Raw genomic sequence first — 51091 nt, forward strand, 5'->3', positions numbered from 1 at the left:
CAGAAGACCAGCTCAGCGATCCCCTGCTTCCTGCCAACCCGCTGCCACCCAACCCGCTGACACCACCCCACCCACTCACACCGGTCGTGGCATCAACGTTGGTGGCGGCCGTTACGTGATCGTTGTGGCGGAGGGGTCTGTTCGCCAAGGGATCCGCCAAGGTTCGCGGGGTTGTCTTCGGCGACTGCGTGGAGCACCCGGCTCCGCGTTCGGCCGGAGGGAACCTCTGCGATGACGAAGGATGACGGCGCCAGGAGGAAGGCCAGGGCGAGGACGGGCGCGGAGCCGGACAGCGAGGCGCGGGAGGTGGAGATCACGTGGGCCGTCATGGCCGCGCTGTTCCAGTTCCGGATCGCCACCGCCGAGCAGCTGCGCCGACTGCACGCCCCGGACAGCAGCATCGAGAACGTGCGGGCCCGGCTGCGCAGACTGCGCGAGCAGGGCCTGGCCGAGGAACTGGTCCTGCCCCAGTCCGGGCGGACCAGGGGCTGGTACCTGACCGAGCACGGGACCAGGGTCGCCGGCGCGTTCCCCGAACTGGCGGACATCCCCGCCCCGCGGACGCCCGGCGACAAGAGCGCCTTCAAGTACACGCTGCGGCACCAGCTCGCTGTCGTGCGCACCCACCTCACCTTCCTCGCCGACGCCCGGCGCCGGGGCGACTCCTACGGGCCGTTCGACTTCATCCCGGAGATCACCCACCGCTTCGCCGAAGGCCGCGAGGGCACCGTGCGCCCGGACGGCCTGCTCTACTACAGCCGCACGGCCGCGGACGGCGCCCGGATCACCAACCCGGCGTTCGTCGAAGTCGACCGCGCCACCATGGGCGGGCCCCGGCTGGCCGCCAAACTCAACGCCTACGCCCGCTACTGGGCCACCGCACCACTGCCGGCCGGAGTACGGGCCGGCACCATCGAGGCGCAGGACGGCGGCGTGCCCTTGTGGGAACGCCGCTACGTCCGCTTCCCCAGGCTGCTGTTCGTCCTCACCGGCACCGGCCAGGCCGGCTTCGCCCACTGCGCCGACGACCTGGAACTCATCGCCCGCACCCGCTACGTCGCCAAGATGCTACGCACCGTCCCGGCCATGGCCGCCAAGCTGGAGGACCTGGAGGAGGAAGGACCGGGCGCCGACGTGCGGTGGTCGATCGCCGATCTCGAGGCCGGGCCGGGCCCCTGGTGGAACTGACCGGCACCACGTCCTGACCGGCACCGACACCGACACCTTGATGCCCGTGACCCGTCTCAACGAAGTTTGACCAGTCTCATCGGAGTTTGACCGCCCAGGATCGTCTCATTGGCCTTTGACGTCGCAGGTCAGATACGTGCGAGTGTGACCGAGGGCCTTCTCCCGATGTGGCAGACGCGCTCGACGTCCCCCTCAACGGCGACGATCCGACGCACCTGGCCCCCCGCCAGTACCCGCCTCCGCGTGCCGGACGGCCCGGGCGAGCTGCTCACCTCTTTTCCTGATGCGGACACGCCTGCCCTCTAGGCTGGGTTCATGTCTGACGACGACTTGAGTGGTGATCTGGTCAGCGATCCGACTGCCCAGGAAACTGCGAGCGGCAAGGAACGCCGGACGCAGCCCGAGGAAAAGCTGCCTTGCCCTGATGGCCATCTCTCCCAGAATCTCGACCGGTGCGACGAGTGTGGGCTGGGCATGAAGGTGCCTCGGTGCCCGGTCTGTAAGACACGATGGGCAGGGCGCTTCTGCGAGGCCTGCGGTTACGACTGGATTCATGTGGCAGGAGGCTCCGGCCCGTCCTCGGAGACTGACCCCCCGATGGCCTCGGTGGCCGTGCCAGACCAGAGGCCAACCCCAGGGTGGGACCGGGACTCACCCAGTCCTTCAGTGTCGGAGTATCTGAAGCTCCAGTCTGAGCCGGAACTGCTCAACGAGCTGGTCGCGAGCGGGATGATCGGGGCAATGGCTACGTCGTTCGGGGTCGTGGCGAAGGCCGCTCTGGAACAGAAGACGGAGCAGATGAAGGCGAAGTTGGCTGCCGAGACGGAGAGAATGCGGATCGCTGCTGAGAGCGAGCGCGCGGCGCTGCACGAGCAGGAAGAGACCAAGCGTGTGCACCTGCAGGCGCAGGCTCGGCTTACCCAGCCCTCCGCGGAGGAGACGGAGTAACAAGTGCCGCCGGAGGGCCAGTCGCCCATCCAGGGCTCCTGCATGCCGGGCAACGCGTACAGGGCCACCGCAGCTCTCTACGCACGCTGTACGTGTGGGGCGGCACGACCTACTTTGAGCTCGACACAGCTGCGGTCGAGCCGGCACCGTCCGGACCGAGCATGGGGGTGGCCGCCGACGCCCAGATCTACACCGAGAACGGCGACCGCCCCGGCGAAGTCCTCTTCGCCCAGGCCAGCTACCTCTCCTGGCTGGAGGTCTGCTCATGGAGCGACGACACTGAGGTCACCTGGCACTGGCCAAGCCCACGCTGCGGCTTGACGCCGGCGCACCTGCCAGTGGACTCGCCGGCCGCCGAAAACGGGGCTGCCTGCGGTCAAACCTCGGTGGGACAAATCAATCTTCAGTGAGACGGGACAGCCCGTCCCGGAAGTGCCGGGGCGGGCATCAAGGTGTCCGGCCCGCTCTCACCAATGCTCTGACCTGTGGCGTTATCGCCCCGTGACCTGGCTATCAAGGTATCGCCGACTTGTCCGGGGCGGTCATCAAGGTATCGCCGACTTTATCGGCGGGGCGCAGCCGGGCGCCGGATCCGGTCGCACGTACGATTCCCTGCCGTGGGCAAAGAGCAGAAGACCTTCGAGTACACCGACGACCTGATCGCGGCGCAGCGGGCGCTGATGGCCGTGCAGGCCGAGCGCCGCGCGTTCCTGGCCACCCTGCCGACCTGGGGCGGCGATCTGGAGGCCGCCCGGCAGGGACTGAGCGAGGAGCAGCTGGCCAAGTCCACCCGCCTCGAGGAAGCCGAGCAGCGGGCCTCCCACGCGGTGCGGGCCGACGAGTACTGGACCACGCTGTCCGGCGAGGACCGGGTCACCGCCCGCAGCCGGCTCCAGCACATCGACGACGAGCCGACCACGGCAGCGGCGGCGTAGCGAAGTCCCGCGCCGCCCGGTCGGGCCCGGGGCCGGCGGCCTGGCGGCGCAGACCGGGGCAGGGGGACTGCAGGCGCGGCCGGTCGGCGGCGACGGCGGCGCCTGGTCGATCCCTCTTGGTTCCCCTGCTGCTGCTTCCTCCGGACCCGCATCGCCCGGCCTACACATGGCCGACATCAGGGGGAATCCTCAGCGGGCGCGATCGCGGCCTGCATCGCCACTCCGTCGACGTAGGAGTGCTTTTCCTTCACTGCCCCGTTCTCGACCAGGACGAAGTCCGCGAGGTCGACGTCGAGTGCGGCGCCGGCGGCGGACTTCCCGGTCATCTTGAACTGGGTCACCCAGAAGTCCTCCCCGACACGCAGCGAGACGAGTTCGAACGTCAGGTCCGGGATGAGCTCGAAGGTATCGGCCGCCGCCTGACGGACGGCTGCCCGCCCGATTGCCGGGGGCTGACCCGAGTGCAGGTGGAACACCGAGTCGACCGTGTGAAGTTCGGCGATCCGATCGGGGTCGCGGGCCTCCCAGCAAGCGTGGTAGCGCTCGAACAGGTCGCGGGTGGTAGCGGTCATTGCCTGGCCCCCAGTCCGTAGACAATCAGTTAATCGCATGCAACATCCCGATCGGTCCTGGGTCAAGGGTCCTCCGAGACGTGTGGCGTGATCTGTGGGTTGCGCGTCGTTGACGCCTTTCGCGCGGGGCAGGCAGCCTGCTGCCATGCGTCGGGTGGTTTTCGTGGTGTACGAGGGGTTCCAGGCAGTCGATCTGGTGGGCCCTCATTCGGTGTTCCATTACGCACAGCAGGCGGTCGGTGGCTACGACTGCCAGGTCGTGGCGCCCCGCGCCGGCCCGGTCCGAGCCTCCAGCGGCCTGCCGATGTTCGCCGCGCACGGGATCGGCGACCTCGCCCCCGGCGGGCTGGACACCCTCGTCGTGGTGGGCGGACCGGGCGTGAACGACGCGCGCCGCGACCCCGGACTGGTCGGGTGGATCGCCGCCGCGGCGACCGGTGCCCGGCGGGTCACGTCGGTGTGCAGCGGGGCGCTCCTGCTCGCCGCCACCGGGTTCCTCGCCGGGCGACGGGTCACCACGCACTGGGCTCGTGAACGGCAACTCGCCGACGAACATCCCGAATTGACGGTGGACTGCGATCCGATCTACATCAGGGACGGTCGGGTGTGGACCTCGGCCGGGGTCTGCGCCGGCATGGACCTCGCGCTCGCCCTGGTGGAGGACGACCACGGCCCGGAGATCGCGCTGGCTGCCGCACGCGAGATGGTGCTGTACCTGCGGCGCCCGGCAACCAGTCGCAGTTCAGCGTTCCGCTGTGGTCGGCGCAGCCCGCCAGCGACCCGATCCGCAAGGCCGTGCGGGCGATCCAGGACGATCCCGGCGGCAGGCACACCGTCGCGGGTCTCGCTGCCCGTGCCGGTCTGAGCCCGCGTCACCTGCAGCGCCGCTTCACCGCGGAGATCGGGACGGGGCCGACGGCCTACGTCGAACGCGTCCGGGTGGAGGCGGCCCGTCGGGCGCTCACCGAGGGCGACGAGCCGGTGGCCGCGCTCGCCCGCCGCCTCGGCTTCGGCACCGCCGAGACCTTGCGCCGCACCTTCCACCGCCGCATCGGGATCGCCCCGGGCGAATACCGCGACCGCTTCGGCTCGGCCGGAGCGCGGGAGGTCACCTCCGGGTGGGCCCGACAGCGACCGGGTCTGAGGGCGATCGGAGACGGGCCCGGCCTGCCCGGGCGTACGACAGCGTTGAACGACAAGCTTGGGAGGTTGACATGGAAGAACGACTCGGGACGGTGGTCACGGGCGGAAGTCGTGGGATCGGCGTGGCTGTCTGCACCCGCCTCGCGGCCGAGGGGCACGACATCGTCCTCGGCTACCGTTCGGACAGCTCCGCGGCGGAGTCGGTTGCCGAACTGGTCCGACAGGCCGGCCGCAGGTGCGTCACCGTCCGTGCGGACACCGCCGACGAAGCGGACGTCGAGCGCCTCTTTGACCGTGCCGCCGAGATCGGTCCCGTCACCGCGCTGGTGAACAACGCCGGAACCAGCGGCCCGAACGGCCCACTGGCCGACGCCGACGCCGCAGGCATCCGCCGGGCACTCGACGTCAACGTCCTCGGCTAGCTCCTCTGTGCCCGGCGCGCCGTCCGGGAGATGGCCGGCAGCGGCGGCGGAGCAATCGTCAACATCTCCTCCGCCGCAGCCACGCTGGGCAGCCCGGGGCAGTACGTCCACTACGCCGCAGCCAAGGCTGCCGTCGACGCGATGACGGTGGGACTGTCGAAGGAGGTCGCCGCGCAGGGCATCCGCGTCAACTGCGTTGCCCCCGGCACCATCTGGACCGACTTCCACCAGGACCCCGAACGTCCCCGGAAGGTGGCCTCCGCCATCCCGCTGGGCCGTGCCGGACAACCGGAGGAGATCGCCGCTGCCGTCTCCTGGCTGCTTTCCGCCGATGCGTCGTACGCGACGGGAGCGATCCTCCGGGTGGCCGGGGGCCAGTAGTCCAGGCCTGCGGCACGGTCGCCGGCGGCATGCCGGCCTTGGCAACCCGGCCGTGGCAGTAAGAAGACATCTCATTTGGGCGGCTGAGTAAGCTGCAGGTGTGACGATCGTGGAGCGCCGCTCCGGAGCCCCTCGTTTCGCCCCGGGACGAAACGGCGGCCCCGTCCGGCACCGCCTCGGCCCCGGCCGAGCCGATGCCGATGGATCCGCCCGTACCGGTGGACGGCGGGCCCGTCGTGGCGGGCGGCTTTCGCCCGGGTCTTGTCGGCGCCCTTGGCGAGCAGTTCGCACCAGGCGGTGTAGGAGGCGAGCTTCTCGACGAGCTGGCCGACCGTCTCGTTGTCGCGGTCGACCTCGGCCAGGAGCACCGGCACCTTGGCGCCGGGGTCGCGCAGCACAAGGTCGGCGTAGCGGGCCGGGCAGCCGGGCACGGGGTGGCGGACCTCGGTGGTGAGGTGAGTGGCGAACCGTGGCCGGCGGTGGCGGTGACGTCCAGTGCGTGCTCGTCGTAGCCGGCGCTCTCCTGCTCGCGGACGGTTGACAGCTTCGTGCCGCGGGGCAGCAGGCCGGCGGCCTCCTTGTGCCCGGCCTTGGTGAGGCTGCCCTTGCCGAACAACTCATCCGCCCTGTTCAGGCAGCATGCTGGTACTCGTGGAGGAGGCCGCTGAGCCGGTCACGGCTGCGTATGTCCAGACGGGCGATCCGGTCCGGATCCTGGATCGGAGCGGGCAGTGGGCGGAGTGGGCGGGCGCTGCCGAGACCCTGGTGCGGCCTGTGCCCGTTGTAGAACCTCTCGAACTCGCGCAGGGCGTGAAGGAGATGGCGCTGGTCCCAGATCAATGTTCGGTCCAGCAGCTCTCGCCTGCAGGTCTGCACCCGTCGCTCCATGATGGAGTTCATTCTCGGCATCCGGACCCCGGTGAGCACGGCCTCGATGCCCGCGTCCTGCAGGACGGCGTCGAACAGCGCGGGGAATTTCCCGTCCCGGTCCCTGATCAGATAGCGGGCGCGGCAGCCGGCGTCCTCGAGGTCCATGGCCAGGTTCTTCGCGGCCTGGGTCACCCAGGACGCGGTCGGATGCTCGGTGGCGCCCAGGACCCGGATCCGCCGGTTCGCGTGCTCGATCACCGCGAGTACGAACAAGCGGGCCCCGGACAGGGTGATCGTCTCGAAGAAGTCGCACGCAAGGAGTGCGTCGGCCTGGGAGCGCAGGAAGTCCGCCCAGGTGGTAGAGGTGCGTTCGGGAGACGGCGGGATACCGGCCTCCTTGAGGATCTCCCAAACCGTGGAGGCGGCCACCTTCACGCCGAGGACGAGAAGCCCCCCGTGCAGGCGTCGGTACCCCCATGCCGGGTTTTCGGCGGCCAGGCGCAGGACCAGCGCTCGGACGGAGCGCACGGTGCGCGGTCGGCCGCCGCGCTTGGGAAGAACGGTGTCCGGCCGTACCAGCAAGCGCACCCGGTGCAGCGCGGACATCGGCATCCGGTGCAGCAGAGCTGCCAGGAAGGCCCGATCGCTCGCCTCGAACCGTACGCGCTGTCCGCTCAGCTGCCGCTCCAGCACGGTGATCTGATGGCGCAGTGCGAGGATCTCCACGTCCTTGTCGCGGTCGCTCATCGGCAGCAGCCGCAGAATCGCGAACGCGTTCGTCACACCCGTCGCCGCCGACGCCCCGTTCGCCGCACTCGCGATTTTCTGATGGCCGGGTCGTTACCGACGCACCCCTACTGAGGTGGGACTGATCTCCGTAGCATCTCGCCATGGAGCTCGAATTCCGGCACCTCCGGATCATCTGCAGCATCGCGGACAGCGGCAGTCTGACGCGGGCCGCCGCGTCGTTGCGGCTGACCCAGCCCGGTCTCAGTGCCCAGTTGACGCGGATCGAGCGGGCGCTCGGCGGTGAGCTGTTCAGCCGCGCGCAGTCGGGTGTCGTCCCGACCGCCTTCGGGGAGGTGGTGCTGAGCCGGGCACGGGCGCTGCTGCCGACCATCGACGAGCTGCTGGAGGCCTCCGCTCTCGCCGCGCGGAGGAGTTGTTCGCCGCACCGTTTCCGGCTCGGCTCCGTCAACGCTCCCCTGCTCGGCGGGTTGATCACGGCGATCAGGTCGCACCATCCGGAGGCCGAGATCAGTTCGCGGGGCCACGGGTGCCCCGTCCCGCTCGTCGAGGACATCGCGGGCGGCCGTCTTGAGGCGGCCGTGGTGGGCGACAGCCCCGGTTATGAGCTCGTGCTCCCCCCTGGAGTCACCGTCGAGCCGATCGCCACCGAGCCGCTCTTCGTGGCACTGCCGGCAGCCCATCCGCTGGCGGCGCTGGAGGAGGTCGCGCTGGAGGATCTGGAGGAAGAGGACTGGGCCGCTCCTCGGCCGGACAACGACCGGATCCGCGAGTACTGGTCCAGGACCCTGCTCGTCCTGGGGCATCGCATGCGTGTCGTCCACGAGGCGGAGGGCCGACTCCTCCTGGACATCGTTCGCCACGGCCACGCGGTGAGCTTCTGCCAGGCCACCTTCGAGGAGGTCCCGGGCATCGCCGTACGTCCGATCGCCGGGAATCCGCTCTGGTACCGGCACCTGCTCGCCTGGCACGAGGAGGGGCCGCTGGAAACGTTGGGCCCCTCCCTCGTGCAGGAGGTCATCGAGGCGTACCGGACGGCGTGCGCCCGCAGCACGGTCTACCAGGGCTGGCTCGAAAGGCACGACGGCGCCGTGCCGCCGCAGCGCACTGCGGTGGGCGTGTTGAGCAGTGGCGTGCCTCGGTCTGGGTGAGGCGCCCGGTGGTGTCACACGATCCGCGCGGTGGAGCCTGCGGCGGCGCGGTGCGGTCGGCGCCTGTCGCACCGGCCGCACCGCCCGTTGGTCGGAGGCGTTCCGGTGCTACGGGGTCACCACTTGTAGGTCCAGAGGGTGTCGGTGGACGCGTCGGAGGCGTTCACGTAGATCCGGATGCGGGCGGTGTCGTCCTGGAACCACTGGCCGGGTTGCCAGGTCTGCCTGTCCAGCGTGGCGCAGTTCCCGGTGGGTGGGACGGCTTTGGGGTTGGTGACCACCTGGATCGGCCCGTTGCCGGTGGTGATGGAGGTGTCGACCTTGTAGATGACGACGCCGGTGGCGCAGGCGCTGGAGTCGTTGTAGGCGGCCTTGCGGGACTCGGCGACGTAGGCGGTGGTGGCGCTGGTCTTGATCACCGCCAGCCGGTAGCCGCTGCCCCCGTACTCCAGCCCGGTCAGGGTGGTGGTGTACGTGTTCGCCGTGTCCAGGCAGGACACCTGGCTGTCGGTGATCCACCCGAACTTCCACGCCTCCCAGCCGAAGTACAGCGGGGCCGGTCCGGAGATCTTGCCCATGAGGTCCCAGCCGCCGACGTACTGGTTCAGGTCCCCGCTGAAGGCGTACAGGTCGGGCAGGCCGAAGGTGTGGCTGGTCTCGTGGTCGGCGACCTTGTATCCCCAGGACCACATGTCCTGGCCGAAGGTCACCGCCCAGTGGATCAGTACCCAGCTGCTCGTCGGCGGGTTCCAGACCCAGGTCGGGGAGGCGGGGTCCTGGATGAAGGTCGGGGAGTGGCCGATCGCGGTCGCGGTGGCGGTGGGCACGACGTAGAACATGTCGTACCGGGAGAGGTCGACGCCGGCGTTGGCCGCGGCGGTGAGCGCGTCCTTCACGTAGACCTGGTGCGTGGACCAGGAGAAGCCGCGTTCCCAGTTGTAGTCCGTGGAGTTCTTCGGCATGTGGACCCAGTTGGCGTACTGGACCTGGATGTCCAGCGTGGTCTGGCCGTAGGAGGCGTTCCGCATCCAGTCGTTGGCGCCCTTGAGCGTGTCGTAGTACGACGTGAGTGGCAGGGCGGTGCCGGCGGCGTCGGGGAAGTCGACGTAGATCAGGCCGATGCGCTTGATGCCGATCGGGTTCTGGAACCGGGTGTAGTCGGTCTGCTGACCCTCGTCGGTGTACCCGGTCGTCCCCCGCAGCGCGCAGGCGGAGGTGCTGCCGTTGTACGAGTGGGCGGGCTGCGCGGGGACGACGACCAGGGCGAGCAGGGCTGCCAGGACGAGCATGAGCGCTGCCGACAGGGGGCGCCGGGGTCTGACTGAGGGGTCCATGGGGGCCTCCGAAGGGATCGATCCGGTGAGGAGCCCGGCTGGCTGTGCCCTGGCGGGTAGTCAGCCGGGTGTCCTGTGCGCTCCCGGGTACGGTCGGCTACTGCCGCCGTTCGGGAAGCGTGCAGGCTATCGTCCGGATCGATCATTGCCTTCGGTAGCTCCCAGCCCTCCATCACGTTGCGTTATGGAATCGGAGACCTCCCTTCCGAAGCCCTCTGGGCTTGATCACCTGGGTGCCCCGCCCGGCAGCATCGTGACGGCTCGCTCGGCGGTGAAGAACTGCAGCGCGGCGGTGCCCTGTTCGCGGGCGCCGATCACCACGACATCGGTATTCTTCAACCCGATCAGTAAGGATTGGCCAAGGATCCAGCGCTGTTGGGTTTCATGGGGATGATGCCCGGCGGGCCGGGACCGGCTCCCGGCCAGGTGTCAATCCTGGCCGGGCGCGTTCGCGCCGGTCGGAGCGGAGCTGCTGTGGGGGTCGCCCTGCAGCGTCACGGCGCGAGCTGAGGGGTGGTCACCACCGGCTCTACTGCTTGGTGACCAGGATGGTGTCGTAGAGCGGACCCTTGCGCAGCACGTCGATCTTCACCCCGGTGGCGGGGTCGGTGAAGGACTGGCCGGGCTGGTAGGCGGCCATGTCGAGAGCCGTGCAGCCGCTCGGCGGGGTCGCGCCCGGGTTGCCGTTGACCACCTGGACGGGCCCGTACCCCGTCTGGGTGGAAGTGTCGACCTTGTAGATCAGCACGCCGGTGGAGCAGGCTTTGGCGTCCCCGGCGACGGCTCGGCGGGATTCCGCGACGTACGCCGTGTCCTCACCGGTGCGGACCATGGCGATCTTGGTTCCGCCAGGGCGTTCGACGGCCTTCAGGTGGACGGTGCGACTGCCGGAGGCGGGCAGGCAGGCGACCTGGCCGTCGTCGATCCAGCCGAACTTCCAGCGCTCCCAGCCGGTGTGCTGCGGCGCCGGGCCGGCGATGTTACCCATGAGGTCCCAGCCGCCGACGTAGGGGTGGACGTCGGTGCCGGTGAAGGCGTAGAGGTCGGGCAGTCCGAAGGTGTGGGAGGTCTCGTGGTCGGCGACCTTGTAGCCCCAGTGGTACATGTCCTGGCCGAAGGTGATCGCCCACTTGATCCGGGTGCCGTCGGCGGTGATGCCGGCGGTGGTCGGGTCGTAGAGGTAGGTGGGCGAGAAGCTGATCGCGGAGGCGGACTTGGTGGGGACGATGTACAGCATGTCGTACTTGGAGAAGTCCACGTACGGATCGGCGGCCTGGACGGCCTGCTTCACGTACAGCTCCTGCTCGTCGAACGTGATGCCGCGCTGGAATCCGTAGGAGGCGGAGGTCTGCGGCATGGTGATCCACCGCTTCAGCGGATCGATGTCGAGGCGGAGCTTGCCGTAGGAGTCCTGCTTCATCCACTCCTGCGCGGGGGCGAGTTCGCGGTAGTAGTCGTCGACGGATCCGGCGGCCGGTGCGTCGGAGAAGTCGACGAACAGCATCAGCACGTGCTTGGTGCCCAGCGGCTGCTGGAACTGCGTGTAGTCGGTGTCGTGGCCTTCGTCGGTCCAGCCGGTCTTCCCGGGCAGAGCGCAGTCGGAGGCGGGCGCGACGGTGGTGGCCCGGGCGGTATCCGCAGGGGCCGGGGTAGCGGCGACCAGGGGGAGGGTCGCGGCAAGTACGGCGGCGAGGGACTCGAGTCTCATCTCTTCGCTCCTTTCCCACCGCAGGGGCGGGGTGGTGGGGGATCAAATGCGGGCGGCGGCAAGGTCCATCAGGCGGGCGAGGACGCGGTCGCCGGAGGCGGTGACCCCGTCGTGCTCCCACTCGTTGGTGACCCAGGTGCGCAGGGAGCCGACCGTGCGGGCGGTGCGCAGGGACAGGCCGGCGTCCACGTACATGTCGTCGTGGTAGACGGCGGCGGCGATCGGGACCCGGTTCGCGGCGAGTCGGATTGGGTCGTACAGGGCGGGCCAGTCGGTGCGGTCGGCGAGCAGGTGGACGGCCTTGCCGAACGGGCGCAGCCCGGTGATCTCCTCGAACGTCCAGGGGTAGAACATCTCGCCGGTGAACAGCAGCGGGTCGGCGTCCTCGGCGAACTCGGGGCGGGTGGCCATGGCCCGGGCGGCGGCCCAGCCGGTGGCGTCTCCGGGGCGGCCGTAGATCGACTCCTGGAGGGCTGCGAAGAGCGGGTTGTCCGTGAAGCCGGTCAGGTTCGCCACCTGCTGCAGGAAGGTGGCCGAGGGCTCGCCTTCCGGGTCGAGGGCCTCGTCGAGCAGCCAGTGGAGGCGCTCGAAGCCGTCTCCCATGCCGAGCATCAGGCCGAGGGTGCGCAGCCGCCGTACCGTGAGCCGGTCGCCGTCGGGAAGGTGGACCGGGCTCCGGTCGAGGAGATCGGCCAGCCTGCACACGAGTTGGCGGTCGCCGGGGTAGCGGGCGTAGTACGCGGTCGTCTTCTCCCGGACTCGGGGGTACGTGGCCGCGTAGACGTCGTCGGCGGTGGTGTCGAGGCCGGGCAGACCGCCGGTGATGTAGCAGGCGCGCAGGCCTTCGGGGGCGAAGGAGAGGTAGCTGAGGGTGACGAAGCCGCCATAGCTCTGTCCGAGGGTCTCCCATGGCTCGTCGCCGCATAGTTGGCGGCGGATCAGTTCGGCGTCGGCGACGATTGAGTCGGCGCGGAAATGGGCGAGGTGGTCGGCCAGCGCGCCGGCCGAGGAGAACCGGGCGGCGGTCCTGGCGGCGAGCGGCGTGGAGCGGCCGGTGCCACGCTGGTCCAGCAGCAGCACCCGGTGGCTCCTGAGCGCATGGCCGAGCCAGCCGGCCGTGGCGTTCAGCGGGCGGGGGGACTTCCCGCCCGGGCCGCCTTGGAGGTAGAGCAGCCAGGGCAGCCGGTCGTCGGCCCGCGCCGGATCGACGACCTCCCGGGCGAACACCTCGATGGTTCCCCGCGCGGGGTCGCTGTGGTCGAGCGGTACGTCGAAGGCGTGGTCGGTGATGGCGAGCCCGGGCAGCCGGTACTGGGCGCGGATCACGGCGTCCTCTCGGGGTAGTGGCAGGCGACTTGCTGTCCGAGGGCGAGCGTCCGCAGCTCGGGGCGTTCGGCGGCGCAGAGTTCGTCGGCCTTGGGGCAGCGGGTGCGGAAGCGGCAGCCGCTGGGCGGGTTGAGCGGGCTGGGCAAGTCGCCGTGGAGCACGATCCGCTCCCGCCCGCGTTCGGCGTCCGGGTCGGGCAGGGGCACGGCGGACAGCAGGGCGTGGGTGTACGGGTGCGCGGGGTGGGCGAACAGGGTGTCGCGGTCGGCGGTTTCGACGACCGATCCGAGGTACATCACGGCGATCCGGGTGCTGATCTGGCGCACGGCGCCGAGGTCGTGCGCGATGAACAGGTAACTCAGCCCGTACTCGTCCTGCAGGTCCTTGAGCAGGTTGAGGATCTGCGCCTGGACCGAGACGTCGAGGGCCGAGACCGGTTCGTCGCACACCACCAGCTTCGGGCGCAGGGCCAACGCCCGTGCGATGCCGATGCGTTGGGCCTGTCCGCCGGAGAACTCGTGGGGGTTCCGGTCTGCGTGTTCCGGTTGCAGCCCGACCCGGGTCAGCAACTCCTCGACCGGTTCGCCGGGTTCGAGGCCCTGGTAGCGGGAGGGTGCGGTGAGGATCTGGCGGACGCTCTGGCGGGGGTTGAGCGAGGAGAACGGATCCTGGAAGACCATCTGCAGCTCGCGGCGGAGCGGGCGCAGCGCCGCCTCGTCCAACCCGGCCAGATCTTGCCCGGCGAAGTGGATGCTGCCCGAGGTGGGCCGTTCCAGGCGGGTGATCAGTTTGGCGACGGTGGACTTGCCGCATCCGGATTCGCCGACCAGACCGAGGGTCTCGCCGGGCCCGACGGTCAGGGAGACTCCGTCGACGGCTGCGACGTGGCCGGCCAGCCGTCGCGTCAGACCGTGGCGGACCGGGAAGCGCTTGACGAGTTTCCGCGTTTCGAGCAGAACGGCGCGACCGTCTCCTTCCGCTGCTCGCCGGTCGGCCTCACTCACCGGGCTCCTCCTGATGGGTCGCTCGCTCACGTGGTGGCTCCCAGGGTGGGCAGCCGGTCCGGCAGGGGGCCGTCGATGCGCGGGACGCAGGCCAGCAGGCCGCGGGTGTACGGCTCCCGTGGCCGCTGGAAGACGTCCCGCACCGGGCCGCGTTCGACGGCGCGGCCCTGGTGCATCACCACGACCTGGTCGGCCAGTCCGGCGACCACGCCCATGTCGTGGGTGATGAGCATGATGGCCGTGCCGGCCTCCTCCCGTAGCTCGCGCAGCAGTTGGAGGATCTGCGCCTGCACGGTGACGTCGAGCGCGGTGGTCGGCTCGTCGGCGATCAGCAGGTCGGGTTCCAGGCACAGCGCCATCGCGATCATCACGCGTTGGCGCATCCCGCCGGAGAACTCGTGCGGGTACGAGCGGGCCCGTCGTTCCGGCTCGGGGATGCCGACCCGGTCCAGCATGCGTACCGCGACCCGGTGCGCCGCTCTGCGTCCGGCGCGGTGGTGCGCCCGGTAGGCCTCGGCGATCTGGAAGGCCACCGAGTAGTACGGGTTGAGGCAGGACAGCGGGTCCTGGAAGATCATCGCGATCCGGTTGCCTCGCAGTCGGCGCAGCGAGCGCTGGTCGAGTGCGGTCAGCTCCCGACCGTCGAAGTGGATCTCGCCACTGACTCGGGCGTCGTTCAGCAGGCCCAGGACGGCGAGGCTGGTGACGGACTTGCCGCTGCCGGACTCGCCGACCACGCCGAGCACCTGCCCCGCGTCCAGATCGAGGTCGAGCCCGTCCACGGCGCGCACACCGGAGCGGAACTCCACGGCCAGGTCACGTACCGTCAACAAACTCATCCGACGGCCCTCACTCTCGGGTCGAGCACGGCGTACACGAGGTCCACCAGCAGGTTGGCGAGCACCACGAAGGAGGCCGCGAACAGCGTCACCCCGAGGATCACCGGCTGGTCGGTGGAGGAGATCGCGTCGGCCGCGAGCTTGCCGACGCCCGGCAGTCCGAACACCGACTCGGTGATCAGCGCGCCGCCGAGCAGCGCGCCGAGGTCCATGCCGAAGATGGTCACGATCGGCATCAGGGCGGGCCGCAGGGCATGCCGCCGCACCACCGTGATCTCGGGCAGGCCCTTGGCGCGGGCGGTGCGCACGTAGTTCTGGCCGAGGCTCTCCAGCATCTCGCTGCGGGTGACCCTGGCGTAGATCCCGGCGTACAGCATGGCCAGCGTGATCCACGGCATCACCATCGACTGCGCCCAGCCGACCGGATCGGCGGTGAACGGCACGACCTGCGGGTACGGCAGCAGCTTGAGCTGCACCACCAGCAGGTACTGGAGCACCAGTGCGGTGAAGTAGATCGGCAGCGAAACCCCGCCGAGGGCGGCCGTCATCGCGGCCCGGTCCCACAGGCTGCCGCGGCGCAGGGCCGAGACCACGCCGGCGCCGACGCCGACGGCGAGCCACAACACGGCGGCACCGATTGCGATCGAGAAACTGACCGGAAGCCGGCTGGTGAGCAACTGCCACACCGGCTGGTTGGTCTGGAAGCTGAATCCCAGGCACGGGAAGGGGCAGTTGACGGCCTGCGCGCCGCTGCCGTAGGTCCGGCCCGAGACGATGCCGGCCAGGTAGTCGCGGAACTGGACCAGCGGGGAGTGGTTCAGCCCGAGGGTGGTGCGGATCTCGGCGATCCGCTCCGGGCTGCATGCCTTGCCGCAGGCGCCCTGCGCGGGGTCGGCCGGCATCAGGTAGAAGACGGCGAAGGTGGCGGCGCAGATCACCAGCAGGACGGCCGCCGTGACGGCCAGTCTGCGCAGCAGGTAGAGGATCATCGTCGCTGGCTCCGGGGGTCGAGCGCATCGCGGACCGCGTCGCCGAGCACGTTGAAGGCGAGCACGGTGACGAACAGGAAGGCGCCGGGGATCAGGAAGTAGGCGGGGTCGGCGGCGTACCAGGGCACGGCGGTGGCGATCATCTGCCCCCAGGAGGGGGTGGGGGCCTGGACGCCCACACCGAGGAAGGACAGGCCGGCTTCGGTGGCGATGTAGCCGGGGATCGACATGGTCGCCACCACCAGGACCGGCCCGGTCAGGTTGGGCAGCACCTCGCGCAGCAACAGGGCCCGCCGGGATGCGCCCAGCACCCGGGCCGCCGCCACGAACTCGCCCCGCGCGAGCACCATCGCCTGCCCGCGCACGATCCGGCCGACGTACGGCCAGCCGAAGAAGCCGAGCACCACGACCAGGAGCAGCCTGCGGTCCGTGCCGGGCGCCGCCGAGATCAGAGCGATCATGAAGATCAGGCTGGGGAAGGACAGCAACAGGTCCATGGTGCGTCCGATCGTGGTGTCGACCCACCCGCCGAAGAACCCGGCGACCAGGCCCAGCGCCGTTCCCACCACCACCGAGAACACGGTGGCGAGCACGGCGATCAGCAGCGACACCTGCGCGCCGTACACCACCCGGGCCAGCACGTCCCGGCCGTTGACCGGCTCCACGCCCAGCCAGTGCCGGGCGCTGATCCCGCCCGCCGCGCCGCGCGGGAGGCCGCCGAGCGCCGGGTCCACCGCGTCGCTGTGGAAGGCCGTCGGCGAGCTCCCGGCCATCCAGGTGATCAGCGGTGCGGCCAGCGCGACCAGGACCAGCCCGGCCACCACGGCCAGCGCCAGGGCTGCGGAGCGCTGGGCCAACAGCCTTCGGATCACGGTCACTTGCGCAACCCCAGGGAGACCAGGTCGAGCCTGCCGACATAGGCGACCTGCCCGTACGCCCCGGCGACGTTCGGACCGACGAGGATCGGCGCCTTGTCCCACAGGAACGGCACCACCGGGGCGTCTCGCGTGATCTGCTCGGCCAGCTGCCCGTACGCCGCCTGGGCCGCGGCCGGGTCGTCCATCGCGGCGATCTTGTCGATCTGCGCGTCGACGGCCGGGGAGTCGTATTGCGCGTAGTTGTTGTTGCCCTGACTGGTGACCAGGCGGCCGTCGAACACGATCGGCAGGTACGTCGAGGCGCCCGGCCAGTCCGGGGACCAGCCGGCGATCACCAGGTCGTGCTCCTGGGAGGTGTTGCCGACCGTGCTGTAGAAGGCCGAGGAGCTGATCTCGTTGATCTTCACGGTGATACCAGCCCGGCCGAGCGAGGCCTGCACCGCCTCGGCCTGCGCCTTTCCGGCGGCCGTGGCGGGGGCGTCGAGGGTCAGGGTGAGGCCGGAGGCGTGGCCCGCCTCGGCGAGCAGCGTCTTGGCCTTGTCCGGATCGCCCTTGCCGTCCTTGCTCGGATAGGGATCCTGCGCCTGGTAGCCGAGGGACGGTGGCAGTAGGCTGGTCGCCAGGTCACCGGCGATCGGGCCGCCGCGCGTCGTGCGCAGCGCGTCCTTGTCCAGCGCGTACGCGATGGCCTGGCGCACCCGGACGTCGTCGAGCGGCTTGTGCTTGGTGTTGATGCTCAGGTAGCGGGTGTTGATCGAGTCGCCCGTGACCAGCCGGCCCTTCAGCTGCGGGTCGTTCAGCACCCGCCCGACCGAGGCCGGGCCGATCGGCTCCATCGCGATCGCATTCGCGTCCTCACCCTGGCCGGCGATCAACCGCTGGTCGACCACGGCGGCGTCCAGGCCCAGGTCGATGACGACCTTGTCGGGCATGGCTTTGCGGACGGTGTCGGTGGCCGGGTCCCAGTCGGTGTTGCGGACCAGGGTGAGCTGCTTCTTGGGGTCGAAGCCATCGATCTTGTACGGGCCGGAGGAGAACGGCCGGGAGTCGTAGTTGACGCCGGTGTCCTTGTCCTGCGGCACCGGGGCGAACATCGGCAGCGACACCGCCGAGCCGAAGTCGGCCACCGGTCGGTTGAGATGGAAGACGACGGTGCTGGCGTCAGGGGTCCCGATCGAGGCGAGCCCGGCGGGATCCTTGTACGGCCCCTTGTAGCTGTCGCCACCCACCAGCCACATGCGGGCGTACGGCGGACCTTCCGGCAGCTCGGCGGCGAAGGTCCGCTCCACGCCGTACTTGACGTCCGCGCTGGTGATCGGCCGGCCGTCCTCGAACTTCACACCGGGCTTGAGCGTGAAGGTCCAGGTCTTGGCGCCATCGCTGGGGCGGCCGGTGTCGGTGGCCAGGTCCGGAACGATCTTCCCGCCCGCCTGCCCCGGCGCGGCGGCGAAGGTGGTCAGCGTCCGGTAGATCAGCCGGCCCACGTCCTCCGAGGACGTGACGTAGTTACGTGCCGGATCGAGATGCTCAAGATCGAGCGTGGACAGCACATGAAGCGTGCCGCCCTTCACCGGGACCGCACTCGGTCCGCTGGCGACGCCGCTGTTGGATCCCGTGCACCCGGCAACCGACAGCAGCCCCAGGGCCGCACCGAGGGCCAGCCCGACTCGTCGCTGTCTCACGTCTTCTCCTTGCGCGATGTGACATTTCATGCGTGGGAGAAGAGTGACCGCCCGGGGGACATCCCGGAAGATCCCAGTGCACCATCACATCGTGTTATGGCTTTCGCACGGGACCTCGCCGGAGATGGCGTAGACGTGCCCGGGTCGGATTGTCGCTGCCGAGGCCTGAGTTATCGGGCGGGCGGGTTCGGTGCGAGGGCATTGCCGAAGCACGGTAGGTGTCACCGAGGCGGGCTGGTTGTCACCGAAGGACCAGCGGTGCGCCGTGCCTGCGTGCCGGCTGGGGCTCCAGTGCTGCTCAACCGGTCGGTAGCGATTCGTTGTGCAAGGGTGGGGGCGAGGCCGCCCGAAGCCGCCGTGAGGCGAGGACTCGGCGGTCGATGCGGCCGGACGGGTGCAGTTCGGAACTTGACTCCCGCAACCTACGGCCGAAGCGGTGCGTCACCGGGTTGCATGGGCCTGCGCCTCGGCGCGGGGCGTGCCGGCGTCCGTCACGGCCTCGGACCCGACGAATGAAAGAGCACCATGGCAGATCGCGACCCTCGCAACTCCAGCGGCCGCAGTCCCCTACGTCGCGGGCTCGCCGCCGCCGTGTCCGCGGCCGTCGTGCTGCTGGCCTCAGCGGGACCGGGATCCGGGACGGGCGCGGCCGCTCTGGCACCCGGCACGCAGTTCACGCCGCTGACAACGGCGGTGATGACCGAACCGGCGCCGTTCGAGGCCACGGACGGCAGGACGCACCTCTCGTACGAGCTGCTCACCACGAGCGCGCTGTCCAGCGGCACGCCGGTGCGGCTCGACCGGGTCGACGTCCGGGACGCCCGCAGCCATCAGGTCGTCGGCTCGCTGAGCGGGCAGGCGCTGGCCGAGGCCGCCAATCCGGTGGGCGACCCCCTGCCGGGTGCGGACGGGTACACCCCGGCGCCCCCGGCGCCGACACCGACCGTCATCCAGGGCTCCCAGCAGTGGATCATCTGGATCGACCTGACCCTCGACCGCGGCCAGCCGGTGCCCGAGGTCCTCGACCACCACCTCTCGGGGGCCATCCTGACCGTCTCCGGTACGTCCGCGTTCGAGGAGACGGTGCAGGCCACCCCGACCGCCCGCACCGCGCCGTTGGACCTGAGCGCGCCCGTCCTGCCCGGCACCTGGTACGCAAGCGAGTCGTGCTGCGGGAACACGCACCACCGGCGCGGCCTCGCCCCGATCAACGGCCGGTTCGGCGTGCCGCAGCGCTTTGCGATCGACTGGTACAAGGTGGGCGAGCAAGGGCAGGCCTGGGAAGGCGATCCCGCACAGCTCACCAGCTACCTGAGCTACCGTCAGCCGGTCGGGGCCGCGGCCGGCGGCAGGGTGGTGGAGGTCCAGGACGGACTCCCGGACAACCCGCCGCCCGTCACGCCGCCCGTCCCGCCCATCGAGGACACCGTCGGCAACCACGTCACCCTGGAAGTCACGCCGGGCCGCTACCTGCTCTACGGCCACCTGGAAGCCGGCTCGCTCGACGTCCGGGAGGGCGACTGCGTCGAACCCGGCCAGGTCCTCGGGCTGATCGGCAACAGCGGCAACTCCACCACTCCTCACCTGCACTTCCAGGTGACGACCACAGCCGAGTTCTTCCCGACCGACAGCCCGCCGTTCACCTTCCGGAGCTTCCGCGTCCTCGGACAGGTCGAACCCCGGATCTGGGACGACAACCTTGGCCTGCAGCCGACCGGCGTCCTGCCCATCACGCCCTCACCGTACGAGGGCCCTCACCGTTCCCGGTATCCGCTCGACCGCGAGGTGCTGGAGTTCTGACCGTCCCAGCGGAGCAGCCAGCATCCCGACAACAGGTGACACCAAAGCTCAGCACCGACCTCGGTTGACGACCATCCCGCGTAGCCGGTGCCGAGCATCGTGCTTCGCATCGCGCCGTCGCCCGGGTCGTTTGGCCTCGCTGGTGACAGCTACCGCGTTTCGTCACACGAGGGCGGGCAGCTCGGCCACCTTCGTGTGGCGGCGCTGCGACAGCGTGGTGGTGGCCGGGTCGCGTGGTCGCGCCGACTGGCACCTCACCGGATCTGTCACCTGAACGCCGGGGAGGACCTAGGGTGATCGGGATGAGCGATGATCCCGTGATGCTGCGTCCCGTGGTCGAGGACGACCTGCCGGTGCTGGAGCGGTTCCTCACGGATCCCGAGGCGACCGGGCCGTTCCAATGGCTCGGTTGGTCGGATCCCGGGCGGTGGCGACGGCGCTGGGCGCAGGACGGTCTGCTCGGCGATGACGGCGGCCAGCTGATGGTGGTGACCGGCGCCGACAGGATCGGCTTCGTGGCATGGAGGAAGGCCGTGACGTCGCGGAGCTCGTACTGCTGGAATGTCGGAGCCCAGCTGCTGCCGGAGGGTCGGGGCCGTGGGGTCGGCACGCAGGCCCAGCGGCTGCTGGTGCGTTACCTCTTCGCGCACACGCCGGTGGTCAGACTCGAAGCGGACACCGAGACGGAGAACATCGCCGAGCAGCGCGCACTGGAGAAGTCCGGCTTCACGCGGGAAGGCGTGCTGCGCAGCACGGTGTTCCGGGACGGACAGTGGCGGGACGTCGTCCGCTACAGCGTGCTGCGCAGTGACAGCCTCGGACAGTGGTGACAACGAATCCGGTGACGGGAAGCGTGACCCCTGCGCGGCTGAAGCCCGGGTGAGCCGCCGGATCGGTGGCAACTGTCTCGCTCGGTCCGCCTACGTGGGACCGAACGGAGGCTGGAAGAGGGCGTGGAGGGTGGAGAGGTAGTCGTGCCAGTGCACGTCCGCGTCGGCGGGGCGCACCGCCGACCGCAGGGCGTGCAGGCGGCCGGGGTGGTAGAGGCGGCGGATGGCGGTGGCGAGGTCGTCGGGGTCGTCGGGGGCGCAGAGCAGCCCGTCGACGCCGTCGCGCACCGCGTCGGGGAAGTTGCCGACGCGCGTCGCGATGACCGGGGTGCCGTGGTGGTGGGCGAGGGCCACGTGCTGGGAGGCCGTCGCCGTCCGGTACGGCAGGACGGAGGCGTCGGCGGCGGCGAAGACGTCGGGGATCTGCCGGGCGGGCAGGTAGCCGGGGCGCAGCGTGACGCGGTCGTCCAGGCCCAACTGCCGTATGAGGTCGAGGGTTTCGTCGGGTCCTTCGAGGAAGTCGCCGACCACGGACAGGCGTACGCCGGGCACCTGGGCGAGCGCGTGGATGAGGACGTCCAGGCCCTTGTAGGGGCGGACGGTGCCGAAGTAGAGGAGCCGGCCGAGCGTGGGGCCGGGGTCGGGCGGTCGGGTGGGGGCGCTGCCGGTGGGCAGGTGGGGCGGCAGGAGGGCGACGGCCGCGGGGCGGTCGGTGAGGGTGGTGACGGTGTCGTGCTGCTGGGTGCTGTGGACGAGGACGGCGTCGGCGACGCGCAGCAGCCGGGTGGTGAGCCAGCGGTCGGCGGTGTGGCGTTCGTGCGGCAGGACGTTGTGGCACAGGGCGATCACGCGGGCGCGGCGGCGCGCCAGGGCGCCGACGGCGTGCAGGGCCGGGGCCTGGAAGGTGGTGTAGCTGATCAGGACGACGACGTCGGATTGCCGTGCCAGGGTGCGGCCGACTCGCCACCAGCTGAGGGGGCTGCGCCAGTGCAGGGGGTAGGAGCTGGCCGGGTAGGGAGGTGACTCGGGTTCGCTGAGCCGGTCGCGCTGGGTGTGCAGCCGGCGGGCGGGCCCCTGGGCTCGCCAGGAGCAGATCCGCACGTGGTGGCCGGCCGCGGCGAGGCGGTGGGCCAGTTCGGCGGTGTGCAGCGGGATTCCTCCGCGCCAGGGGTGCGCGGGGCCAACCAAGGTGATACGCATCGGCGACACCCCACTTCGCCAGGTACGTCGGGGTTCTCGCGCGGGCGGCAGGGGTGCCGCCACGGGCTGGCCACGCTAGTAGTGGGGGCGGGGGTGGCGCCTTCGGGGTTCGGCCGGTCGGGGGATTCTCGGAGGGTGACGGGCGGGCGGCGCCGGGACCGGGAGGACGTCCACGGTGCCGAGGCGCTGCGGCCGGGCGTCCCGGTGCCGGGGGTGGAGAATCCGGGCGTGGAGAAGCCGGGCGTGCGGCACGGGCGCGAGCACGGCTCGATCAGCACAGCCCTCGGTGTTCGAGCAGGACTCGTAGGAGTGGCGAGTAGTGCGGTCCCCCTCCTCTCCGGTGATGCGCCTGTACTCGGCCGGCGGCTCTCGGCGACGGCCTGCGCGATCTGACACCACCGAAGGGTCAGCGGGCGGGGGCCCGGTGACCTCGGCTACCACATCACCGGAAGCCGCTCCGGAATCCGCTTCATGAAGCCGGTGCGCCAGACCAACTGGCTGACCGGAATAGCGAGTTCGAGATCCGGAAGTCGGTCCAGCAGCACCTCCAGGGCGATCCGGGCGTGGACGCGTCCGAGTGCGGTGGCGGGGCAGTAGTGGGAGCCGCCGCCGAAGGAGATATGGTCGGCGGCGTTGGCGCGGTCCGGGTCGAAGCGGTGGAGGTCGAGGAAGGCCTCCGGGTCGAAGTTCGCGCCCTCGACCAGCACCAGGACCAACTCCCCCTGCCTGACGTCGACATCTCCGAGCCGCACGTCGGCGAGTGCGAGCCGGGGCAGGGCGTCACCGATGGACAGGTTCACCCGCAGCAGTTCCTCCACGCCCGCGTCGAGCAGGTCGCGGCGGTCCCGCAGCAGATCCCAGGGGCTGCGGTGGGTGAGGAGGTGGACCAGAGCCATGGTGAGGAAGCCGGAGGTGGACACGGTGCCGGCGCCGAACATGGTGACGCCGACGGTGGCCGGCTGTACCGCGGAGCCGTACGCCGGCCGGCAACCGGCCCGGTCGCCGCGCTGGTGGTCACCGCCGGGCCCAGGTCGGGCAGGCGGGCTCGTGGGCCCGGCGGTGTCATGCCGGGTGGATGAGGCTGCTCTCGTAGGTGAAGACCACGGCCTGGATCCGGTCGCGGAGTTCGAGTTTGTGCAGGATGCGCCCCAGGTGGGACTTCACGGTCGCCTCCGCGAGGTGCAGGGTGGCCGCGATCTCGGTGTTGGACAGGCCGCGGCCCACCTGGACGAGCACGTCGCGTTCGCGGGCGCTGAGCCGGCCCAGCCACTCGTCGTGCTCGGGGCTGCGGCCGTCGGGGAGGTGCGGGCGCAGGTTGTCCAGCATGCGCCGGGCGATCCCGTCGCTCCCGGGCATCCGGACGACCACCACGGCTACACCGACCACCCCGCCCTGACCTCCTGACCGGCGTGGCCACCTTCGTGGCCGCTCTCATGGCCACACAGTGAGTCAGAACGTGTGACCTTCCCTCCCCCACCCGTCTCCACCTGGGAGTTCCTTATGTCCACTGCGATCACTTTCTCCGAGTACGGCGCGCCCGAGGTGCTCCGGCTGACGGAGGTCGACCGGCCGGAGCCGGGACCTGGCCAGGTCCGGATCGAGGTCAGGGCCGCCTCGGTGAACCCGCTCGACATGAAAATCCGCTCCGGCCTGATGGCCAAGGTCGCCCCGGCCCGCTTCCCGGTGATCCCGGGCCTGGACGCGGCCGGTGTCGTCGACGCGGTCGGCGAAGGCGCCGATGCGGCGGTAGGGAACGAGGTCCTCGGCGCCACGGTCGGCGGCAGCTACGGCGAGTACGCGCTGCTGGAGCGTCCGGTGGCCAAGCCTGCCGCCCTGTCGTGGGAGGTCGCCGCCTCGCTGGTGACGGTCGGTCAGACCGCGCACCGGGTCCTCGGCCAGCTGGGCGTGCAGCCGGGGCAGACCCTCCTCGTCCACGGCGCGGCCGGCAGCGTCGGCGTCATCGCCGTGCAGCTGGCCGCCGCCCGCGGGATCACCCGTCATCGGTACCGCCGGCGAGCGCGACCTGGAGCGTGTCACCGCGCTCGGGGCCACCGCGGTGCGCTACGGCGACGGCTGGGTCGAGCGGGTGAAGGCCGCCGCTCCGAGCGGGGTGGACTTCGTGTTCGACGCCTCCGGCGCCGGCGTGCTCGCCGACTCCGTCGCCCTGACCGGCGATGCGGCCAAGGTCATCACCATCGCCGACATGTCCGCCCAGCAGCACGGCGTGCGCTTCAGCGCCGGCAGCGCCGACCAGGGCGGCCCGGCCCTGCCGGAGCTGGTGAGGCTGGCCGCCGAGGGCAGGCTCAGCGTGCCGATCTGGCGCACCTATCCCCTGGCCGAGGCCGCCCAGGCGCACGCCGACCTGGAAGCCCACCGCAACCAGGGCAAGTCCGGCCTGTTGCCCTGACCCCCATGTGCCGCCGCCTGGCATCGCTCGACCGGGCGAGGCGGCCCCGGGGCCGCGGCCGGCGCCCGCACCTCACCGGCCGCGGCCTGACCCACGAGCTGAACCGGTACGACGGCAGGCCGAACGCGATGGCACTCGCCACCGTCCCCACGCCCGCACCACTGCCGGCCGACGCGGACCTGGCCGTACGACGGCGCGACCGCGACCGGGCTCGGCAACCTGCTGGTCTGCCTCGACGGTGTGGGCTTCGCCGCGGACATCGGGACGCCTCAGTGGCCCTTGTCCGGTCGGGGCTTGACCGCGACGATCGCCATGTCCGCCTAGGCTGTGGGCTGCTCGGCCCGAATCGCGTCCGCCGGGACCTCGAAGACGATTGCGAGCCCGTCGCGTTCGTTCCCCTGCTCGCCGACGCGCGTGAACCCGAAGCCCGCGATGGTGGCCAGGGAGGCGGTGTTGTCAGGGCTGATCCTGGCCCGCACGGTCCTGACATCGGGTTCGGCGGCGGCTCTGACGAGTAGCGCCGTCAGCATGGCGCGGGCATAGCCCTGGCGGCGGTACCCGGGCACGACGGTGAAGCCGACCTCGACCATGCCGGCCTCGTCCGGCGGTCCGTGGAACCCGGCGTCGCCGACGACGACCCCGTCCGGCTCGGACACCGCGGCCCGCGTGATCCAGGGCGCGGCCGACGGGTCCTCGGAAAGCTGGCCGGCGCGGTAGCCGAAGATCCAGCGGGCCCGGTCGCCGACGAAATGCGGGTCGAGGGCGACCCCGGCCTCGGCGCTGGCGCCGACGAGGTCGCCGTCGGCGAGCGAGCGCAGCGTCTTCGCGCTGAGCTCGACGAAACGGACGCGTTTGGGGGTGGAGTGAGGTTCGCTGTTCATCGCGGAGATGCTCGCCCCGCAGTCGGAGGACTGTCCACTGCTTTACGGCCCCAGCGGACACGGCGATCGCCCTGGTCGGGCCGTGACATCGTCTCCCCCGGCCCCGCAGAACCCCGAACCCGGAACCCAGAACCCCAGGATTCTGGGGTACCCGACGGGCGGGACCGGTCGAAGACTGCCGGTATGGACACCAACGAACGGAACAAGGGCACAGTCACCGCGTTCATCGACGCGCTCTTCAGCAAGGGTGACCTGGGGGCCGTCGACGAGTACCTCGCCGAGGACTTCGTCAACCACGACCCGCCGCTCGGCGGCACCGCGGACCGGGAGGGGATGCGCAGGGCCGGAGCACTGTTCCGGTCCGCCTGCCCCGACTGGCACAGCGACCAGCACCTGGTCATCGGGGAGGGCGACGTGGTGGTCGAGCACTTCACCGCGAGCGGCACCCACCGCGGCGAACTGCTCGGCGCGCCGCCCACCGGCCGGACCATCACCCTGCAGGGGATCAACATCTTCCGGCTCCGCGACGGGCGGATCGTCGAGCGCTGGGGCCGCCTCGACGAACTCGGGTTGCTGCGGCAGCTCGGGCTGGCCCTGGTGCGGCCGGGGCCCCGCGAGTAGCGTCGGCCCCATGGCGGCACCACTGGTGGAGCGCCGGACGGCCGGGCTGGTCGACCGGTGCTACGCCGGGTCGGACCCGGCCCGGCTGCGGCAGGAGGTGCTGCCACGCCTGCTGCGGCTGGTCCCCGCCGACGCCGTGTTCTTCGCGACCGCCGACCCCGCCTCGCTGCTGTTCACCTGGGCCGCCGCGGACGAACCGCTGGGCGGCGAGACCGGCCGCTTCCTCGACAACGAGTTCGGCCGGGCGGACGTCAACAAGTTCGCCGAGCTTGCGCGGTCCGCCGATCCGGTGGCCACCCTCGGCCGGGCGACCCGCGGCGAACTCGCGGCGAGCCCCCGCTACCGGGAGATCATGGCGCCGCTCGGGCTCGGCGACGAGCTCCGGGTGGCGCTGCGCGCGGGCGGCAGCTGCTGGGGGTTCCTGTGCCTGCACCGCGAACGGGCCGACACCGGCTTCGACGGCGCGGACCTCGCGGTGCTGCGGGCCGTCGCCCCGCACCTGGCCGAAGGGCTGCGGCGCGCGGTCGCTCGCGCACTGGCCGGCTCCGCGTCCGCGCCGGCCACCGCGCCCGGGGTGCTGGTGCTCGACGCCGACGGGGTGCTCCTCTCCGCCAGCGCGGAGGCCAGGGACTGGCTCGCCCGGCTGGAGCCGACGGACTTCCCCTCCGGTGACGGGCTGCCAGTGGCCGTCAGCGCCGTGGCCGCGCGCCTGGCACGGCTCGACCGCGAGCCGGCCGAGCGGGTCCCGCCGCCGACGGTTCGGGTGCGGGACCGCTTCGGCGCGTGGTGGACCGTCCAGGCCAGCCGCCTCACCGGGCCGCCCCGGCCGCAGACCGCGGTGGTCGTCGAGCCCATGGCGCCCCAGCAGCGCTACGCGCTCCTGCTGGGCTCCTACGGGCTGAGCCCAGCCCGGACCCGGGTCGCCACCCTGGTGGTGCGCGGCTGCTCGACCCGCGAGATCTCAGCCGAGCTGTGCATCTCGCCCAACACCGTGCAGGAACACCTCACGGCGGTCTTCGACCGGCTCGGCGTGCGCAGCCGCCGGGAGCTGGTCGCGCTCGTGCTGGCGGGCGGTGGCGGGCACCCGGCGGCCTGAATCGACGGGTGCCGCAGCGTGCGTCCCGACCTGACGGGCTGGAACGCGCGGCCGGTACTGCAACGGTGCTCATCGTGGCGGGCCTCACCCCGCATCCCACACGGGGCGCCTAGGTCGGCGAGCTCGGCCAACAGGCCGGCTTCACCGGCTGACGCACTCCACGGTGGCCCCTCGCCTGTACCCGGGGAGGGACCACCGTCGATGGCGTCCCGCTGAGTGGTGTAGCCGGTCATAGGGTCCGGGAAGGCGCGGGTGACGGTGGCCTCTGTCGCCCAGGTGATCCACTACTGGATGACCTCGTAGATCTCCTTGTAGCCGGATACCGCGTTGCTGTTAAACGCGTCGATCAGCGACTGGGCGTTTGGATCCACGAAGAACGCTCGCTCCATGGTGAAGTACTGGTCGAGGCTGTCGAACTCCCATTGGCAGACGACCGTATCCATGGGACCGGCGTAATCGACGTAGATTCGCCGGTTCGCGTACCCGGCCTCTTCAAACACCTTGGTGAGGGTCTTGAACGCCGCCACGATCTCCGGCGCCTTCCCGCGTTTAGCCTGGTAGACCTCGCGCATCATGTACATGATGTTCCCCTACTTTCCTGTACGGGCAGTAATCGACTGGTCATGCCATTGCTGAATCACCAAAATGCCGCCCGCATGCCCACTGTCCAGGGTGTCGAGCATGAGCAGCAGGACCACGCACAGAGCGTCTCGCGACAGCACCGTCTGCGTCGTACATTCACTTCAGCTCGCGGATGGTCGCCTCGAACGCCCGATCCATATCCCACAAGGGTTCGAAGGTGATGTGGACAACGTGGCCGTAGGTCTGGTTGTGGAACATCTGGTAGCGCCCGAAGGCATCGGGGTCCTCCACTTCGATCAGCGCGTACCCGCCCCATCCGGTGCCGTACGTCTGGTGGTGCACGATGCCGCTGTCGACATCGCCCCAGTTGCCCGACCGGGCGAACGCCTTGAAGGCTTCGCCCCACGCCTCATCGAGTGCAGGCTTGGTGACGCCCTCGGCATAGACGAAACGCTGAAGATACTTTTGCCCCATCGACCCACTCCTGCTCCCTGCCCGGGCAGCCCTTACGCTTCGCCCTTGGTGGTCGCAAGATAGCCATCACCCATCCACGTGCCGCCGCATCTCACCCGGTCGATGGCGTGTTTGAAGCCCTTGTCGTACGAGTAGGGCGCCAGCTGATGGTGATATTTGAGAAAATTGAAAAGTGAAAATCCCAAGGGTCGATGAATCTCCCCAGTTGGTTGACGGCGCAACGACGTAGCCGCCGCCCGGCAAGGAGCGATCCGGACCGCCCCGCCCGAGCACCCGGACTACCCCGCACCCTCCCCCCTCCTCAACGAGGCCACCGGCCCCCTGCGGGCCCGTGACGTCTGCGAAGCCCTCGGCCACGAACCACTGCCGAAGAACATCGAAGGCGCCCGCGCGAAGCTGAAACGCCTGGTCAAGGGTTGCGGACGTGGACGGCCTGGTGGTCGTCGTCGGTCAGCGTGTGGAGACCGGCGCGGTCGAGGGGTGTAGAGGGGCTGGGCGGCGGTACCGGCGAGGCGGCGGTGGGCGGCGTCGGTGGTCTGCCGGGGCTGGTGAGCGGCCTCGCGGGCGCAGGCGGCGACGTCCTGCCGGTGGCGCTCGGCGCGCAGCGCGTTCTGCAGAACGGTGTCGTGGTCGGGGTCGTAGCACTCGGCCCGGGTCGCGGCGGTGTGGTCGCGCAGGCGCTGGGCACAGTACAAGGCGCGCACCGGCACGGTGACGGTCCCCAGGGGCCACGTGGAGGAGCTGGAGATGGCCGGCGGGACCGTGGCGGTGAAGCTCGGGGTCTGGGTCTCCAATACGAAGAGCCGCCGGGCCAAGCTCACTGGGAAGCAGCTGGCCGCGCTCGCGGAGCTGGGGCTCGAATGGCGGTGAACCCGTGCCCGCCGGGGTGGTTGGCCGATCGGGGGTGCAACGCGCTTTCCGCGTTGCAGCGCGTTGCACCCGGTCCCGTCCCTGACGTTGCGTCAGCGGTTGGGGTACTTCTCGGCGTGGAGCAGCCGGATGTGCCACCAGGGGTCGTCGAGCTTGCCGGCCTTGGGTAGTCGGCGTTCGCGGCCTGTGGGCAGGGGCAGGATGATCGGCTTGCGGCCGTTCATGCGGCGGCTGCTGTCGCAGGCGGGGCACTCCAGCTGGTCGCTGCCGGCCGGTCCGTTCCGCGATCACGGTCGCGGGCAACGTCGGCGTCTCCCGAGGAAGCTCGCGGATCTACGGAGACGTGCCCGACGTGTTCGGCCTGCCGGGTGCCGTGCCGCTGCCTACTTGATGTGGCGCAGCAGGGCGGTGACGGCTGGGTACACCTGCCCTCGGGGGTGTACCACCATCACCTTCCAGGTGGGTGCGTGTTGGGTGAAGTGGTGTGGCGTGAGGTCGGGGAAGCGGGCGGCCAGGGATGTGGGCATGATGCACACGCCGAGGTCCTGGCGGACCAGGTCGGTGGCGGCCAGGATGTCGTTGACCTCGAAGGTGGCGGTGCGGTCGACGAGGGCCGCGTGGAAGGCCCGGTCGACCGAGTGCCGGATGGCCCAGCCGGCAGGGAATTCCACCAGTGGCAGGGCGGCGGCCTCGGCGAGGGTGACCGGTCGCTCGCCTTCCATGGCGCGGCTCGGTGCCGTGATCAGGACCATCTCCTCCTCCTTCAGCACGCGTGTGGCCAGTCCTCGTTGCTGGGGGCGGTCCAGTGCCACGACGGCCACGTCCGTGGTGCCGTCGCGCAGTGCCTGCAGGATGTCGTCGGCCGGTGCCTGGCGAAGCCTGAGCGCTACCTGTGGGTGCTGGTGGCGGAAGGCGGCCAGTGCCTGGGCGAGGCCCGTGTGGAGGCCCTGCATGACGCCGATCGTGATCTCTCCCGTCAGCTCTCCTTTGACGAGGTCGACGGCGGCGCGGGCTTCCTCGGTGGCCCGCAGTGCGGCGCGGGCGGCCGGGAGGAACGCCTGGCCGGCCGGGGTGAGGGACACCCGGTGGGTGGTCCGGTGGAAGAGCGGTGCGCCCAGCTCGCGCTCAAGGGTGCGCACCGTGGTGGAGACCGCGGACTGCACCACGTGCAGGCGTCGTGCCGCCGCGCTGAAGCCGCCCTCCTCGGCGACCGCGACGACGACCTCCATCTGTCGAAGATCCATTCCGCCTCCGTACCCCCTCCGGGCCCGCTGACTCCAGGCTATCTCCGACAGAGATTACCGTCATCTTTATCCATCTCCTCGACATGGGAAGCGGTGGCGGTGGCACGAGGTTGAAGAGGTCGTCGGCAGCGAGGGAGCTGCCGGTGAACCAGGGCATCCGGCCCGGTGCCGGATGCCCGCCCTAAGCAAGGAGACGTCATGTCGAACAACGGCCTCATCGACCCCGCCGACGCCGCGGTTCTGCTGGTGGACCACCAGAGCGGTCTGCTGCAGATCGTCAACCACACCAACATCCACGAGCTGCGCAACAACGTGGCTGTTCTGGCCAAGGCCGCCACCCTGGCCGGCGCCCCGGTGATCGCCACCGCGTCGGTCCCCGAGGGCCCGAACGGCCCGCTGATCCCCGAGGTCTTCGACAACGCCCCCCAGGCGACCTACGTCCAGCGTCACGGTGAGATCAACGCCTGGGACGTGGAGGGCTTCCGCAGCGCCGTCGCGCAGACCGGCCGCCGCACCCTCCTCGTCGCCGGCATCATGACCAGCGTCTGCGTCGTCGAGCCCGCGCTGGCCGCCCTCGCCGAGGGATACGACGTGTACGCCGTCATCGACGCCTCCGGCACCTACTCCGACGAGGCACAGCGGATCTCGATCGAGCGCCTGAGCCGTGCGGGCGTCAAGGTCATCGACGTCCTGGGTGTGGCGGCCGAGCTGCAGAAGACCTGGGCCCGCGAGGACTGGGCCGCCTGGGGCGGCATCTACGCGAGCGTCAGCCCCGGCTACGCCGCCGTCATGGAGTCCGTGGCCCGCGCCCAGGCGGAGGCCACCGGGTCCGAGGGCGCCGGCGCCGAGGTCAAGTGGGCCGAGGCCCGCGGCCGGCTGGCCTGAAACCCTTCGCCCGCCCCGGGCCGTCCGGCCCGGGGCGGGCGAACCCGTCCTTCAGCGACTTGAGTTTCACGGCCGGCGTCGGTCCCAGGTGACGCCGGCCGGCCACCGTCACCACTCGGAGCACTCACGAAAACGGAGCACCCCCATGTCGTTGTCCGCCTCTCGGCTCGTTCGCCGGGCACCCGGCCAGCAGATCGCCGCCCGGCACTCGGCCCGCAGGCACGGGGCCGGGTTCTGGCTGATCGCCTCGGCGTTCGTCACGGCCATGGCGTTCTCCACCGTCCCGACGCCGCTGTACCCCCTCTACCAGGCACGCGACGGCTTCTCCACCTTCACCGTCACCATCGTGTTCGCCGTCTACGCCCTCGGCGTCCTGGCCAGCCTGCTGCTGGCCGGGCACATCTCGGACTGGGTCGGCCGACGCAAGGTCCTGATCACGGCACTGACCCTCGAACTGGTCGCCGCCGCACTGTTCCTCACCCAGCCATCCCTGCCGCTCCTTCTCCTCGCACGGCTGGTCACCGGCCTCGGGGTCGGCATGCTCACCGCGACCGCCACCGCGCACCTGCACGAACTGCACACCGCACACCGCCCCGACGCCTCGCCGCAGCGCTTCGAGATCGTCTCCACCGCGGCCAACATCGGCGGCCTCGGCTTCGGCCCGCTCATCGCCGGCCTTCTCGCCCAGTACCTCGACGCCCCCCTGCGCCTGCCCTACCTCGTCTTCGGCGCCCTGCTGCTGATCAGCATCGCCGCGGTCGCGCTCACCCCCGAAACGGTCCAGGTGCAGTCCGTCAGGCCCGCCTACCGGCCGCAGCGCATCAGCACCGACCACGGTGACCCCGCGGGATACCTGGCCGCCGCGGCCGCGGGCTTCGCGTCCTTCGCGGTCTTCGGCCTGTTCACCTCGCTGGCCCCCGGATTCGTCGGCCACACCCTGCACCACCCCTCCCGCGCACTGGCCGGACTGACCGTGTTCGCCGTGTTCGGCGCCTCCGCCGCGGCCCAGACCCTCACTAGCCGCCTCGACGCCACACTGCGCAGGAACATCGGCCTGTACGCCCAGGCCGCCGGGGCGACCGCACTCGCCGTCGGCATGCACACCGCCAGCCTCACCGTGTTCCTGGTGGCCGGCATCACGGCCGGCATCGGCGCCGGAGTCCTGTTCAAATCCGCCGTCGGCACCGTCGTCGCCATGGCCACCCCGGCCAAACGCGGCGAAGCCCTCGCCAGCCTCTTCCTCATCTCCTACCTCGGCCTCGCCCTGCCCGCCATCGCCATCGGCATCGCCACCCGCTACACCACCATGACCACCGCGATGACCTGGTTCACCGCGGTCCTGCTCGCCCTGCTCACCACGGCCGGCCTCCTCGCCCGCCGCCACAGCCACACCGACTGAGCGCATCCTCCGCCACCAGGCCCAAAGACCCAGGCGGCGCCACGCCCAGCCCCGTGCAGCCCCGCGCCCGGCCCACTCGACCAGCCCGCCCCCGGTCCGGAAAGTGCACCATGACAACGACGCCAACGCCGACTCCAGCCTCCCCGCCGCATCCCCGGCCGAAGCTGGTGGCGACCGATCTCGACGGCACACTCCTGCACAGCGACGGCAGCCTGTCCCAGCGCACCCGGGCCGCCCTGACCGCGGCGAGCAAGGCCGGCATCCGCATCGCCCTCGTCACCGGCCGCCCACCACGGTGCGTTCCCGCCCTGCTGGAGACCATCGGACGGCACTACGTCATCGCCGCCAACGGCGCCGCACTGTACGCGCCGGACGCAACCACGATCCACATCTCCCCCATACGGTCCGACACGGCGACCGAACTCGTGACGCGACTGCGCGACGCCGTGCCCGGCGTCTCCTTCGCCGTGGAATACGAGACGGCATACGGCCACGAACCTGACTACCCCAACTGGTCGTTCGGCGAAGAGGCCGTCCAGCTGATCGGTCCCGCCGAGGACCTGCTCACGCCGGCGCCGGGCCGCCATGTACTCAAGCTCCTCGCCCACCACCCCACACTGCCCCTCGACGTCTTCTACGAGCAGGCGCGACGCAGTGCCGGCGGCAGTGCCGAGACGACCCACTCCACGGGTTTGTCGCTGGTGGAGTTCAGCGCGCCCGGCGTCACCAAGGCCGCCACACTCCTCGCGTGGAGCAGCCGGCTCGGCATTACCGCCGACGAGATCGCCGCCTTCGGCGACATGCCCAACGACCTCCCCATGCTCAAGGCGGTCGGCGCGCCCTACGCCATGACCAACGCCCACCCGGACGTCCTACGGACCGCGCGCTGTCGTACAGCCTCCAACGACGAGGACGGCGTCGCCCAGGTCCTCGAGCGGTTCATCGCCGCGCCGGCGCACGCCCACTGAGCGCGCTGAACCGCCTCGTGCGGGCCACCGCTGCACTCGCGTGCTGCCCGGTCTGCACCGCAGTCGGCGTTCGGCGTGGGACAAAAACCGGTGCACTATTCGTCAGCGCATGCGGAACGGATCGTTCTGCACCGCGCCCACACCGCTGTCCGCCGCCAGTGGACCGCCGCCGCGGGCGACCGCGCGCTGCTGATCGGCTGCCTGCGCCAGGGGCTGCGCCCGGCCCGCGACCACCACCTCGACCTCGGCTGGCTCGCCGCCGCTGCGTGGGCCTACGTCGGCGACTCGGTGTGGGAGCCTCTCGCCCCGCCCGCCCCCGTCCCCGCTGACCCGGCCGGGCAGGCCGCCACGGGCGGGCCTGCCGGTGCCGCCGTACTGGAGACCCCGGCCGACGCCCTGGTGGAGACCCTCAGCACAATCGCCGCCCGCCAGCGCGAGCACCGCGCCCACACCGCCGACCGCCTCACCCGCGTCATCGACAGCGCCCTGCTGCCAGACGACCTGACCGACATGGCCCTCTACTACCGGGCCAAGGCACACCGCGACCTCGGCCGCGGTGCCGCATCCCGCCAAGGCATGCGGCAGGTCGCCGCCGTCACCACCCGCCTCGCCCCCGCCGCCCGCCGCGGCCTGGTCCACCTCGCCCGCCTCGACGGCGACTTCCCCGCCGCCCACGAGGCCGCGCAGACCCTGGGCTGGGCCGGGCGCCAGCACCGCGTCCTCGGCGACCTCGCCTGGGTCCACGCCCGGATGGACCAGGCCGCCGCCCACTACGAGGCCGCCCGCACCGAGGCCGAGCAGCACGCCATCGCCGGCGAGACCGCCACCTCCCAGGCCCAGCTCGCCTTCGTCCGCGCCCACACCGACCCCGAGACGGCCGACGACGACCTCGACCTCGCCGCCCAGCTCCTTGCCGGCCTCGACCTGCGCGCCACCACCCTCACCGGCCGAATCGCCGCCCTCATGCGCGACGCCGGCACCGGCGGCGACGAGTTCTCCGAGCGCGCGGACGTCCTGGACGCCGAGGTCAGGGCCTCCGGCGTACGCGCCGCCCGCACCACTCCCACCCTCGCCGTGTGCTTCCACCACGCCGTCCGCGACGACAACGACGCACTGGACACCGCGATCCGCGACCTCGACCAGCTCACCCGCGACCGCGACTACGCCTATCTACACCGACATCGCCCATTTCATGGCCGGCCGCGACCTCCGCTTCCCCTCCCGCGCCCGCTGGCTCGACGGCGACCAGGCCGTGCGCTCCCGCTGGCGTGCCCTCGTCACCGACCGGCAGACCCACCTCGCACGGCCGTAACGAAGAGGCCCGCCCCCCAAGGGGGCGGGCCTGCCGATCAGTCCGCTCGCAGGATCCGCGAGACGTAGATCTCGGGCGGGTCCGACGCCTCGTTCACCGCGTACTCCACCAGCCCCAGATCCCGGCGCAGCGGCGCCGAGTGCATCCCGGGACGGCCCGGCACCGGCATGCTCAGGTGCGTGGCTTTGTTCATGAGAACGTTCTCATGGACATAGCCAGACCTGCGCACCCGCAGGGAGGTCCGAGCAGCGCACCATATGGTTCAGAGCCCCGTCGCCGGGCGTGCTTGCGGAAGGGCGGCGGCATGCTTTCCGGTCTCGCGGGGCGGATCCTGACGACTGGTCCCAACGCCGCGTGTGGGTGCCCGCTGGAACCGGGCACCCACACGTACAGTCAGGAGCTGCTGTGTCCGGGGACTGGCCCACGGATGGCCTCGGGGAGGCCGACGGCGATCACAGCTTTTCGGCATCGCCCACTCCTTGGACGCCCCCTCGCGGTTGACCGAAACGGGACAGGTACTGGGCACCACGCCGTACATGCCTCCCGAGCAGTGGCGGGGCGAGGTACTGGATGCCCGCGGTGACCTGTACGCGCTGGGCTGCGTCATGTTCGAACTCGTCACCGGCAGGCCGCCCTTTCTCGGGGGGTATCCGTCTACGCCTGGATGCGCCAACACGTGGAGCAGGCGCCACCGTCTCTGCGTGCGCTGCGGCCCGACATCCCCGGGCGCTTGGAGGACTTGGTCCTGGCCTTGTTGGCCAAGGAACCCGGCGACAGGCCGGACGCCCGCACCCTGGCCGCCGGCCTGGCCGCACTCGCCGGCCAGGGAACTCAGCCTCCGACGCTCCGGGATACGGGCCGGGAGTCCCCAGCACCTACGGCAGCATCGGAGCCGTGATCCTCCTCCTCTGGCTCTGGGTCTCCAACCTCGCGATCCTGCTGGGCCTGGAGTTCAACTTCGAACTGGAACGCGGACGAGCCATCGCAGCCGGTCACCCACCCGAGGAAGAGCCGCACCCCGAACCCCGCGACACCCGCAAACCACCACCCGACCCCCCCCCACAAGATCACGACAGACCCCGTCACTGACTCCCGCTCCTCCTCGCCGCCGGAGGAGGAGCGGGAGGGCGGGCCGAGGCAGGAGAGCGAGGAAGGGCTGGATCGGGTCCGAGGCCGCCACGATCGGGGTGGTGAAGGAGATCGGGTGATGGCATCCGAGGCGCGACGGGCAACTGCGGCATCCCCGTTGCCGTCCAACGAGACGGAGGAAGGCCGGGACGCGGGGGGTGGCGGCAGCCCGGGCTGCATCCACGGCATGCCCGCACATGTGGGTGACAGCGCTTGCGGTCTTCCGCCGCACCGCGGCCGGGCAGGTGCTGGTTCAGCGCGTCGGGCGTCGGCCTGAGCGCCGGGACCAGCGGATGCCGGCGTAGGCCATGTCGGCGACGAAGAGAATGATCGCGATCACGAGGAGGAAAAACCATCCGTTGGCGACGGCGCCGATGATGCCCAGCACGATCGCGACGATAACCAGAGCCAGGATCAGGACCATGACGAGCCTCCTCGGCCGCGTATGGGCGCTCAACGGCGGGCGAGCTGCCGCTCGCCGCCGGTACCCTTCTGGTAGGCCAGGCCGTAGTGCTGGAAGACGGCGTCCTCGTCCTCGGCAGGCAGGATGTCATCCATGCCGATGGCAGGGCAGTCCCTCACGAGCGCCTTCTCGTAGGCGACCTTGAGATAGCCCGGTCCGACGCTCGCGTCGTTCAAGGGGACGAAGACCAGCCGGTGCTGGGTGGGCATGCCGATCTGGACGGTCGCCATGGCCGGCTCGTCCGTGCTGGTGTCCACGTAGATCGCCTCCAGCGTCCCGATCTTGCTCCCGTCGGCATCGACGACGTCGTGGGTACGCCACTCGCGGATGTCCCCTACCTGGATCATCATGGCTCCCTTCGCGCGGCCCGGTCCCCGGGCGCGGGCCTACCCGGACCGGCAGGCTCACCTGGCCCGTGTCGTGCGGCCTTGCACATTTCAGCGTGCCTCGGTCTGAGCGCCGAGGCCAACAAGCACCCCTTCCGTTCGAGGCCGCTCAGTGCCGCGTGGCGGGAAGGCGGAGGCCGGCAGTGGACGGGACAACCCCGCCGTCGGGCGTGTGGCGGCGTCGCCCGCCGGGCGAGCTGACATTGCGCTGCCGCTACGCGGCGGTGGTGAGTTCGGCAAGGTGGTGTGATGGGGCTGCTGCCTGCCCATCAGGCGGGGGTGTAGCCGCGGTTGTGGATGTGGTCGTGGGTGAGGTGGGTGAAGGCGCGGGCGGCGGCGCTCTGGTAGGCGTTTTCGCGCTGGAGGAGGGCGACGGTGCGGGCGGGGAGGGCGGGTTCGAGGGGGATGGGGGTGAGGTGGGGGTGGTCGTGGGTGATGGCGTCGGGCAGGACGGTGGCCAGGGTGGTGCGCTGGACGATTTCGGTCAGGGCCTGGATGGAGTTGGCTTCCACCGCGATGCGCGGCTGCACCTTGTGGGTGGTGAAGTAGGCGTCGATGTGGACTCGGGTGGCGAAGTCGCCGCTCAATAGGGCGAGTTGGCGTTCGGTGAGGGTCCGTACGGGCAGTGGTTCCCGTTCGCCCGTGTCGGGCCGGTCGGCGCCGGTGACGAGGCTGAGGGTCTCGGTGAACAGGGCGGTGGCGGTGATGCCGGGCAGGTGGGGGCCGTGGAAGGCGATGCCGAGGTCGAGGTCGTCGGCCAGCAGGCCGGCTTCGATGCGGTCCTGGGTCATTTCCCTGACATCCAGGGTGATGCCGGGGTGGCGGGTGTGGAGTTCGGCGGCGAGGGGGCCGATGAGGTAGGCGGTGAAGGTGGGGGTGAGGGCGAGGCGGAGGTGACCGCGGGAGAGGTCGGCGACGTCCAGGACGGCGCGTTCGGCCGCTGCCAGGTCACGCAGGGCCCGGCGGGCGTAGTGCACGTAGGTCTCACCGGCGTCGGTGAGGCGTACGGTGCGGCCGGTGCGGTCCAGTAGCTGGGCGCCAACGGTGCGCTCGAGCTGCTTGATCTGCTGGGAGAGAGTGGGCTGGGAGATGCGCAGGTCCTCGGCGGCGCGGGTGAAGTTCGCGTGCTCGGCGACAGCGAGCAGGTACCGCAGGTGACGGAGTTCCAAAGCCATACCCACAACTATAGATGGCATCGATTACTAGTATCGATATTGAGTCTTGGACGCTATAGGCACTGGTCGTGCATGGTGGATCTCGTCAGCCCCACGGGGGCCGGCAGCCATCGAAGGGAGTGACCATGCACAACCTCACCGAGCGCGTCGCGCGTTTCAGGCGGGATGTCTTCCCGGCCAAGGCGGAGCTCTTCGCGCGCCTGGCGACCACTCACCGGCCGACGACGCTGTTCATCAGCTGTTCCGACGCCCGTGTGGTGCCCGAGCTGATCACCGGCGCCGAGCCGGGCGAGCTGTTCGTCATCCGCACCGCCGGAAACCTGGTGCCCGCCTACTCGCCCGGCATCGACGGCATCGCGGCCAGCATCGAGTACGCGGTCGCCGCCCTGGGCGTCAGCGACATCGTCATCTGCGGCCACTCCGCCTGCGGCGCGATGACCGCCCTGGCCGACAGCCACGACATGGGCGCCCTGCCGACGACCGCCGACTGGCTGCGCCACGCGGATGCCGCACGGGCCCGCACCACCACGGCCGGGGTCGACGCACTCGTACGCAGCAACGTCCGCGCCCAGCTGGCGAACCTGGTCACCCACCCGTCGGTGGCCCGCGCCCTGGCACAGGGCACGGTCACACTGCACGGCTGGTGCTACGACATCGGCAGCGGCACCGTCGAGGAACTCGACGTCGTGAACCCCTTCGCCACCGCAGCCTGACCCCCTTCCCACCGATTTCCCCCAGCTTCGCCCTTCTCGAAAGGAAACCCTTCTCATGGTGCACGCCCAGTTCGACAACACCGCCCGTCAGGCCCTGGCCGCCAAGGCCGTCGACGCCAAGGTGCGCAAGGACCTCACCTGGCAGCAGATCGCCGACGCCGCAGGCCTGTCGGTCGCCTTCGTCACCGCCGCCGTCCTCGGCCAGCACCCGCTGCCGGAGCAGTCCGCCAAGGCGGTCACCGAACTGCTGGGTCTGGACGCCGACGACGCGATGGTGCTGCAGACCATCCCGATGCGCGGCTCCATCCCCGGCGGCATCCCCACCGACCCGACGATCTACCGCTTCTACGAGATGCTCCAGGTCTACGGCACCACGCTCAAGGCCCTGGTCCACGAGCAGCTCGGGGACGGCATCATCTCCGCGATCAACTTCAAGCTCGACTTCAAGACGGTCGAGGACCCCGAGGGCGGCAAGCGCGCCGTCATCACCCTGGACGGCAAGTACCTGCCGACCAAGCCCTTCTGATCCGGCCGGTCCGGAAACCAGCCCCGGGGGCGGGCCCGCGGCGACGGCGCCGCCGGCCCGCCCCGGCCCCCTTCATCTCCGCCTCGCCCCAGCGGGCGGCCGCGTCCGCCCTCCCCGGGAGGAATCCTCATGGACTTCGAACAGCGCACCATCGACATCGCCCGCAAGAACGTCGAAGAGGGCGGCCGCCCGTTCGCGACCGTCATCGTCAAGGACGGCGAGATCCTCGCCGAGTCCCCGAACCTGGTCGCGCAGACCAGCGACCCGACCGCGCACACCGAGATCCTCGCCATCCGCGACGCCTGCACAAAGCTGGGCACCGAGCACCTCACCGGCACCACCATCTACGTACTGGCCCACCCCTGCCCGATGTGCCTGGGCTCGCTGTACTACTGCTCACCGGACGAGGTCGTCTTCCTCACCACCCGCGATGCCTACGAACCGCACTACGTCGACGACCGCAAGTACTTCGAACTCGCCACCTTCTACGGTGAGTTCGCCAAGGACTACACCGAGCGCCGCCTGCCCATGCGCTACGAGGAGCGCGACGCCGCGGTGGACGTGTACAGGCTGTGGCAGGAACGCAACGGCGGCGAGCGGCACGTGGCCGGCGCCCCCACCACCTCCTCTGCAAGCAGCCACGATGCCTGATGTGATCGAGAAGGTGGCATGGGTCCGGCTGGACGAGGGCCGGCTGCTGGCCACCCGCACCCGCGGCTGCGAGGTGTTCTACCTGCCCGGCGGCAAGCCGGAACCCGGCGAAACCCATGAACAGGCCCTCGTCCGAGAGATCGCCGAGGAACTCGGCGTCACCCTGGACGCGGCCACCCTCACACCCCTGCGGCTCGTGGAAGCCCCCGCCGACGGCAAACCGGCGGGCACGGTGGTGCGCACCTTCTGCTACGCCGCCGACGGCGCGGGTGAGCCCGCGCCCTGCAGCGAGATCGCCGAGATCACCTACCTCACCCACGGCGACCACCCGCGCGCCAGCCCCGCCGTCCGGGAGGTCCTGGACCGACTCGCCGCCACCGGCGAACTCCTGCGTTGGTAGCCAGCCTCCGGAGCACGCCGGAAAGATCTACTGGTGAGGTGACGCGGACGGTGCGCCGTCGGTGGGTGGCTCACATCAGGAGTGACAGCAGGAGCCCCATCAGGACCTACATCAGGACCCACGGGGAGCAGCCCGGCCGTGGCCGTCCCGGGGTCGGCGGTGCCCCGCCCTCTCGCGTGCACGCATGCACGCGTGCAGTCGTCACGGGTTGGTTGGAACGGGCCCGGGCCCGTTCCAACCGGCCTTTGCCCTGCCCTGATCCCCAACTCACCGGCCGCCACCCATCCCACCGGTGCAGGTCAGCGGCCCGCACCGGGGGTGAGGCCGGATCAGGAGCGGCGCTGCCAGGAACGGGTGCGCTTCGCCTCGGCAGCCGCGGCTTCGCCCGCGCCCGCGCGGCAACGGCGCCGGTAGTACGCGTACGTCAGGGCCACCACCATCGGCGCCCACAGCACGAAGAGTCCGCTGACCAGCATCGCGAGCGCCCGCCACCAGCCGTTGGTGTAGTCGACGTCGTGGAACCCCGCGATACCGAAGGCGCTGAGCACCCAGTCGGCGAGGAGCAGCACGAGGCCGACCCCGGCCAGCGCTGCCGGCACGAGCACCACGCTCGGCCTGATGCGTCGGCCGCCGATCGCCGGGACCCAGCCGGGCACGACCTCGCCCCACCACCGGACCAGGCCGAAGCAGAGCAGGGCGAAGGCCTCGGACAGCAGGCTGAGGGTCACGACGTAGGGCACCGTCATCCAGAGCGGCGCGGACGACCGGGGCAAGATCATCCCCATCTGGAAGCCGAAGCCGAAGGGCAGCCGCCAAAGGCAGACCGGCAGGCCGAGCAGTGGGATGGCACGGGCGACCTTCTCGGCCCAGCGCGGCACCGGCCGCTCCGTCGTCAACGCCGGCACAGGGCTTGTCGTGGTGATCTTCATGGACCCAGCCTCTGCGCCCGTCCGCCGGTCTGGATCATGCGCGGGCAGGAACCGCTCCCCCGCGCGGGGGAGTCCGGGGCCCGACGGTTTAGGTCCGCCGTCCTAGGTGGCCCGCCACGGCCCCCGGCCAGACGGCGCGGCCGGCTCGGTCCTCTATAGCTACGGCGAACGGAAAACTAGCGCTGTGTGACTGCAGACGTCGGCGGCGGATGCACTTCGGATGCGAGATTCAGTCTCTGGCGATGAGTTCGGACAAGCAGTCGTCGCAGATCACGTGCTCGTCGTCGCGGGGTGGGGTAGTGCTGCTCCGCAGAAGGTCGTTGAGCGGTGTTGATCAGTGCGGTGAGGTAGAGGTCGCCCGCGCAGTCGCGGGCTTCCTCTGGAGAGCCGGCGGCGCACCAGCGCGCCCGTACGGGAGCCACGCTCTCTGTGGAGTACCTGGCCTGCCCGCGCGGTTGTGGGTTTCCTCCAAGATCCGGGCGGCGCGCCGGTCGGCGTCGGCGATCACGCGACCGGCCGCCCGGGCGTGAAGATCACTTCGCAGCGGCCCGGGAAGCGGGCCGGCACACAGTCGAGGGAAGGAGAACCCACATGACCAGCGGGTACTCGGTATTCGCGGACACGATGGCCGACCTCACCTGGCCGCAGGTGGAGGTGGCGGCCGCCAGGGGCGCGCGCGTGCTGTTGCCGACCGGCGTCATTGAACAGCACGGCCCCCACCTGCCGCTTGGCACCGACGCCTACGGCGCCTACCAGCTGTGCCGGTTGGTGAAGGCGGAGCTGGAGCGGCGCGGGGAGGAAACGCTGATCGCCCCGCCGGTGTATTGGGGAATCAACCAGGTCTCCGCTGGCTTCGCCGGAACCTTCCGCACCCGCCCGGAGACGGCGGCGGCGCTGCACACCGACATCCTGGACTCCCTTGCCACGGACGGCTTCGAGCGCATCCATCTGATCAACCACCAGGGCGACCTCGCCCACAACCTGATGCTGCTGCACGTCGTTCGCGAGCAGCACGAAAAGGGCCGTACGGGGGTGGTGCTGGTCGAGCCGGACTTCGTAGCCGACCGGCTCGGCGATGCCGCCGCGAAGACTCCTGCGGCCCTGGGCGTGTTCGCCATGCGGCCGCTGTTCGAAGGCCTGGAGCTGAGCGGCGAGTTGGGCGTGCACGCGGAGGAGATCGAGGCGGCACTGATGATTCGCTGGTTCCCCGAGACCGTCGACTACGAGGCGATGGCCGGGCTCAAGCCGACCGACCTGGGGATGGACGATCTCGCGGAGTGGAGGAAGGGCGGCGAGCACGCCCGCCGGGTGACCCCGCAGGGCTACTTCGGCGCGCCCTTCCCTAAGGACCCGTTCCTGTTCAGGTTCCACGAGCGGATGGCCCGCGCGATGGCGGACGTGGTGTGCGCGTAGGCATGGGCCGGGTGCAGCACCGGCCCACCCAGGATCGTTGGCCGTGAGGGATGGGCAGCGGGCGGGGGCGGCGATTGCGGTGGTGCTGGAGGCGGACGTGCGCGAGCGGCTGGTGCGGACTGTGGCCTCGGCGAAGTCCGAGGAACTAGTACGTACTAGGACTAGGCCTCCTGGGCCAGGACCGTTCCGAGGTGTCTGCCACCCAAAGACAGCCCCGGTCTCACCAAACCGGGGACGATCCGGAACCGCCTTCACGCAGGATTAGGACTGTCCCAGATCCGTCCCAGCAAACGCCCGAAACAGAGACCCCGAGACACGGGTTGGACAGGGCTGGGTCAGCCCCGTCTCAGCCCGACGGACCGCTGTCCTCTGGCAGGTGCTCTTGATCGGTTGCCAAGAGATCTTGACCGTCCTGCCTGGGCTGCTCCCGGCGACGTCGGCCCGGTGGTGGATGATCGGGGTGTGCTGGTGCGTGCCGAGTTACTGCCGCTGAGTCCGTCGGGGTTGCCGAGGGTCCGGGTTCACACGCCTGTCGGCAGCGCCGTGGCGGTGTGGCGCGGCGGGCGGGACAACGCGGTTGGCCGGCACCACATCGAATGGACCGTCAACGCGGACCTTCTCTGGGGCTGCAACACGCGGCCGGCCGCGCTCGTCGAACCGGGGGTGCGCGAGGAGGCTGGCCAGGTCGTCCTGCGAGGACGGCTCCAGCTCACCCAAGATGGCGCTGCTGTCCTTGAGTTGGGTGACTCACAGGTGCTGTTCGATGTCGGCTCGCCGCCGCCCGACAGCGCCTGGGTGGAGATCGGCGTCGAAGCGGACAAGGTGGAGCTGTACCCCTACCTACTCTGACCGGTCGAAGTCGCCTTTCAATCGGTCAAGATCACTTACCAGAGGACAATCGCCCGGCCGACTGCGATACAACCCCTACTGTCCCGGCTCGCTTGACGTGGTCCCGGTCTCAGGTGACCTGGTCCCACCGGACCAGACCAGTTGAGACGCTCCGGTCAGCTGCGGAGCGCACGCAGCGCCTTCGCGGCTTCGGACCAGATCATCGGAGATCCCGCCACGACGGCAGCGGTGCAGCCCAGTGCGGGCAGCTCAGCGCAGGCAGCCGGTGATGCGGACGTTGATCTGCGTCCGGCCGGTGAGGCCGTTGGCGGGGTCGCGGGCGGTGAGGACGAGCGGATAGGTGCCGTCGGCGAGCAGCGGGACGGTGAAGGTGGCGGTGGTGCCGTGGCCGACGGTGAGCGGTCCGTTGGGCCCGATCAGCTGCCAGGTGGTGGCCTGCGGGTCGGTGATCGGCTGGTTGCCAAGCCGGGTGCGGGCGGTGCCGCTGAAGTGCTCCTCGCAGCCACGCCGCAGGGTGCCGCCGGAGGCGGGCTGCTCGATGGTGACGGCCGGTGGCTGCGGTTCGGGGTTCGCGGTGGGCGAGCTGCTCGGAGTGGTCGGCGGGGCTCCGGTCGGGCTTTGGCTGCTGGGCCGACCGGACGGGGTGGTCGACGGGGCTCCGGTCGGGCTTTGGCTGCTGGGCCGACCGGACGGGGTGCTCGGCGCGGCGGAGGGGCTGGGCGAGGGCGACTGCGGCGACCCGGACTGCGAGGGCGAGGTCGACGGGAAGGCGGAGGGCGGGAGCGTCGGTACGACGGTGGGTGAGGCGATCCCCTCCGGGACGTCCACGGCGGGCGGCGGTTGCGGCAGCCCGGTGGCGACGTGGACCGCGCCCGGCTCGGTGGGTTCGGCGTCGATGGTGGCGCAGACGGCGGCGGCGACCATGTGCTGGCTGTCCGGTGCGGTGGTGCCGCGCAGGAGCTGGTCGTCGGGGCCGTGCGGGTGGCTGTCGAAGTAGACGTTGCCGGTGGAGGTTTCGCGGTCGCTGTGCTCGATCCACACCGAGTCCTCGTACTGGGCGCCGGCCTGCTGCCGGTTGCGGCCGGTGATCTGCCAGTCCTTGACGGCGTGCCCGCTGGCGCCGGGGGTGGGCCCGGAGGCCGGGGCGTACAGCCAGCCGTCGCTGTGGAAGCGCTGGGCGCCACCGACTGCCTTCTCGCGGAAGCTGTACCCGCCGCCCACGACGAAGCGGCCCTTGGGGCAGGCGACGGCGGCCGCGGCGGTTCCGCCGGCGGGAACGTCCACCGCGCTGGTCACGATGGTGGCGGTGGGCAGTTTGGCGCAGATCGGCCGGACACCGACCGCGTAGTTGGCCTCGGGCGGCTGCGGATCGACGATCCGGGTCATGCGCTCCGCGCCGTCACTGTCGCTCAGCGGGAACGGGCGGGTGCTGAGCGCGGTCCCGGGGTTGGTCTTGGCGGCCCAGTAACTGGGGTCACTGGAGCCGGTGTCGGCGGAGGCCGAGTTCAGTTCGGCCAGTGGTACGGGTGCCACCGCCCGTCCGGTGACCAGGCGGGTGGCCCGGAACTCCACGCCGAGCTGAATGAGTCCGCCGCCGTCGCAGTAGGGCTGTGCCATCGACTTCGCAGTCAGCCCGGCGAACGGGCCCTGCTCGGTCAGGTCGCGGTCGCCGCCCCCGATCTTGTCGCTGATGCGGTCCTGGAAGGCGTGCGCCTGCATGGTGTACTCGCCGCGCGGAGCGAACTCCACCGATGCGTTGACGCACAGCACGTAGGCGGTGAGGGTGACGGAGGTGCCTCCGGGGTTGTACGCGGACACCAGCCAGCCGGAGCCGCCGACGAACTCGCTGGTGGTGGCGAACCCGTCGCCGTCGACGGCGTACCCGCCGCTGAGCGCGGTCTCGTGCTTGGCGCAGCCGGCCACCGCGGCCTGTTCGCCGCCGCCCGCCACCACGACCTGCGCACTGCGCTGCACCACTTGGAGCGCGGGGCCGTGGACGGCCCACCAGACGCCGGCGCCGACCGCCGTCAGTCCTCCGGTGACGATCAGTGCGGCCGTCCGCCCGCCGATCCCTCCGCCGAGCTTCGCCAGGACCGCCGAGCCCATCCCCGCCGCCTCCCACCCGCGTCCGTCCGCAAGGCCCCCTGCGGTGTGGGAACTGTAGCGCCGGGGCGACGACGGGCACAGGGTCCGCGCACGGCGGTTGCAGAAGCCGGACGTGCGGCCCGGGGCCGTGACCCGGGCCGCCGCGCGTCCGGCTCCCGACCTGCGCTGCTCAGCCGTTGCGGGCGGCCTCGGGCCCGGTGATCCGGCGCAGCAGTGGCAGGGTGGAGCCGATGATGGCGAGCGCCGCGCCGACTCCGGCGGCCAAAGCAGGTAGTAGCTCGGGCCGGGTGCGACCGGTTCGTAGTGCATCTGCGACTTTGATGGCGGCGAGGGGCCGCCGGGGCGCTCCAGGCGGGCGAGGACGACTGCAGCTTCGGTCCTCGGTTCCGGCGCGGAGGAAACCGCAAGCGAGCGGCGGGGTCCGGGCGGCAAGATCCGGAAGGGGGGTCAGGCCCGTCGCGTCGCTCACTCTCCCGCCAGGATGTCGGCGAAGACGATCACGGCCGCGCTCTCGCCGTACTTCGTCGACTTCTCCTGCCGGAAGTCGCCGCTCCGCACGAGGATCCGGCTGATGTGGATCTTGGTGCCGATGGGGAAGGTCATCTCCTCCTCGGACTGGTTGTTCCTGCCGAGCGCCCTCCCCCGGTGGCCCTCCGGGAGGCCGAACTCCCAGACGATCTCCTTGCCGGCCACGTACGTGTGGGTCAACGGATCGCCGTACGTGGTCGACAGGATCGCCGGCCACTCGATCGTCTGGCCCACCGAGACGTAGCCGCCGTCGGGGTGGCTCTCCTGCTGCTTGAGGATGCCGCCGAACGACTCGTACATGTGCTTGCTGTCGCCGCGCACCACGTTGCCGTCCGCGTTCGCGGGGGGCGTCGTGAAGTCGTCCCACACGCCGTTGATCCGGGCGAAGATGTCGAAGGTGTCCGCGAGGTGCTTCTCGTCCCACGCCGCCGTGGTCTGCTCGTCCGCGTAACCGCGCGCCATGGCGACACTGCGCCACGTGTCGAGCACCTCGCTCTCCCTCGACTTGTAGGAGAAGCCGGGGGCGGCGATCTCGCCGGGGGTGAAGCCGACCTGCCCGAGGGCCGCGAGGAGCGGGTTGATCCGGCGGTAGTCGGCGCTGAGGTAGTTCTCGCCGAGGTCGAGGTCCTTCTGCTTCTGCTTGGCCGCGAGGACCGCCGGGTCCAACTCCAGGGCGCGAGCCGCCTCGTACTCCGCGCGGGACGCCACCCGGTCCTCGACCGTCCCCCACGACTTGTCCTTGAGGGACGCCCGGGGCTTCTTGCCGTCCGTGCCCTCGGAGATCAGGTAGGACCCGAAGCTGAAACGGATGATCGTCTGCCCCTCGACGTCCCCCTCGTCCGTGTGCTTGACGACCGGGGTCCCGTTCGCGAGGCCTGCCGCGAGGGTGCGCTGTACGGGCGCCTGCGCCGCACCGGCCGTCCCGGTCCCGGGGCCGGCCGCACGCTGCACGTCGGAGGAGGCCTGCGGGGCCGGACGGCTCATCACCGCGCGGGCGTTGGCCTCGGCCTCGCGCTCGAAGCGGTCGGAGGGGTCCGAGACCGACAGCCCGTTGCCGTTGTCGGTACCGCTGACCGCCCCCCGGCGCTGCTGGATGACATGGGTGAGCTCGTGGGCGAGGGTGTGCGCGCCGCCCCCTCCCTCGCCGATGACGACGTGGTTGCCGGAGGTGTAGGCACGCGCGCCGACCTCGGCGGCGGAGGCCCTGGCGGCGCCGCCGGTGTGGATGCGCACGTCGGAGAAGTCGGCGCCGAGGCGGGACTCCATGTCCGTACGGGTGGCCCGGTCCAGGGGCCGGCCGGGGCCGCGCAGGACGTCGTGGACGGAGGAACGCTGGACGGCGGGGGCCACGGCACGCCGGACGGCGGGGCCCTCGAAGCCCTCGTGTCCGCAGCCGCCCCCGTGCCGGTGCGCCTCCCCGCCCGGGCGGCGACCCGCCCGGCGGAGCATCTGGACGACCGCCGCGTTGCCCACGGAGCCCTGGAGGACGAGCAGTTCGGACTGCGGGCTCCCGGCGTCGACGGGCGCGCGCCTCGCCACCCGGCCGGCCTTGGCCCTGGTCGCTTCCTCGTTCTCCCGCTCGCGCATCGAGTTCCGCCTCTCCTGGACCGTCGACGACCTCCCACTGAACCCGACCGCCACCGCGCGGCGGAAGGTACTCCGGGGCAGCTCTCGGGCGCCCGCTGAGGGGCCTCCCCCAGCACTTCCGTACAGGCTGCACGCGTACGGCGCCGCGTCCTCACCCCCGATGGCCGAACCGCCGTGGCCGGCCCTATCGGACGCGGCGTCCCTGGGCGGTGCCGGGGATCGTCGTGCTGGTGATCTGCAGCAGCGGCGCGGAGGCACCCGCGTTTTCGGAGCGTGTGCCGTTCCGGGAGGACATGAGGGCTCCGTTCCGGCCGGGGAGAGCTGCCCGTACTCGAGCCTGTCCCGGGCCGGTGGCCTCGTCCGGCGGCCTGGTCGCGGACGGCGGAAGGGCCCGGCCCGCCGCTTCAGGCGGCGGCGGCAAGATCCGCGCGGCCGAACAGCAGGGCGTAGCCGCGGGGCAGGTGGGCGAGGAGGCGGTCGGTGAGGTTGTCGTCGGTGAGGGTGGTGAGGGCGGTCAGGACGGAGGAGGCGTCCCAGCGGGCGGCGGTGAGGCTGGTGCCCAGGGTGTGGGCGAGGGTTTCGACGAAGGCGGGGGCGGTGACGGGGTGGGGCAGGGGGATCTGGGCGGCGAAGACGGTGCGGGCCCGTTCGGGCAGCGCGGCGGCGAGGTCGCAGCGTTCGTCGCCGGTGAGCTGGGAGCCGAGGAGTGCCAGGACGGCGGTGAGGACGCGTTCGGCTTCCTCGTCGGTGGTGTAGCGGCCGCTGGTGCGGACCTGCTGGAGGAGGTGGCGGTAGCGGGTCATGGCGGGCGGCCTTCCAGGGGGCTCGCCGGCAGCCCGGCGGCGGCGTGAGGGGTGGTCAGGGTCGTGTCCCTGCGCTCGGTCGGCCGAACAACAGGTCGTAGCCGGGCGGCAGTTGGAGCAGAACGCGCCCGGTGAGGTCGTCGCCGGCGGCGCCCGGCTCCGCGCAGGGCCAGGCGGGCGTCGGCGCGGGCGGGGCCGGCCGGCGGTCGGGGGTGTTCCGGCCGCCCCTTCGACCGAGGGAGAGAGATCAGGGGCGGCGCGGAACGGCGTCGGGGCCGGTCAGGCCTGGATCTGCTTGCGGTCGCCGTTGTGGCTGATCGCGATCTTGCGGGGCTTGGCCTTCTCGGCGACCGGGATCTTCAGGGTCAGCACGCCGGCGTCGTAGTCGGCGGTGATCCCGGCGGGGTCGAGGGTGTCGGAGAGCATGACCTGGCGGGAGAACACGCCGAGCGGGCGTTCGGACAGCTCCCACTTCACGTCCTCGCCCTGCCGGTGCGGTCGGCGCTCGGCCTTGACGGTCACCGTGTTCCGCTCGACGTCGATGTCGATCGCCTCCGGGTCCACCCCCGGCAGGTCGAAGCAGATCACGTACTCGTCGCCGGCCCGGTAGGCGTCCAGCGGCATCGGTGCCGGACGCGACCAGGTCCCCGTGTTGCCCAGGAACTGCTGGGTCAGACGGTCCAGCTCGCGGAACGGGTCAGTGCGCAGCAGCATCGCGAAACACCTCCACTGATCGAACGGGTGCCAGTGCGCTTCACCTGCCACCTTTCTAGCGCGTCATCCATCCGATGACAAGTCGCGGTGTCGCCTATAGAGTGACTACATGAGTGAGAAGTCCCGCGGAGCCGCCCCCGACGCTCCCCGGCCGGTCGAGCCCGCCTCGTTCCTGGCGGCCGTGGCGGCGCTGGCCGCCATCGACGACGCGGTCCGCACCGCCCGTAACCCCGCGTCCCAGCCCCCCGCCGCCTCGGAGGCGCAGGAAGGCCCCGGGCAGGCCCTGGCCGCTCTGGTGCTGCTGCGCGAGCTGCGCGCCGAGCTCTCCGGCTGGGAAGCCGGGCTGGTGGAGAACGCCCGGGAGGCCGGCGCCACCTGGGCCGACCTCGCCCGCCCGATGGGCGTGGCCAGCCGCCAGGCCGCCGAGAACCGCTACCTGCGCCTCAAGCCCGCCGGCGGCGCGACGCGGGCCGGTACCGGCGCGGAACGCGTCAAGGCAGTCCGCGACCGGCGGGCCGCCGACCGGACGGTCACCGCCTGGGCCCGTGACAACGCCGCCGAGCTACGGGTCCTCGCCGCCCAGATCACCACGACCGCGCTCGCCCCCGGCGCCCGCCCCGCCCAGGCCGCCCTGACCGCCGCCCTCGGCGCCACCGACCCCGCCGACCTCATAGCGCCCCTCGCCGCCGTCCGCCCCCACCTCGGCACCGGCCAGGACGACCTCGCCACCCGCCTCGACGCCCTCACCCACCACACCACCCAGCTCCGCGATGACAGCGACCGACGCCGCGCCTGACCCCGTCGCCGCCGCCGAAAGGCGCTGGCAGGACCTCCTGGACCGGTTCCACGACCTCGAGGCCCGGGTGGCCGCCACCACGAGCGGTGTCACCAGCGCCCTCGACACCCACCTCGCCCGGCTCGACGCCCTGCGCCACCAGCTCGCCCGGTCCACCTGGCCGCTGTCCGCCCCCGATCCGGGAAGTGCCCAGGCCGCACCGCCGAACAACCGGCCGACTGACCGGCCGGCCTGACGGGGCCGGGAGCCGCGTTCCGGCGGGACGACCGCAAGCGCCTCGACCACCCCACGCTCGGCCTGATCGAGGTCAACTGCCTCAACCTGTTCAGCGAGGACGGCCGGCAGCGCCTGCTGTGGTTCACCCCCGTAGCCGGGACGGACGGTTCCGGCCTGCTCGACCTCCTCGCGGTCGTCGGCACTCAGGAGATCGCCGAACCGCCGAGGCGCAGGTCGATGTAGGCGATGGTGTCGCCCGGGAGGACGTAGCGGTCGATCTCGACGAAGCCATGGGATTCGGCGAACCGCAGGCCGTCCTCGTTGGAGGCCAGGACGACGGTCTCGATGGTGGTGGCGCCCAGCGCGCGGGCATGCTCCAGTGCGCGCTGGTAGAGCTGCTCGCCGAAGCCCCGGCGGCGGTAGCGGGGCAGGACCCGGGCGATCACGGTGGCGACGGACGGGCTGTCACGGCCGGGTGGGCGTACGGTCGTGCAGCCCACCGGCTCGCCGTCGAGGTACGCAACCTCCAAGTGATTGCGAAGGATTGCACCCGGCCCTCTCCCGGACCTCGTCGAGGGAGAGGGGCCCGGTCGGGATGATCACGTTGTGGACGTGTCGCCAGTCGGCGAGCACGGCGTCGCCGACCGGTTCTGCGAAGCTGAGCTTGGGCATCGCAGCAGGAGAACCGCTCACCCCGCGAGCCGTCAACCGGATAGCCCGGTCACGCCCGCCGCAGATCCCCCGGCATCACTCATCTAATGCCAATACCGGTGATTTAGGTGGTTTTTCGCCGGGTCGGGCTGGTCTTGGTTGGCCCGACCAGAGAGACGGTGGGGACATCGGGTCGGGGTGGGTTGAGGTGCTCGGTGCGTTTGAGTGCCCAGTTGGACATCTTGCGTTTGATGACGCGGGGGTTGGAGCGCAACTGCCTTGGGGGCAGCAGCCGTTGGTGGATCTCACTCAGGGCTCGGGCGAGTGCTCTTGTGAGTCGAGAGGGGGGAAAGCGCCGCCTGGTCGGTGAC

The 51091-nt window shown here is 71.0% G+C and carries 51 protein-coding genes and 8 pseudogenes; 29 read left to right on the forward strand and 30 right to left on the reverse strand.

Annotated features, from left to right (window positions below; translation table 11 throughout):
• Nucleotides 1-231: 231 nt before the first annotated feature.
• From ACZ3TI_RS37215 to ACZ3TI_RS37230, 4 genes are all read left to right on the forward strand, one after another.
• Entirely contained in the window at nucleotides 232-1188 is a 957-nt protein-coding gene (locus ACZ3TI_RS37215; protein ID WP_465734373.1) for a replication-relaxation family protein, read from the forward strand.
• A 315-nt stretch (nucleotides 1189-1503) separates the two neighbouring features.
• Entirely contained in the window at nucleotides 1504-2136 is a 633-nt protein-coding gene (locus ACZ3TI_RS37220; RefSeq protein ID WP_465734375.1) for a hypothetical protein, read from the forward strand.
• Between the two features lie 92 nt (nucleotides 2137-2228).
• Nucleotides 2229-2546 (forward strand): hypothetical protein, encoded by a 318-nt coding sequence (locus tag ACZ3TI_RS37225; RefSeq protein WP_465734377.1) that lies wholly within the window; start codon nucleotides 2229-2231, stop codon nucleotides 2544-2546.
• Between the two features lie 207 nt (nucleotides 2547-2753).
• A complete protein-coding gene (locus tag ACZ3TI_RS37230) occupies nucleotides 2754-3071 on the forward strand; it encodes a hypothetical protein (protein WP_465734379.1) in 318 nt (105 codons plus the stop codon).
• Nucleotides 3072-3247: 176 nt separating this feature from the next.
• Here the strand turns inward: ACZ3TI_RS37230 and ACZ3TI_RS37235 are convergent, their stop codons facing one another.
• Nucleotides 3248-3643 (reverse strand): nuclear transport factor 2 family protein, encoded by a 396-nt coding sequence (locus ACZ3TI_RS37235; protein ID WP_465601721.1) that lies wholly within the window; start codon nucleotides 3641-3643, stop codon nucleotides 3248-3250.
• A gap of 145 nt (nucleotides 3644-3788) precedes the next feature.
• Here ACZ3TI_RS37235 and ACZ3TI_RS37240 point away from each other — a divergent pair.
• Nucleotides 3789-4735, forward strand: a pseudogene (locus tag ACZ3TI_RS37240) (GlxA family transcriptional regulator); the annotation flags it as partial.
• A 122-nt stretch (nucleotides 4736-4857) separates the two neighbouring features.
• Nucleotides 4858-5589 (forward strand): annotated as a pseudogene (locus ACZ3TI_RS37245) (SDR family NAD(P)-dependent oxidoreductase).
• Nucleotides 5590-5660: 71 nt separating this feature from the next.
• Here ACZ3TI_RS37245 and ACZ3TI_RS37250 read toward each other — a convergent pair.
• Nucleotides 5661-6020, reverse strand: coding sequence for a hypothetical protein (locus tag ACZ3TI_RS37250; RefSeq protein ID WP_465734381.1), 360 nt, complete (start codon nucleotides 6018-6020; stop codon nucleotides 5661-5663).
• Nucleotides 6021-6219: 199 nt separating this feature from the next.
• A complete protein-coding gene (locus ACZ3TI_RS37255) occupies nucleotides 6220-7206 on the reverse strand; it encodes an integrase core domain-containing protein (RefSeq protein ID WP_465734466.1) in 987 nt (328 codons plus the stop codon).
• 143 nt (nucleotides 7207-7349) lie between these two features.
• Between ACZ3TI_RS37255 and ACZ3TI_RS37260 the strand changes: the two genes are divergently transcribed.
• A complete protein-coding gene (locus ACZ3TI_RS37260; protein ID WP_465734383.1) occupies nucleotides 7350-8357 on the forward strand; it encodes a LysR family transcriptional regulator in 1008 nt (335 codons plus the stop codon).
• A 116-nt stretch (nucleotides 8358-8473) separates the two neighbouring features.
• On the opposite strand, the gene ACZ3TI_RS37265 is transcribed toward ACZ3TI_RS37260, so the two are convergent.
• The 8 genes from ACZ3TI_RS37265 to ACZ3TI_RS37300 all read right to left on the reverse strand — a co-directional run bounded on the left by ACZ3TI_RS37265 (nucleotide 8474) and on the right by ACZ3TI_RS37300 (nucleotide 18117).
• Complete coding sequence (locus ACZ3TI_RS37265; RefSeq protein WP_465734385.1) at nucleotides 8474-9646, reverse strand: M6 family metalloprotease domain-containing protein; 1173 nt, start codon at nucleotides 9644-9646, stop codon at nucleotides 8474-8476.
• A gap of 574 nt (nucleotides 9647-10220) precedes the next feature.
• Nucleotides 10221-11399, reverse strand: a complete 1179-nt coding sequence (locus tag ACZ3TI_RS37270; protein ID WP_465734387.1) for a M6 family metalloprotease domain-containing protein — start codon at nucleotides 11397-11399, stop codon at nucleotides 10221-10223.
• A gap of 42 nt (nucleotides 11400-11441) precedes the next feature.
• Nucleotides 11442-12725 (reverse strand): alpha/beta fold hydrolase, encoded by a 1284-nt coding sequence (locus tag ACZ3TI_RS37275; RefSeq protein ID WP_465734389.1) that lies wholly within the window; start codon nucleotides 12723-12725, stop codon nucleotides 11442-11444.
• On the reverse strand, nucleotides 12722-13729 hold the full coding sequence (locus ACZ3TI_RS37280) for an ABC transporter ATP-binding protein (RefSeq protein ID WP_465734391.1): 1008 nt from the start codon (nucleotides 13727-13729) through the stop codon (nucleotides 12722-12724). Before ACZ3TI_RS37280 ends, ACZ3TI_RS37275 begins: the two co-directional genes overlap by 4 nt.
• A gap of 26 nt (nucleotides 13730-13755) precedes the next feature.
• Complete coding sequence (locus ACZ3TI_RS37285) at nucleotides 13756-14559, reverse strand: ABC transporter ATP-binding protein (protein WP_465734393.1); 804 nt, start codon at nucleotides 14557-14559, stop codon at nucleotides 13756-13758.
• A 5-nt stretch (nucleotides 14560-14564) separates the two neighbouring features.
• Nucleotides 14565-15557: an ABC transporter permease gene (locus ACZ3TI_RS37290; RefSeq protein ID WP_465734395.1), complete on the reverse strand. Its 993-nt coding sequence runs from the start codon at nucleotides 15555-15557 to the stop codon at nucleotides 14565-14567.
• The gene (locus ACZ3TI_RS37295) at nucleotides 15554-16435 is read right to left on the reverse strand and encodes an ABC transporter permease (RefSeq protein WP_465734397.1); all 882 of its coding nucleotides are present in this window, start codon (nucleotides 16433-16435) and stop codon (nucleotides 15554-15556) included. Before ACZ3TI_RS37295 ends, ACZ3TI_RS37290 begins: the two co-directional genes overlap by 4 nt.
• Nucleotides 16432-18117: an ABC transporter substrate-binding protein gene (locus tag ACZ3TI_RS37300; protein ID WP_465734399.1), complete on the reverse strand. Its 1686-nt coding sequence runs from the start codon at nucleotides 18115-18117 to the stop codon at nucleotides 16432-16434. Before ACZ3TI_RS37300 ends, ACZ3TI_RS37295 begins: the two co-directional genes overlap by 4 nt.
• Before the next feature lie 696 nt (nucleotides 18118-18813).
• On the opposite strand from ACZ3TI_RS37300, the gene ACZ3TI_RS37305 reads away from it, so the two are divergent.
• Both ACZ3TI_RS37305 and ACZ3TI_RS37310 read left to right on the forward strand, forming a co-directional pair.
• A complete protein-coding gene (locus ACZ3TI_RS37305) occupies nucleotides 18814-19917 on the forward strand; it encodes a M23 family metallopeptidase (protein WP_465734401.1) in 1104 nt (367 codons plus the stop codon).
• Between the two features lie 332 nt (nucleotides 19918-20249).
• Nucleotides 20250-20747, forward strand: a complete 498-nt coding sequence (locus ACZ3TI_RS37310; protein ID WP_465734403.1) for a GNAT family N-acetyltransferase — start codon at nucleotides 20250-20252, stop codon at nucleotides 20745-20747.
• 90 nt (nucleotides 20748-20837) lie between these two features.
• On the opposite strand, the gene ACZ3TI_RS37315 is transcribed toward ACZ3TI_RS37310, so the two are convergent.
• From ACZ3TI_RS37315 to ACZ3TI_RS37325, 3 genes are all read right to left on the reverse strand, one after another.
• Complete coding sequence (locus tag ACZ3TI_RS37315) at nucleotides 20838-21947, reverse strand: glycosyltransferase family 4 protein (protein WP_465734405.1); 1110 nt, start codon at nucleotides 21945-21947, stop codon at nucleotides 20838-20840.
• 434 nt (nucleotides 21948-22381) lie between these two features.
• A complete protein-coding gene (locus ACZ3TI_RS37320) occupies nucleotides 22382-22885 on the reverse strand; it encodes a cytochrome P450 (RefSeq protein WP_465734407.1) in 504 nt (167 codons plus the stop codon).
• 124 nt (nucleotides 22886-23009) lie between these two features.
• Nucleotides 23010-23333: a response regulator transcription factor gene (locus ACZ3TI_RS37325; protein ID WP_465734409.1), complete on the reverse strand. Its 324-nt coding sequence runs from the start codon at nucleotides 23331-23333 to the stop codon at nucleotides 23010-23012.
• Nucleotides 23334-23579: 246 nt separating this feature from the next.
• Between ACZ3TI_RS37325 and ACZ3TI_RS37330 the strand changes: the two are divergent.
• Both ACZ3TI_RS37330 and ACZ3TI_RS37335 read left to right on the forward strand, forming a co-directional pair.
• Nucleotides 23580-23651: pseudogene (locus ACZ3TI_RS37330) on the forward strand (hypothetical protein); the annotation flags it as partial.
• Between the two features lie 352 nt (nucleotides 23652-24003).
• Entirely contained in the window at nucleotides 24004-24354 is a 351-nt protein-coding gene (locus ACZ3TI_RS37335; RefSeq protein ID WP_465734411.1) for a zinc-binding dehydrogenase, read from the forward strand.
• A 320-nt stretch (nucleotides 24355-24674) separates the two neighbouring features.
• On the opposite strand, the gene ACZ3TI_RS37340 is transcribed toward ACZ3TI_RS37335, so the two are convergent.
• Nucleotides 24675-25235 (reverse strand): GNAT family N-acetyltransferase, encoded by a 561-nt coding sequence (locus tag ACZ3TI_RS37340; protein WP_465734413.1) that lies wholly within the window; start codon nucleotides 25233-25235, stop codon nucleotides 24675-24677.
• Between the two features lie 183 nt (nucleotides 25236-25418).
• Here ACZ3TI_RS37340 and ACZ3TI_RS37345 point away from each other — a divergent pair, with 183 nt between their 5' ends.
• Nucleotides 25419-25856 (forward strand): ester cyclase, encoded by a 438-nt coding sequence (locus ACZ3TI_RS37345; protein WP_465734415.1) that lies wholly within the window; start codon nucleotides 25419-25421, stop codon nucleotides 25854-25856.
• 10 nt (nucleotides 25857-25866) lie between these two features.
• Complete coding sequence (locus ACZ3TI_RS37350) at nucleotides 25867-26952, forward strand: LuxR C-terminal-related transcriptional regulator (RefSeq protein ID WP_465734417.1); 1086 nt, start codon at nucleotides 25867-25869, stop codon at nucleotides 26950-26952.
• Between the two features lie 284 nt (nucleotides 26953-27236).
• On the opposite strand, the gene ACZ3TI_RS37355 is transcribed toward ACZ3TI_RS37350, so the two are convergent.
• Both ACZ3TI_RS37355 and ACZ3TI_RS37360 read right to left on the reverse strand, forming a co-directional pair.
• On the reverse strand, nucleotides 27237-27527 hold the full coding sequence (locus ACZ3TI_RS37355) for a hypothetical protein (RefSeq protein ID WP_465734419.1): 291 nt from the start codon (nucleotides 27525-27527) through the stop codon (nucleotides 27237-27239).
• A 163-nt stretch (nucleotides 27528-27690) separates the two neighbouring features.
• Nucleotides 27691-28008 (reverse strand): hypothetical protein, encoded by a 318-nt coding sequence (locus tag ACZ3TI_RS37360; RefSeq protein WP_465734421.1) that lies wholly within the window; start codon nucleotides 28006-28008, stop codon nucleotides 27691-27693.
• Between the two features lie 663 nt (nucleotides 28009-28671).
• Here ACZ3TI_RS37360 and ACZ3TI_RS37365 point away from each other — a divergent pair.
• Nucleotides 28672-28878, forward strand: a complete 207-nt coding sequence (locus ACZ3TI_RS37365; protein WP_465734423.1) for a helicase associated domain-containing protein — start codon at nucleotides 28672-28674, stop codon at nucleotides 28876-28878.
• A gap of 92 nt (nucleotides 28879-28970) precedes the next feature.
• Here the strand turns inward: ACZ3TI_RS37365 and ACZ3TI_RS37370 are convergent, their stop codons facing one another.
• Nucleotides 28971-29102, reverse strand: a complete 132-nt coding sequence (locus tag ACZ3TI_RS37370) for a hypothetical protein (RefSeq protein ID WP_465734425.1) — start codon at nucleotides 29100-29102, stop codon at nucleotides 28971-28973.
• A gap of 159 nt (nucleotides 29103-29261) precedes the next feature.
• Nucleotides 29262-30122, reverse strand: a complete 861-nt coding sequence (locus tag ACZ3TI_RS37375) for a LysR family transcriptional regulator (RefSeq protein ID WP_465734427.1) — start codon at nucleotides 30120-30122, stop codon at nucleotides 29262-29264.
• A gap of 198 nt (nucleotides 30123-30320) precedes the next feature.
• Between ACZ3TI_RS37375 and ACZ3TI_RS37380 the strand changes: the two genes are divergently transcribed.
• The 4 genes from ACZ3TI_RS37380 to ACZ3TI_RS37395 all read left to right on the forward strand — a co-directional run bounded on the left by ACZ3TI_RS37380 (nucleotide 30321) and on the right by ACZ3TI_RS37395 (nucleotide 34754).
• Entirely contained in the window at nucleotides 30321-31007 is a 687-nt protein-coding gene (locus ACZ3TI_RS37380; protein WP_099935065.1) for an isochorismatase family protein, read from the forward strand.
• Nucleotides 31008-31152: 145 nt separating this feature from the next.
• Nucleotides 31153-32406, forward strand: coding sequence for an MFS transporter (locus ACZ3TI_RS37385; protein WP_465734430.1), 1254 nt, complete (start codon nucleotides 31153-31155; stop codon nucleotides 32404-32406).
• A 167-nt stretch (nucleotides 32407-32573) separates the two neighbouring features.
• Complete coding sequence (locus ACZ3TI_RS37390; protein ID WP_465734432.1) at nucleotides 32574-33374, forward strand: Cof-type HAD-IIB family hydrolase; 801 nt, start codon at nucleotides 32574-32576, stop codon at nucleotides 33372-33374.
• Between the two features lie 90 nt (nucleotides 33375-33464).
• Nucleotides 33465-34754: a hypothetical protein gene (locus ACZ3TI_RS37395; protein ID WP_465734434.1), complete on the forward strand. Its 1290-nt coding sequence runs from the start codon at nucleotides 33465-33467 to the stop codon at nucleotides 34752-34754.
• Here the strand turns inward: ACZ3TI_RS37395 and ACZ3TI_RS37400 are convergent.
• Nucleotides 34724-34879, reverse strand: coding sequence for a hypothetical protein (locus tag ACZ3TI_RS37400; RefSeq protein WP_465734436.1), 156 nt, complete (start codon nucleotides 34877-34879; stop codon nucleotides 34724-34726). The genes ACZ3TI_RS37395 and ACZ3TI_RS37400 overlap by 31 nt on opposite strands.
• Before the next feature lie 163 nt (nucleotides 34880-35042).
• On the opposite strand from ACZ3TI_RS37400, the pseudogene ACZ3TI_RS37405 reads away from it, so the two are divergent.
• Nucleotides 35043-35315 (forward strand): annotated as a pseudogene (locus ACZ3TI_RS37405) (hypothetical protein); the annotation flags it as partial.
• A gap of 244 nt (nucleotides 35316-35559) precedes the next feature.
• Nucleotides 35560-35775 (forward strand): annotated as a pseudogene (locus ACZ3TI_RS37410) (ribonuclease BN); the annotation flags it as partial.
• A 292-nt stretch (nucleotides 35776-36067) separates the two neighbouring features.
• Here ACZ3TI_RS37410 and ACZ3TI_RS37415 read toward each other — a convergent pair.
• From ACZ3TI_RS37415 to cynR, 3 genes are all read right to left on the reverse strand, one after another.
• Nucleotides 36068-36238, reverse strand: a complete 171-nt coding sequence (locus ACZ3TI_RS37415; protein WP_465734372.1) for a hypothetical protein — start codon at nucleotides 36236-36238, stop codon at nucleotides 36068-36070.
• A 29-nt stretch (nucleotides 36239-36267) separates the two neighbouring features.
• Nucleotides 36268-36624, reverse strand: a complete 357-nt coding sequence (locus ACZ3TI_RS37420; protein WP_465734468.1) for a PRC-barrel domain-containing protein — start codon at nucleotides 36622-36624, stop codon at nucleotides 36268-36270.
• 308 nt (nucleotides 36625-36932) lie between these two features.
• Complete coding sequence (gene cynR / locus ACZ3TI_RS37425; protein WP_465734438.1) at nucleotides 36933-37838, reverse strand: transcriptional regulator CynR; 906 nt, start codon at nucleotides 37836-37838, stop codon at nucleotides 36933-36935.
• Between the two features lie 125 nt (nucleotides 37839-37963).
• Between cynR and ACZ3TI_RS37430 the strand changes: the two genes are divergently transcribed.
• The 4 genes from ACZ3TI_RS37430 (at nucleotide 37964) to ACZ3TI_RS37445 (ending at nucleotide 40128) form a co-directional block, all read left to right on the forward strand.
• A complete protein-coding gene (locus tag ACZ3TI_RS37430) occupies nucleotides 37964-38551 on the forward strand; it encodes a carbonic anhydrase (RefSeq protein WP_465734440.1) in 588 nt (195 codons plus the stop codon).
• A gap of 55 nt (nucleotides 38552-38606) precedes the next feature.
• On the forward strand, nucleotides 38607-39077 hold the full coding sequence (gene cynS, locus ACZ3TI_RS37435) for a cyanase (RefSeq protein WP_465734442.1): 471 nt from the start codon (nucleotides 38607-38609) through the stop codon (nucleotides 39075-39077).
• Between the two features lie 129 nt (nucleotides 39078-39206).
• Nucleotides 39207-39728 (forward strand): nucleoside deaminase, encoded by a 522-nt coding sequence (locus ACZ3TI_RS37440; RefSeq protein ID WP_465734444.1) that lies wholly within the window; start codon nucleotides 39207-39209, stop codon nucleotides 39726-39728.
• Nucleotides 39721-40128, forward strand: a complete 408-nt coding sequence (locus ACZ3TI_RS37445) for an NUDIX hydrolase (protein ID WP_465734446.1) — start codon at nucleotides 39721-39723, stop codon at nucleotides 40126-40128. The genes ACZ3TI_RS37440 and ACZ3TI_RS37445 overlap by 8 nt, the downstream gene beginning before the upstream one ends.
• A gap of 329 nt (nucleotides 40129-40457) precedes the next feature.
• Here the strand turns inward: ACZ3TI_RS37445 and ACZ3TI_RS37450 are convergent, their stop codons facing one another.
• Entirely contained in the window at nucleotides 40458-41057 is a 600-nt protein-coding gene (locus ACZ3TI_RS37450; protein ID WP_465734448.1) for a hypothetical protein, read from the reverse strand.
• A 624-nt stretch (nucleotides 41058-41681) separates the two neighbouring features.
• Here ACZ3TI_RS37450 and ACZ3TI_RS37455 point away from each other — a divergent pair.
• Entirely contained in the window at nucleotides 41682-42470 is a 789-nt protein-coding gene (locus ACZ3TI_RS37455; RefSeq protein ID WP_465734450.1) for a creatininase family protein, read from the forward strand.
• Nucleotides 42471-42932: 462 nt separating this feature from the next.
• The gene (locus ACZ3TI_RS37460; RefSeq protein ID WP_465734452.1) at nucleotides 42933-43319 is read left to right on the forward strand and encodes a hypothetical protein; all 387 of its coding nucleotides are present in this window, start codon (nucleotides 42933-42935) and stop codon (nucleotides 43317-43319) included.
• A 249-nt stretch (nucleotides 43320-43568) separates the two neighbouring features.
• Here ACZ3TI_RS37460 and ACZ3TI_RS37465 read toward each other — a convergent pair whose 3' ends face one another.
• The 5 genes and pseudogenes from ACZ3TI_RS37465 to ACZ3TI_RS37485 form a co-directional block, all read right to left on the reverse strand.
• Nucleotides 43569-45425 carry a hypothetical protein gene (locus ACZ3TI_RS37465; RefSeq protein ID WP_465734454.1) on the reverse strand — a complete coding sequence of 619 codons (1857 nt, stop codon included), beginning with the start codon at nucleotides 45423-45425 and terminating at the stop codon, nucleotides 43569-43571.
• Nucleotides 45426-45890: 465 nt separating this feature from the next.
• A complete protein-coding gene (locus ACZ3TI_RS37470; RefSeq protein ID WP_465734456.1) occupies nucleotides 45891-47540 on the reverse strand; it encodes an eCIS core domain-containing protein in 1650 nt (549 codons plus the stop codon).
• Nucleotides 47541-47944: 404 nt separating this feature from the next.
• Nucleotides 47945-48343, reverse strand: a complete 399-nt coding sequence (locus ACZ3TI_RS37475; protein ID WP_465734458.1) for a DUF2267 domain-containing protein — start codon at nucleotides 48341-48343, stop codon at nucleotides 47945-47947.
• A 55-nt stretch (nucleotides 48344-48398) separates the two neighbouring features.
• Nucleotides 48399-48494, reverse strand: a pseudogene (locus ACZ3TI_RS37480) (DUF2267 domain-containing protein); the annotation flags it as partial.
• Nucleotides 48495-48622: 128 nt separating this feature from the next.
• On the reverse strand, nucleotides 48623-49057 hold the full coding sequence (locus tag ACZ3TI_RS37485; protein WP_465734460.1) for an Hsp20/alpha crystallin family protein: 435 nt from the start codon (nucleotides 49055-49057) through the stop codon (nucleotides 48623-48625).
• A 109-nt stretch (nucleotides 49058-49166) separates the two neighbouring features.
• Between ACZ3TI_RS37485 and ACZ3TI_RS37490 the strand changes: the two genes are divergently transcribed.
• From ACZ3TI_RS37490 to ACZ3TI_RS37500, 3 genes and pseudogenes are all read left to right on the forward strand, one after another.
• Entirely contained in the window at nucleotides 49167-49853 is a 687-nt protein-coding gene (locus ACZ3TI_RS37490; RefSeq protein ID WP_465734462.1) for a type III effector protein, read from the forward strand.
• A complete protein-coding gene (locus ACZ3TI_RS37495; RefSeq protein WP_465734464.1) occupies nucleotides 49828-50088 on the forward strand; it encodes a hypothetical protein in 261 nt (86 codons plus the stop codon). The genes ACZ3TI_RS37490 and ACZ3TI_RS37495 overlap by 26 nt, the downstream gene beginning before the upstream one ends.
• A gap of 14 nt (nucleotides 50089-50102) precedes the next feature.
• Nucleotides 50103-50312, forward strand: a pseudogene (locus ACZ3TI_RS37500) (transcriptional regulator); the annotation flags it as partial.
• Here the strand turns inward: ACZ3TI_RS37500 and ACZ3TI_RS37505 are convergent.
• Nucleotides 50273-50741, reverse strand: a pseudogene (locus ACZ3TI_RS37505) (GNAT family N-acetyltransferase). The pseudogenes ACZ3TI_RS37500 and ACZ3TI_RS37505 overlap by 40 nt on opposite strands.
• Nucleotides 50742-51091: the final 350 nt, after the last annotated feature.

Source organism: Kitasatospora sp. NPDC023120 (genome assembly GCF_055560835.1).

Bases quoted from the DNA above. Each gene is read 5' to 3' on its own strand.
- ACZ3TI_RS37215 (WP_465734373.1), top strand. From the start codon at position 232: ATGACGAAGGATGACGGCGCCAGGAGGAAGGCCAGGGCGAGGACGGGC.
- ACZ3TI_RS37220 (WP_465734375.1), top strand. From the start codon at position 1,504: ATGTCTGACGACGACTTGAGTGGTGATCTGGTCAGCGATCCGACTGCC.
- ACZ3TI_RS37235 (WP_465601721.1), bottom strand. From the start codon at position 3,643: ATGACCGCTACCACCCGCGACCTGTTCGAGCGCTACCACGCTTGCTGG.
- ACZ3TI_RS37255 (WP_465734466.1), bottom strand. From the start codon at position 7,206: ATGAGCGACCGCGACAAGGACGTGGAGATCCTCGCACTGCGCCATCAG.
- ACZ3TI_RS37260 (WP_465734383.1), top strand. From the start codon at position 7,350: ATGGAGCTCGAATTCCGGCACCTCCGGATCATCTGCAGCATCGCGGAC.
- ACZ3TI_RS37265 (WP_465734385.1), bottom strand. From the start codon at position 9,646: ATGCTCGTCCTGGCAGCCCTGCTCGCCCTGGTCGTCGTCCCCGCGCAG.
- ACZ3TI_RS37270 (WP_465734387.1), bottom strand. From the start codon at position 11,399: ATGAGACTCGAGTCCCTCGCCGCCGTACTTGCCGCGACCCTCCCCCTG.
- ACZ3TI_RS37290 (WP_465734395.1), bottom strand. From the start codon at position 15,557: ATGATCCTCTACCTGCTGCGCAGACTGGCCGTCACGGCGGCCGTCCTG.
- ACZ3TI_RS37305 (WP_465734401.1), top strand. From the start codon at position 18,814: ATGACCGAACCGGCGCCGTTCGAGGCCACGGACGGCAGGACGCACCTC.
- ACZ3TI_RS37315 (WP_465734405.1), bottom strand. From the start codon at position 21,947: ATGCGTATCACCTTGGTTGGCCCCGCGCACCCCTGGCGCGGAGGAATC.
- ACZ3TI_RS37320 (WP_465734407.1), bottom strand. From the start codon at position 22,885: ATGTTCGGCGCCGGCACCGTGTCCACCTCCGGCTTCCTCACCATGGCT.
- ACZ3TI_RS37340 (WP_465734413.1), bottom strand. From the start codon at position 25,235: ATGAACAGCGAACCTCACTCCACCCCCAAACGCGTCCGTTTCGTCGAG.
- ACZ3TI_RS37345 (WP_465734415.1), top strand. From the start codon at position 25,419: ATGGACACCAACGAACGGAACAAGGGCACAGTCACCGCGTTCATCGAC.
- ACZ3TI_RS37350 (WP_465734417.1), top strand. From the start codon at position 25,867: ATGGCGGCACCACTGGTGGAGCGCCGGACGGCCGGGCTGGTCGACCGG.
- ACZ3TI_RS37355 (WP_465734419.1), bottom strand. From the start codon at position 27,527: ATGATGCGCGAGGTCTACCAGGCTAAACGCGGGAAGGCGCCGGAGATC.
- ACZ3TI_RS37360 (WP_465734421.1), bottom strand. From the start codon at position 28,008: ATGGGGCAAAAGTATCTTCAGCGTTTCGTCTATGCCGAGGGCGTCACC.
- ACZ3TI_RS37370 (WP_465734425.1), bottom strand. From the start codon at position 29,102: ATGAACGGCCGCAAGCCGATCATCCTGCCCCTGCCCACAGGCCGCGAA.
- ACZ3TI_RS37375 (WP_465734427.1), bottom strand. From the start codon at position 30,122: ATGGATCTTCGACAGATGGAGGTCGTCGTCGCGGTCGCCGAGGAGGGC.
- ACZ3TI_RS37380 (WP_099935065.1), top strand. From the start codon at position 30,321: ATGTCGAACAACGGCCTCATCGACCCCGCCGACGCCGCGGTTCTGCTG.
- ACZ3TI_RS37385 (WP_465734430.1), top strand. From the start codon at position 31,153: ATGTCGTTGTCCGCCTCTCGGCTCGTTCGCCGGGCACCCGGCCAGCAG.
- ACZ3TI_RS37400 (WP_465734436.1), bottom strand. From the start codon at position 34,879: ATGAACAAAGCCACGCACCTGAGCATGCCGGTGCCGGGCCGTCCCGGG.
- ACZ3TI_RS37415 (WP_465734372.1), bottom strand. From the start codon at position 36,238: ATGGTCCTGATCCTGGCTCTGGTTATCGTCGCGATCGTGCTGGGCATC.
- ACZ3TI_RS37420 (WP_465734468.1), bottom strand. From the start codon at position 36,624: ATGATCCAGGTAGGGGACATCCGCGAGTGGCGTACCCACGACGTCGTC.
- cynR (WP_465734438.1), bottom strand. From the start codon at position 37,838: ATGGCTTTGGAACTCCGTCACCTGCGGTACCTGCTCGCTGTCGCCGAG.
- ACZ3TI_RS37430 (WP_465734440.1), top strand. From the start codon at position 37,964: ATGCACAACCTCACCGAGCGCGTCGCGCGTTTCAGGCGGGATGTCTTC.
- cynS (WP_465734442.1), top strand. From the start codon at position 38,607: ATGGTGCACGCCCAGTTCGACAACACCGCCCGTCAGGCCCTGGCCGCC.
- ACZ3TI_RS37440 (WP_465734444.1), top strand. From the start codon at position 39,207: ATGGACTTCGAACAGCGCACCATCGACATCGCCCGCAAGAACGTCGAA.
- ACZ3TI_RS37445 (WP_465734446.1), top strand. From the start codon at position 39,721: ATGCCTGATGTGATCGAGAAGGTGGCATGGGTCCGGCTGGACGAGGGC.
- ACZ3TI_RS37450 (WP_465734448.1), bottom strand. From the start codon at position 41,057: ATGAAGATCACCACGACAAGCCCTGTGCCGGCGTTGACGACGGAGCGG.
- ACZ3TI_RS37455 (WP_465734450.1), top strand. From the start codon at position 41,682: ATGGCCGACCTCACCTGGCCGCAGGTGGAGGTGGCGGCCGCCAGGGGC.
- ACZ3TI_RS37465 (WP_465734454.1), bottom strand. From the start codon at position 45,425: ATGGGCTCGGCGGTCCTGGCGAAGCTCGGCGGAGGGATCGGCGGGCGG.
- ACZ3TI_RS37470 (WP_465734456.1), bottom strand. From the start codon at position 47,540: ATGCGCGAGCGGGAGAACGAGGAAGCGACCAGGGCCAAGGCCGGCCGG.
- ACZ3TI_RS37475 (WP_465734458.1), bottom strand. From the start codon at position 48,343: ATGACCCGCTACCGCCACCTCCTCCAGCAGGTCCGCACCAGCGGCCGC.
- ACZ3TI_RS37485 (WP_465734460.1), bottom strand. From the start codon at position 49,057: ATGCTGCTGCGCACTGACCCGTTCCGCGAGCTGGACCGTCTGACCCAG.
- ACZ3TI_RS37490 (WP_465734462.1), top strand. From the start codon at position 49,167: ATGAGTGAGAAGTCCCGCGGAGCCGCCCCCGACGCTCCCCGGCCGGTC.
- ACZ3TI_RS37495 (WP_465734464.1), top strand. From the start codon at position 49,828: ATGACAGCGACCGACGCCGCGCCTGACCCCGTCGCCGCCGCCGAAAGG.